The organism is Gilvirhabdus luticola, from assembly GCF_040117515.1.
Taxonomy (GTDB): Bacteria; Bacteroidota; Bacteroidia; order Flavobacteriales; family Flavobacteriaceae; genus Gilvirhabdus; species Gilvirhabdus luticola.
Map to the genome: position 1 here is coordinate 519,041 of NZ_JBEEEN010000001.1, position 57,671 is coordinate 576,711.

Genomic DNA, 57,671 nt, shown 5'->3' on the forward strand with positions numbered 1-57,671 from the left:
TGCATACCACAGCAAAATATATTGTAAATAAGTTTAACGGAGAATTTCCCAGCACATATGACGATTTATTGAAGCTGAAAGGCGTTGGAGATTATACAGCCAGTGCCATAGCTTCAATTTGTTTTAATGAAAACACCGCTGTTGTTGATGGTAATGTTTATAGAGTACTTGCGCGTTATTTTGGAATTGAAACGCCTATAAATTCAACAAAAGGAACAAAAGAGTTCAAAAAGTTAGCACAAGAATTAATTGATAAAAAGAATCCTGCTGAATTTAATCAAGCTATTATGGAGTTTGGCGCTACACAATGTAAACCAAAGAATCCTGATTGCGCTGCCTGCCCTTTTAACAACAGTTGTATTGCTTTGCAAAAGAATATGATTGACAAGCTTCCCGTGAAGCAAAAGACAATTAAATTAAGAAAACGTTATTTTAATTTTTTGGTATTTATATCAGAAAATGGAAACACTGTTTTAGAAAAACGTAAAACCAAAGGAATATGGCAAAATCTATATCAATTTCCTTTAATAGAATCTAATAAGTCTTTGAATTATAAAGAATTAAAGGATATAGTAAATGCTCATCATGTTTTGAATGGGAATTGTTTTAATCTTTTTTTATATAATGAAGACGACATAATTCATAAGTTATCACATCAGCATTTATACACAAAATTTTGGATTGTTGAAGTGAAAACGTTGCATGAAAATTCTATAAATATTAATGATGTAAAAGACTTTGCTGTACCCGTTTTAATAGATAACTTTTTAAAGTCATTTAATTTCTAAATTCAAAAGGTTATCAATTATATTTTCATTAATTTTAAAAAAGTAAATTCAAATCTTTAATTTTGCAATTCAAAACAAAAAATCATGTCTGGAACATTAAATAAGGCAATGCTAATAGGGCATTTAGGAGACGATATCAAAATGCACTATTTTGAAGGCGGAGGTTGTGTTGGACGCTTTCCTCTGGCAACAAATGAAACTTATACCAATAGGCAAACCAACGAAAGAATTACCAATACAGAATGGCATAACATAGTTGTTAGAAATAAAGCTGCAGAAATCTGTGAAAAATACTTAAGCAAAGGAGATAGAATTTATGTTGAAGGCCGAATTAAAACCAGAAAATGGCAAGATGAAAAAGGTCAAGAAAGATATTCAACAGAGATTCAATGTACAGACTTTAAATTTTTAACAACCAAAAAAGAAAGTGAAGCAAATTTTTCTAATCAACAGTCAGCTCAAAAACCAGCTAGTAGTGAAATGGTAAATGAGCCAATTGTTGAAGAGGAGGATGATTTACCTTTCTAATTGTTTAACTAACACGATAGTTCTTGGATCCTGATCCTTCGAATTTTAGAATATTATTTTTAGCCATTGATTTTTCGGTTCTTTTTGGCCTTGCATTGATGTGTTTAATGCTTTTATGTTCTGCATTAATCTCTGGAGCAGAAGTAGCTCTGTTTTCATTAAGCAGAACCAATATTGAAGAAGGTCTTGAGCACAACTCAAAACGATTTCAGATTATATCAAAACTTTTAGAACGCCCCAAGAAACTTTTGGCAACTATTTTAGTAGCCAACAACTTTATTAATATTGGCATTGTTATTTTGTTTGCTTTCATTGGTGATAATTTATTTCATAACATTACAAGCAATATAATAAGGTTTATTGTCGAGGTTGTAATCATAACGTTTCTCATTCTTTTATTTGGAGAAATACTTCCTAAAGTCTATGCCAGCAGAAACAATGTTAAGTTTTCTACATTTATGGCATACCCGTTAAAAGTTCTTGATGTTATTTTTTCGCCAATTAGCTTACCTATGCGCAGCACTACAATTGCCATTCATGATAGATTAGGGAAACAAAAATCCAATATCAGTGTCGATCAACTTTCTCAAGCTTTAGAATTGGCAAGTGAAGGAGATACAACTCAAGAAGAGCAAAAAATATTAAAGGGTATTGTATCATTCGGTAATACAGACACCAAACAAGTTATGCGTCCAAGAATAGATATTTTTGCACTGACTGTTGATCAGAAATATTCAGAAATTATTCCAGAGATTATAGAAAATGGCTATTCTCGAATTCCCGTTTATAAGGATAATATAGATCAAATAGAAGGCATTCTTTATGTAAAGGATTTATTGCCTTATGTTGACAGAAAACAGTTTGACTGGACAACACTTTTACGAGAAGCCTTTTTTGTTCCAGAAAACAAAAAGCTGGATGATCTAATGGCTGAATTTCAGGAGAAGAAAGTACATCTTGCTGTTGTGGTTGATGAGTATGGTGGAACTTCTGGTTTAATTTCGCTTGAAGACATCATTGAAGAAATTGTTGGAGATATTAGTGATGAGTTTGATGATGAAGACTTGATGTTTTCTAAACTAGATGATAAAAACTACGTTATTGAAGGTAAACTTGCTTTAAAAGACTTTTATAAAATTATTAAACTGGAAGACGATTCCATTTTTGAAAACAATAAAGGTGAGGCTGAAACTATAGCTGGTTTTGTTCTTGAAATTTCTGGAGCATTTCCAAAAGTGAATAGCAAAATAAATTTTGAGGAATACGTTTTTACCATAGAATCTTTGGACAAAAAACGCATAAAACGCATAAAAATAACGTTACCTTAATTGATGAAAAAGATACTAATTGCAATTATTACTGTTGTCTTCTTTTCTTGTGGGAACGACCCTGTCCCTAAACCTAAAGCATTTCTACGTTTAGAATACCCAGAAGCCAATTATGATAAGGCTCTAACGGATTTACCTTTTACATTTGAAAAAAATATTTTGGCAACCAAAATAAGTTCAAATCAAATAGAGAGTGACACAGAAAGTTATGGCGTTACTTTAGAATATCCTGCTTTGAAAGGCACTATTTTTTTAACATATAAGACTATAACCACTCATGAGAATTTAATAGCTTTCTTAAAAGACGCCCAAAATTTTACGCAAAAACATACGATTAAAGCTGATGAAATAATTGAGCAAATTTATGAAAATGATATACGTAAAGTTTATGGTATGTTTTATGAGGTCGGAGGAAATGCTGCGTCTCAATCACAATTCTACGTTACAGACAGTGTAAAGCATTTTTTAACTGGCTCACTATACTTTTATGCCAAACCTAATTATGATTCTATTCTTCCAGCAGCCAACTATTTGCAGAAAGACATCAAGCATATTATGGAAACTGTAGAGTGGAAGTAATTTTCTATTCCGAAAAAGCCTCAACCATTTTCATATCGCTAACCTTATAGATATCTGCAATTTTTGTCACGGTTTCTTCGATGAGTTCAGGAGATACTTTAGCTTCATCAAATTCAACTTTAGCCAATTTTTCATTAAAGTTCACGGAGGCAAATTTCACACCATCCATTTTAGCCAATTTTTTCTCAATGGTTTTAGCACATCCAATTTCGCAAGTCATTCCGTTTACAGTAAATTCTGCTTTTGCATAAGTAGCATTCGGATCTAAAACCTTCTGGCTTTCTTTTGGTGTTTCAACTTCAACAGTAACAATTTCAGGTTTTGTACTTTCTTTACAATTTACCAGAAAAAAAGTAACTAAAACAACTAATACAATATTTTGGATTTTTCTCATTTTAAATAGTATCAAATGGATTACAAAATTACAAAATATCGTGGTTTTTTGAATTAAATTTTTTCCTTAATCAAAATCAGTATCTGTAACACCTTCATTAATGATAATGTTTGAAATATTAAAATTAAATGATTGTGGGCCACTTATGTAAGTTTGATGAGGATATAAAACATCATTAACTAGTTTATAATCTCCATAATCTACTATTAGTATAATTGCTTGACTTTGGCTTTCTTCATTAGAATCAATAGGATATGAAGTAGTTTCAGTCCTTAACAAAAGACCTGTTTTAATATCGTAATATCTGTATGTATCTTTTCCGTCAATAGAAATTTTTATTTTATAAACATCATTCTCATCAATGGACACTATACTTTCTAAATTCAGATTTTCAATATGATAATAAAGTTCTGGAAAAATAGAATAGCCTGATTTTCTTTCATTTAAGTCCTTATCTGAAAAGGCTTTACGTTCACCTTGTTGTTCTGTATAACCCGTTTCTCCATTATACTTTTGCTTAAAAATAACTCCATATCCTTCAACAGACATTTCCAACGATTCCTTGTTTGGAAACATTTGTTTAATCTCTGCTGTTGGTTCAAAAGGTGCGCCTTCAATTTTAACTTGAGCATTAGTTAGAATGGTTTTTACGGTTTCAGCCTTATCTTTACCACCAATTGCACTTAAATAGTTGTCTAAAACAGTTTGAGCTGTTACACCTTCGGGTATTGGTTTAGAAAAAACTGGTTTTTCAACAGGGTTTGCGTATTGGTCAAAATACTTAATTGGTATTCCTATTTTCTCAAGATTTTCTAAAACATCACTTCCTTTTCCAACTACCACTATTCTAGCATTGTCAACTTTAAAGTGCTTATTAGCTACACGTTTTATATCTTCAACTGTTACAGCATTTATTTTTTCTAAATAGTTTTCATAAAAATCTTCAGGAAGATTATTTAGTTTAATGTTAAGAGCATATTGAGAAATGGTTTGTGGATTTTCTAAAGCCAAAACGAAAAATCCTAAGTATTCGGCTTTGGCCTCAAACAAATCTTGAGGATCCACATCCATTGTTCTAATGCGTTTTAATTCGTTAAGGATTTGCACTACAGAACTGTCTGTAACCATATTTCGTACTTTTGCACTTGCTCTAAATCGTGATACATATTTATTATCATTTATTCCTGAATAAGCACCATAAGTGTAACCATGCTTCTCTCTTAAATTCTTAAATAAATAACCATTGCCTCCACCTCCTAATATATGATTTGCAATTAATACAGCATGATAGTCAGGATCGCTCATTTTAAATTTGGTTGTATTCATGACAGATACATTTGATTGCACTGCATTGGGCATGTCAATAAAATTAATTTGAGTATTCTCTACATTAGGATTTTCAATGGGCATTTTATTGGCTTCATAGCCGGCAGTATTTTCCCATGAGCCAAAGTATTTTTTTACTTGCTTTTCAATAGTAGTTGCATCAACATCTCCAATAACAACTAAATAGGCATTTTCTGAATTAAAGCTTTTCTTGTAAAATTCTTTAATATCATCTAATGTGACATTATTTAATGATTCTTCGGTTTCAAATTCACCACCTGGATGATGAGTTCCATAAGCCAAAGCTAATGCGACACGTCTAGCTACAACATCTACAGATTTTTCTCCAGCTTTTAACCCTTCAATTTGTCTTACTCTTTCTTTATTCAGTTCTGCTTCATCAAATAAAGGATTCATTGTTGCATCAGCCAATAATTCTAACATTCGTTCTGAATATTTAGATAGACCACTTGCAAATGCTTCCGAAGCACTAAAATTTAAATTTGCTCCTAGAAAATCAATTTCTTCATTAAAGTCATCTTTAGTAATAGAGGTTGTTCCATTGCCAAGTAATGCTGCAAGAAGAATAGAAATTCCTTTCTTATCTCCTTCAACAGCAGGAATATTGTCTATTGTTAAACCGTAAGATACACGCGGTAATTTATGATTTTCTATGACCATGACCTTTAATCCATTACTTAAAGTAAACTCTACTGGCTTTTGCAGTTTAATTTTTGGAGCTGGCCCAGATTCTGGTGCTTTGGTTCTATCTAATTGTGCTTGTAAACCTATTGAAATAAGGAATACGCATACAAAGGTTAATATTTTAGTGTTCATATAAATCCTCTTTGTTTTTTATAATTATTTTGTCTCTGGTAAGTATTCTATTTCAACACGTTGATTTGGATTGAGGTATTTTTTAACCGCAGCCTGTATCTCTTCACGTGTTATAGATTGATAGATATTTATTTGATCGTTTATTAAATTAACATCACCATACAAAAGGTAATACCTGGCTAATGCGTTTGCTATGTTTTCAATACTAGAATTTGTACTAACTATTTGGTTTTCAATTTTATTTTGTAGTTTTTGATAGTCTTTTTCAGAGATTAATTCATTCTGCATTTTTATAATTTCTTCATCTATTTCGGCTAGAAGGTCATTTAACCCAACATCTCCTGAAGGTAAAGCATATAAAGCATATATACTATAATCTTTCTGATCAATATTTATTGCTCCAACTTGAAGTGCCATTTTTTTATCATCTACTATTTTTTTATACAATTTTGACGATTTACCATCACTAAGATAAGTTGAAACCATATTAAATATGTATGCATCACGTTCAGTAAACCCAGGAGTTCTATAAGCCGCTATAATTCCTGGAATTTGAATATTAGCGTCACGAGTAGTTACTTTTTTCGTTTCTAATATAGGTTCTTCTTTAGGAAAATTTCGCACAATTTTTTCTCCTTTTGGTATTGCAGAATAGTATTCATTCACCATTTTTTTAGTCTTAGGAATATCAATATCTCCTGCAATTACCAGCACCAAATTATTTGGAACATAATATTTATTAAAATAATCTTGGAACTCTTCAAGTGTGGCAGCATCAAGATGATCCATGTCTCCAATATTTTTGTACCTATAAGGATGTACTTTAAATAGATTTTCGCCTGTTACAAATAAAAATTGACCATATGGGCGATTGTCATAAGTTGATCTTTTTTCCTCTTTAACTACTTCATTTTGAGTGTCAACAGCATCTTGATTTATAATAGGATGTAATAAGCGCTCTGAATCCATCCATAACGCGAATTCTAGATTGTTTGAAGGAAAAGTTTGATAATAGTATGTTCTGTCTAATGAGGTATTAGCATTTCCTCGTCCACCTCGTGATGCTCGTATTTTTCGCCATTGGCCTTTCTCAATATTTTTCGTAGCGCCAGATGCTAAAAGATGTTCAAAAAAATGAGCAAAACCTGTACGTTCTGGATTGTTGTCTCCACCTGCGTCTTTACCTCCAACATCGGCCATAAAACCTACAGTTACTATTGGAGCATTATTGTCTTGATGTAAAATAACATGTAATCCATTGTCTAGATCGAATTCTTCAAATTCTACATTTTGAGCATTTAATACCGATCCGATAACTATTAACAAAGCCAAAGAACTTAACCTTTTTTTCATTTTTAAGTTTTTATATTAATTTGTTTCATTTGATGCAATTTAATCCATTTTGTTACGGTTTCACAAAATAATTAGTATTCAAATTATTTTAATACACAATTTTTCACGAAATTTAATAGCAAATTAAAAGCAAAAATGAAAAATTTAACACTTCCCGTACGGTTTGGTTTAGTCACTAGTGCTGTATTAGTAGCCTATTTTTTAATGCTAGCACTTTTTCATAAGCACACCAATCCAGTCTTTAGTTTTCTTAATGCTTTAATCACAGGATTTGGAATTTATGAAACCATCAAAATATATAAAATAGAGCAAGGTAAAGCTTTTACCTATACTGATGGTTTTAGAGCAGGTTTTATAACCGGTTTTATAGCTACATTAGTTTTTACGGTATTCTTCTTAATTTACATCACCGAAGTCAATAGTAATTTCATTACAGAAATGCTTCAAATAGTTCATAATGGCGGCTTCGATATTACGGTAGGTATGCTAACCTTTATAGTAGGTATTATGGGACTTGCAACTACGGTTGTTGCAACCTTTACGGTGATGCAACTTTTTAAGAACAGTACAAAATTCACCCAAAACAAATAAAACGTTTGTAGTTTAATTAATTAGCAGTATATTTGCACTCATTTTTTGAACAAATTAATTAATAAAAACGTTACGCTATGTACGCAATTGTAGAGATAGCAGGGCATCAATTTAAAGTTGAAAAAGACCAAAAAGTTTTTGTTAACCGTTTAGCAACAGAAGAAGGTAAGAAAGTTTCTTTCGATAATGTTCTTTTAATTGACGATGGTAGCAATGTAACAGTAGGCGCCCCAGCTATAGGCGGAGCTCAAGTAGGAGCAAAAGTCTTAAAACACCTTAAAGGTGATAAAGTTATAGTTTTCAAAAAGAAAAGACGTAAAGGTTATCGTGTAAAAAACGGTCACAGACAAGCCTTAACTGAAATTCAAATTGAGAGTATTGTAGCTTCAGGAGCTAAACCAGCTTCCAAAGCAGAAAAAGCTGCTCCAGAAAAAGAAACTAAAAAAGTTGAATCAAAAGCCGCTGCTCCAAAGGCAGAAGCTAAATCAGCTAAAAAAGAAGAATCAACTCAAGATTTAAGCAAATTGACTGTTGCTGAATTAAAAGAGATAGCTAAAGCAAAAGGAATTACAGGATATTCTTCATTGAAGAAAGCCGAATTAATTGCTGCTTTAAGTTAATTGTAATAAAATAAAATCGAAATAAAATGGCACATAAAAAAGGAGTCGGAAGTTCGAAAAACGGTAGAGAATCAGAATCGAAACGATTAGGCGTTAAGATTTTTGGTGGTCAAGCTGCAGTAGCAGGAAATATTATCGTGAGACAAAGAGGTACAACTCATCATCCAGGTGAAAACGTATACGCTGGAAAGGATCATACATTACATGCACAAGTTGATGGCATTGTAAAGTTTTCAAAGAAAAAAGATAACAAGTCTTATGTTTCTATAGAGCCTTTTGAAGCGTAAGAAATAAACTTTTTTTAGATATATTAAAAAACCCTTTCTGAAAATAGAAAGGGTTTTTTAATATAAGTTATAAATGAAGAGATAATTTTATAACCCCAACTCTTTTAAAAAGGCTTCATTGTTTGGTTCTCGACCTAGAAACTCTTTTACTAGTTCCAATTCATCCTTACTGCCTCCATTAGCCAATATAATGTCTCTATAACGTATGCCCGTTTCTTTGTCTAATATACCATTTTCTGCAAACACAGAAAACATATCCTGCGCATAAACTTTAGACCACATATAACCATAGTAACTAGAAGCATAATGCCTTAAATGACCAAAGGCTGCTTGAAAATTAGTACCTTCTTCAAAAGGAATTAATCTCACAGCATTGTGCACTTCTTTTAAAATATCTGTTGTTGTTTTGTCCCCAAAAGGATCATACTTGTCATGAAGCGTCATATCATACATGCCAAGAAAAACCTGACGTGTTTCAGATAATCCAGAACCTACATTTTTTGCAGCAAGCATTTTATCAAATAACTCTTTTGGTAAAACCTCTCTTGTATTATAATGTTTAGCAAAGAGTTTTAAAGCATCATAATTCCATATCCAATTTTCAAATATTTGAGATGGTGCTTCAACAAAATCACGAGAAACACTAGTTCCCGATTGAGACATTAAATCTGCTGTGCTTACCATGTGATGTAAAACATGTCCAAATTCATGAAAAAATGTGCTTACTTGACTATGTGGCATTAATGAAGGTTTACCAGGTGTTGGTTCAGGGAAGTTACAAAGTAAAGTGGCCGTAGGTATTTGATAGCCGTTTGGTGTGCTCTTTCCTTTTTTTATTCCGAAACAGGCTGCATGCTTATATTTATTATCTCGTGGAAATAAATCGAGATAGAAACGACCTTTTAGTTTACCCTCTTTGTAAACTTCAAATAATCTTACATCTTTGTGCCAAACAGAAGGGTTTTCAACTTCTTTATATTCTAAATCAAATATGGTTTGAGTAATTTTAAATAGACCATCAAGAACATCATCCAATGCAAAATATTCTTTTACCAATTCACCATCTAGTTGATACTTCTCACGCAAAAGAATATCTTTATAAAAACTTGATTCCCAACTATTAACCGATGTCGCTTCTGGAATTATTGAACGTTTTGCTTCTAAAATTTCATTATAATCTGCTTCTGCTTTTTGTTTAAGGTCATTTTTTAGATTATTTTCAAAGTTCCAAACAGCTTCTGGAGTTTTAGCCATTCTGTCTTCAAGGCGATATTCAGAATATGTAGAATAGCCCAAAAGCTCTGCCATTTCTTTTCTCTTTTTCAGTAAGTCTTGTAGTACCTGCAAGTTATCAGGAGTAGCGCGATTCTGATATTTAAAGTATAAACCTTTTCTGGCAGAATTTGAAGTACTATACTTCATAAATGGACGATAAGAAGGATAGCTTAAATCTACTTTATAAGTACCATCTTCTTGCCTTCTGGCGTCTTTAAAGTCTTCAGATAAGCCATCCATATCTTCTTCACTTACTAATAAAAAATCTTTATAACTAGCAATATTTTGAGCAAACTCGTTTCCTAGTTCAGAAATCTCGTCGTTTATGGCTTTTAATTTATCTCTATCTTCTTCTCCTAAAGCAAATCCGTTTCTTTCATAACCTTCAATAGTTTCTTTTAAAAATTTAGCTTTATAACCTTTAAGTGTTTTTGCTTCGTCACATTCTGAATATGCTTTGACGGCTTTATATAAATCTTCATTTAACGACAAATTATTACCATATTGACCCAAAATCACATTTGATTTCAATGCATTAGCTCTGATTATAGAGTCTGGATGAGCATTTGACATTAGATATATTACTGAACTAACACCGCTAAACTTATTATACAAATCATCAATTGCTAGCATAGTATTATCAAAGGTTCTTTCGGCATTATCAATAGCTAATATTTCAGCTAAATCTTCGTCTATAAGTTCTTGGATTTTTTCAGTAGCTTCGGTAACATCTTCTCCATCAATTGTAGCAAAATCAATAGTTTCATTAAAGGGGTTGAAGAAAGGATTATCTTCATTGTTTTGAGATTCCAGAGTTTGGCTTGTAATAGACATAAAAGCCAGTAAAATTAAATAGTATTTCATCATTGTTTTTGTTTGAAAAAGTTCATACAAAAAAACCCTTACACGAATGCAAGGGTTATAAGTATATTAAAATTTAATAGCGATAATATTCTGGCTTAAAAGGCCCTTCAACATTAACTCCAATGTAGTCAGCTTGATCCTGCCTTAGTTCTGTAAGTTCTACTCCAATTTTAGCTAAATGAAGTTGAGCTACTTTTTCATCTAAATGTTTAGGTAACATATAAACCTTATTTTCGTAAGCATCTCTATTAGTCCAAAGTTCTATTTGTGCTAAAGTTTGGTTAGTAAACGAATTACTCATTACAAAACTTGGATGTCCCGTAGCACAACCTAAATTCACCAAACGACCTTCGGCTAGAATAATGATATCTTTCCCGTTGATAGTATATTTGTCTACTTGAGGTTTGATTTCAACTTTTGTATGACCGTGAGTTTTGTTTAACCAAGCCATGTCAATTTCATTATCAAAATGACCAATATTACAAATAATGGTTTTGTCTTTCACAGCTTCAAAGTGCGGACTTTGAACAATGTCTTTATTACCAGTGGTGGTAATTATAATATCTGCGTTTTGAGCAACAGTTTCTAATTTTTTTACCTCAAAACCATCCATAGCTGCTTGAAGTGCACAAATAGGGTCTATTTCTGTTACTGTTACTATTGCTCCAGCACCTTTAAACGAAGCAGCAGTGCCTTTACCAACATCACCATAACCACAAACAACGACTCGTTTTCCTGCAATCATGATATCAGTGGCACGTTTTATTGCATCAACTGCACTTTCACGGCAACCATATTTGTTGTCGAATTTACTTTTGGTTACAGAATCGTTAACATTTATTGCTGGCATTGGTAGTGTTCCAGCTTTCATCCTATCATATAATCTATGAACACCTGTAGTTGTTTCTTCAGACAAACCATTAATACCAGATACTAATTCTGGATAACGGTCTAAAACCATGTTGGTCAAATCACCTCCATCGTCAAGAATTAAGTTTAATGGCTTTCGTTCTTCACCAAAAAATAAGGTTTGCTCTATGCACCAATCAAATTCCTCTTCAGTCATGCCTTTCCATGCATACACTGGAATACCAGCATCAGCAATTGCCGCAGCAGCTTGATCTTGAGTAGAAAATATATTACAAGAACTCCAAGTGACTTCTGCGCCTAAAGCCTTTAACGTTTCAATTAAAACAGCAGTTTGAATAGTCATGTGTAAGCAACCTGCAATACGTGCGCCTTTTAGAGGTTGAGAATCTTTGTATTCATCACGAAGACTCATCAATCCAGGCATTTCAGCTTCTGCCAATTCTATTTCTTTTCTTCCCCAAGCGGCAAGCGACATATCCTTTACTTTATACGGTACATAAGGAATTGTTTTTGTATTCATAGTTGTATATTTGTTTCTAAATTTTGTGACTGCAAAGTTACATAATAAGTCTGAAATATATAAATGCCGATTTATAAAACCATTGCCCATAATTCACAAACTTCTGTTAAAATATGGAAGATTACAGAGTCTTATGAAGATTTGCTGAAACCACTAGATTTAAAACCTAAAAATTTAACACGTGTTTTAGGTATGAAAAGTGAATTGCATCAACGCGGATTTTTAAGTATTAGACATTTGTTGAGAGAGTTTGGTTATACAGACCAAGATTTATTTTACGACGGAAACGGGAAACCGCATTTAAAAGATGGGAAACATATTTCTATTACTCATTCTTTTACATTTTCTGCAGTAGTTGTTAGCGAGGATTTTGTTGGAATAGATATAGAAAAGCAGCGTGATAAAATAGCCGTAATAGCACATAAATTTGTGGATTATGAATTGGACTATTTAAATAAAATAGCAGAGAATTATGTCAATGATTTAACAAAAATATGGTGTGTTAAAGAATCATTATACAAGATGTTTGCCACAAATGGATTAAGCTTTAAAGAGCATTGTTTGGTTATTCCTTTTGCTAAAAAAGAAGAATCAACAGTAGCATGGATTGATTACAAAGACAAAAAGTTTAGATATAATGCTCAATTTTTAGAATTTGAAGGATTTACATGCGCTTATACTTTGCCTTCTTAAATGAGCACGATGTATTATGACATATTAAACAGTATTTCTCAAAACAAGAAACTCTTGGCTGTTTTAATAGATCCAGACAAAATGACATTGAATAACATATCTGCCTTTATTGATACAGTAAATAAATCAAAAGTTACTCATATTTTTATTGGAGGAAGTACTGTTAACAAAAATTCAACTGAAGAATTGGTTTCAGAAATTAAGAAACACACAAAACTCCCTTTAATCTTGTTTCCAGGAGATGTTACTCAAATCACTAAAAAAGCAGATGCACTGTTGTTTTTATCTTTAATTTCAGGGCGAAATCCAGAATACTTAATAGGAAAACAAGTTGAGGCTGTTTCAAAATTGAGAGAAACAACATTAGAAGTTATATCAACTGGATATATTTTAATTGAAAATGGAAAAGAAACTTCTGTTCAAAAGGTAACAGGTACTTTACCCATGTCAAGAAATAACATTCAAGATATAATAAATACTGCAAAAGCTGGTGAACTTCTCGGCATGAAACTTATATATCTTGAAGCAGGAAGTGGTGCAAGTAAGGCAATAACATCTGAAATTATTTCTTCCGTGAAAAAGGAATTAAATATTCCTTTAATTGTTGGTGGAGGTATTCGTAGTAAGGAACAGCTAGATTTGGCTTTTGATTCTGGAGCGGATTTGGTTGTTATTGGAACTGCTTTTGAAGAAGATGAATCATTTTTTGAAGAATTAAAATGAATGATATTTTAGATTTTTTTATTGCAGCTTATAGAGGCTCTCCAACATATTTAGTATGTCTTGAAGCCATTGCCTTTGTTTTTGGAATCTTAAGTGTTTGGTACGCAAAAAAGGAAAACATTTTAGTCTATCCTACAGGAATAATCTGTACTGGAATTACAGTTTACATTTTAAATGTAAATGAATATTATGGAGATATGATGATGAACTTTTACTATACCATCATGAGTGTTTACGGTTGGTGGAATTGGTCAAGAAAAAAAGATAACAAATATGTAGTGCCGATATCCAGAACCAACACCAAAGAAAAACTCATAGGAGTATTACTTTTTGTGCTAACTATCTTTGTAACATATTTAGTTTACAAAGTTTATGATTATGATATTAAAACGGCTAATTATATAGATATTTTAACTTCAGGGATTTTCTTTACTGCGATGTGGTATATGGCGAATAAGAAATTAGAAAACTGGACGTTATGGATAATTGCTGACATTATAACAATTCCATTGTATGCTCATAGAGGATTAGGAATGTTATCTTTACAATATTTAATTTTTACAATATTAGCCATACAAGGATATATTGAATGGAAGAAAACCTTAAACAACAATCTGCAAACTGCATAAAAGTAGTTTTGTTTGGTCCTGAATCTACTGGAAAAACAACGTTGTCAAGACAATTGGCACGCCATTACAATTCGGTATGGGTTCCAGAACATGCAAGAGAATATCTTCAAGATAAATGGAACAATGAACGTAAAACTTGTGAACCCCAAGATTTATTGCCAATTGCAGTAGGGCAAATGATGTTAGAAAACAAACTGGCAAAAAAAACAGACACAGTATTAATATGTGATACAGATCTGCTTGAGACCAAAGTATATTCTGAAGCATATTATGTTGGTGCGTGTGACCCAATTCTTGAAAAATATGCATTGGAAAACAAATACGATTTATACTTTTTAACGTATATTGATACACCTTGGGAAGCTGATGATTTACGGGACAAACCAAATGAAAGATTGCGTATGTTTAAAGCTTTTGAGCAAGAATTAATTAAACAAAACAGACCTTATGTATTGTTAAAAGGGGATAAAAAAACAAGACTAAAAGAAGCTGTTAAACATATAGACAAACTTTTAAAGATAACAGAGTAAATGTTTTTAGAAAAAGACATAAAACAAATTGAAGCTAAAGGACTCACTTTAGAAAAGGTCAGTAACCAGATTGAAGTTTTTAAATCGGGAATTCCTCATGTTAATTTAGTATCTGCTGCTAGAATCAGTCAGGGAATTCTAAAATTTTCTGACGAAGAAAATAATGAGTTAATTAGTGTTTTTGAAAATGAGAAAAATAAAATATCCATTTTAAAATTTGTTCCAGCTTCAGGTGCAGCCACAAGAATGTTTAAATTTTTGTTTACGTTTTTAAACGATTACAATCCTGAACATGAAAGTATAAACTCTTATATTAATAATCAAAGCAATAAAGACCTTTATATCTTTTTTGTTGGTTTAGAAAAGTTTCCGTTTTACAAAGAAGTCATGACAAAAATTCATGAATTATACCTTAACTATAAGTCCTTAAATACTAATGTCAAGTCGCTACTCTTTGTAAAAACAATGCTAGATGAAAATTTGCTAAATTATGGAAATTCCCCTAAAGGATTATTGCCTTTTCATGAATATAAAAATAATGTGATATCTACGGCTTTTGAAGAGCATTTGTATGAATCTGCTTTATATTCCTCAACAGAATCCGATGCTAAATTACATTTCACAATTTCAGAAAAATATAAGAACAAGTTTAAGGAAGAATTTAATAGAATAGAAAACAAAGTTGCTATTAAAACAGGAACTCAATTCGACATTTCATTTTCCTATCAAAAGGAATCTACAGACACCATTGCTGTTACTCTGGATGATAAGCCTTTTAGAACTGAAGATGGCTCACTATTATTTAGACCATCAGGTCATGGAGCATTATTGGAAAATCTAAACGATCTTGAAGCCGATATCATTTTTATTAAAAATGTTGATAATGTTGTAGTCTATAAGTACAAAGATGAAGTGGCCAAATACAAGAAAGTTTTAGCTGGTATTTTAATTAAATTACAGCAGCAAATATTTAAATTTTTAGAAGCAATTGAGAATAATAAGATTGATGAAGATAAAATTATCAAGATATCTGATTTTCTATCCGACAAATTGAATGTTAAGATTTCTAACGATTTCAAAAAGTACAGAGAGAAATATCAAATTGAATATTTAAAAGAAAAGCTAAACAGACCAATAAGAGTTTGTGGTATGGTAAAAAATGAAGGGGAACCAGGTGGAGGTCCATTTTGGCTTAAAGATGAAAATGGTAACATATCATTACAGATCATTGAATCTGCCCAAATAAACACCAAGAATAAAAAACAGAAAGAGATTTTAAAAGAATCAACTCATTTTAACCCAGTGGATCTGGTTTGTGGTGTAAAAGATTATAAAGGCAACAAATTTGATCTTACAGAATTTGTAGATTTTAACGCTGCGTTTATAACTAAAAAAACACAATCAGGTGTAGAGATTAAAGCACTAGAACTTCCAGGGTTGTGGAATGGCAGCATGGCCAATTGGAATACCATTTTTGTTGAAGTGCCTCTTATTACTTTCAATCCGGTAAAAACAGTCAACGACTTATTGAAAGCACCTCATCAAATCAAAGACTAATGTTGGATGAAAATGCTTTAATTAGTGAATTATCGTTTAAGGCTATTAGAAGTTCCGGTGCTGGTGGTCAGCATGTAAATAAGGTGTCTTCAAAGGTTGAATTATCTTTTAATTTAAATGATGCCCTGTTTTTAGATGACGAACAAAAGAAATTACTTCATAAGAATTTAAAGAATAAACTTTCAAAAGAAGGCTTGCTTGTACTTCAATGTGATGAAAGCAGAAGTCAGCACAAGAATAAAACCATTGTTATAAATCGTTTTTTAGATGTAATAAAAGAAGGACTGATTGTTCCTAAAAAGAGAAAGAAGACAAAAGTTCCAAAGTCAGTTAAAAAAAAACGATTGGAAGACAAAAAGAAAATATCTGAAAAGAAGATCAATAGGAAATCTCCCAAAGTAGATTAAATTTCTTTTATTATTCATTGTTAATTGTACATTGTTAGCTACATTTGTATCGTTCTCAAAAGGGGTGCCTAATAGTGGCTGAGATCATACCCATTGAACCTAGAACAGGTAATGCTGTTTAGGAAATTAAAACACGATTTTGTGTTATTGTGTCATGTTGAGCTTGTCGAAATATCTCACAAATAAATCAATATTAACTAAAGAATAATTACCTCTTTTTATTCGATTAAATTTATTTTTTCGAATGAAATTTTTATTCAAATTTTTGCTATTCCTGCGTGCTATCTTGAGCTTTTTTAAAGATAACCAGAAATCTATTTTAATTCTATTGGTACTTTTTATCTTCTCATTTGTTGAGGCACAGGAAAAACAACAGGATTCAATCATTGTTGAAAAATTAGACGAAGTTCTCGTAAAAGCAATTCGTGTAGACGCTACTTCACCAATTACACATTCTAACATAGATAAAGAGAAAATTGAAAATAGAAACCTTGGACAAGATATCCCTGTACTACTAAATTATTTACCATCTGTAGTTACCACAAGTGATGCTGGTGCAGGAGTTGGTTATACTGGTATTAGAGTTAGAGGCGTTAACGCACAATCTACCAATATTACCATCAACGGAATCCCATACAACGATGCAGAGTCTTTAGGAACCTATTGGGTTAATCTAGGAGATTTTGCTTCTTCGGTAGAGAGTATGCAATTGCAAAGAGGTGTTGGTACATCAACCAACGGTTCAGGTGCGTTTGGAGCAAGTATTAATGTGCTAACAGACGCTATTTCAGAAAATGTAAATGCAGAAATCTCAAATTCATTCGGAAGTTATAATACTTGGAAACACACTCTAAAATTTAGTACAGGATTGCTCAACGAGCATTTTGAAATTGCCGGGCGTTTGTCAAAAATAAAATCAGATGGTTATATAGATAGAGCCTCTTCAGATTTAAAATCTTATTTTTTACAAGGGTCTTATGTTAATGATAATACCTTAATAAAAGCTATCACATTTGGCGGAAAAGAAGTTACATATCAAGCATGGAATGGTATTGATGCAGAAACTTTAAAAACCAACAGAACTTTCAATTCAGCTGGTATGTATACAGATAATCAAGGAAATATTCAATTTTATGATAATGAAGTAGATAATTACAATCAAGACCATTATCAATTGCATTGGAATCAACGTTACAATAACAATTGGTCAACAAACATTGGGTTAAATTATACCTATGGTCGTGGTTATTTTGAACAATACAAAGAAGATGAAGATTTTGCAGATTATAATTTAGAAGAAATAATTCTTGGAGCCGAAACCATCAATACTACAGATTTAATTAGACGCAGATGGTTAGATAATGTCTTCTATGTTTTTAATGCAAACACCAATTTTAAAAATGATGCTTTAAACATAACATTTGGAACATCATACAGTACTTATGTTGGCGACCATTTTGGCGAAATCATTTGGGCAGAATATGCAAGCAATAGTGAAGTAAGAGACCACTATTATGATGGAAACGGAAAGAAAAAAGATTTCAGTATATTCTCAAAAGCTACTTTTAAAATCAATGATAAGGTAAGTTTATATGGTGATTTGCAGTATAGAAATGTAGATTATAAAACTACTGGTGAAACATCAGATAGAATTCCTTTTAATGTTAACGAAAACTACAACTTCTTTAATCCCAAAGCTGGAATAACATATAAATTGAACAACAATAGCAATCTGTACTTTTCTTATGCAAGAGCTAACAGAGAACCAAACAGAGATGATTTTGAAAACAACGAAACAGTCAAGCCAGAACAACTCAATGATTTTGAATTAGGCTTTAGACATCTTTCAGAAAAATTCAGATTCAATGTTAATGCATATTATATGTTGTATAACGAACAACTAGTGCTAACAGGTCAAATTGATAATGTTGGCAATCCTATTAGAACAAATAGTGGTGAAAGTTATAGATTAGGGTTAGAAGTCGAGGCCACAATCGCACTCTCAAATAAATTTTCAGTTCAACCTAATTTTACTATAAGTTCCAATAAGAATAAGAAAACTGTTACATCGCTTGATGGAAATTTGGTAAATCTAGGCAAAACAAACATTTCATTTTCGCCAGAAATTGTGGCTGCCAATGCATTAGTATTTAAACCAAATGAAAACTTTCAAGCTTCATTTTTAAGTAAATATGTTGGAGAACAATATATGGGAAACACAGATTCTGAAGTTTCTAAATTAAAAACTTATTTTGTGAATGACCTTAATGTTACTTATAAAATACAAACGAACTCAATCTTTAAATCAATAGTTTTTTCTGGATTGATTAATAATATTTTTGGAGAAAAATATGCATCTAATGGGTACTATTTCACCTATGATGATACATGGTCAGATCCTAATCAAATCACAACCATAGAAGGTGCTGGATATTATCCACAGGCCAGTACAAATTTTCTGTTAGGAGCTACTTTAAAATTTTAATTAGAAATAAAAAGTGTATTACCACTTTGTTCAACACGATAGGCTTTTAAACCACAGCGTAAGGCAGAGTTATTTAAAGGCTGACCAGTAAACAAGCTGTATTGGTTTTGGTCATCACAACTGCAAGTGCCTTCAAGTCCAGATATGACTAAAGTTGAACATGTAGAAAGTACATGATTTGGGTCTGCAGCATCAAATGCTACAAATCCTGTGCCTGTATTTGTAACTATAATACCTCGAACACCTTCATCAGGAATAGGTACTGGATTACTTGGGAAGTTAAGCTGATTGTATTGAGGAAGATTTAATTCTATAGTACGATTCACACCAATATTAGGCAGGAAATTACAGTTGTTATTGGCATCATCACTATTACTACAAGATGTTAAAAAGAAGTAAGCAATTGTAATTAAAAAAATCTTTTTCATATCATTTTTTATAAGGTGCAATTTACAATAAAAAGTGCTTTCATATAAATATTTTGTATATTTGCATTACAATCTCGTGTTAGCGGGATTTTTTTATTCCGAACGCTTGTACTGAGTTTGTCTAAGTGAATTTCGGATTCTTTATTTAACTAAACGATGACGTTATGAGTAAAGTATCATATTACACAGCAGAAGGATTAAAAAAGTTAAGAGAAGAACTTAACCAGTTAAGAGATATAGAACGCCCTAAAGCATCTCAAGCCATTGCAGAGGCTAGAGATAAAGGAGACTTAAGCGAAAATGCAGAATACGATGCAGCAAAAGAAGCCCAAGGCATGTTAGAAATGAAAATTTCTAAATTGGAAGAAGTTTTGTCTAATGCAAGATTAATTGACGAATCTCAATTAGATAAGTCTAAAGTATTGGTGCTTTCTAAAGTTAAGATAAAGAACCAAACCAATGGAATGGAAATGAATTATACTTTAGTGGCAGATGGTGAAGCAGATTTAGCTTCTGGCAAAATATCTGTAAATTCACCCATTGGAAAAGGTTTACTTGGTAAGTCTGTTGGAGAAATTGCCGAAGTACAAGTACCAAATGGCGTTTTAAAATTTGAAATTTTAGAGATTTCTAGATAACCAATGGCTTCAATCTTTACAAGAATAGTAAATGGCGAAATTCCTTGCTACAAAGTAGCAGAGACAGATAATTTTTTAGCGTTTTTGGATGTAAACCCTAATGCTAAAGGACATACGCTCTGTATTCCAAAAAAGGAAATAGACAAAATCTTCGATTTAGACGAGATCACTTATAATGGTTTAATGAGTTTTTCAAGAAAAGTAGCAGTAGCCATTGAAAAAGCAATCCCTTGTAAAAGAGTTGGTATATCTGTTATTGGTCTTGAAGTGCCTCATACACATGTACATTTAATTCCCTTAAACTCCATGGAAGATGCTCGTTTTATCTCGAAGGTAAAAATGACTCCTGAAGAGTTTGAAGCTACTGCCCAAGCTATTCAAAATGAGCTTTAAATAGACATAACAGATAATACTATTACAGTAATAATGACTAGACTTATTATTGCAATAACAACCCAAGCTATTTTCTTTAGTTTTACTGAAGATGATTTGGGTTCAAATGCCTTTAGATGGTATTCAAAAACGCGCTCTATATCTTTTTTCCAACGTACAGGATAGATGGTAGTGTTGCATGTTTTACAAGTCATTTCATGACTTACTTCATTAGAAATAGATTTGTAAAAACGTGTTTCAATAAATTTCTGTTTGAATGTTAAATGCAGACCACTGTTGTTATAACATTCAGGACAGTTATTGTTCAGTTGTACTTCTTTTATGGTAATCCAATTTTCCGACATGGGATCGTTAAGATACTAATTTTAAAGAAATTTGAATAGTTGTCCCTTTTTTTACTTCAGAATGAAGCACTTTAATTTTACCGTTATGAAAGTCTTCAATGATACGTTTGGCAAGTGATAAACCCAAACCCCAACCTCTTTTTTTACTAGTATATCCAGGGTCAAAAATGGTATTAAACTTGTTTTTTTGAATCCCTTTTCCCGTATCAGCAACATTAATTTTTATATCAGAATTTGAAGGTATGATTTCAATCGTAATTTTACCCTTGCCCTTCATGGCATCAATAGCATTTTTCACCAAGTTTTCAATGGTCCAGCTATATAATTGAGAGTTTAAATTCACATAAATAGGATTCTCCGGAGATGTAATTTTAAATTCTATAAGTTTAGATGAACGGGATTTTAAATAATCTACCGAATCCAGTGTTTCAGCAACAATATCTGCTTTTTGTAATTTTGGAATAGAGCCAATTTTGCTAAATCTTTCAGTAATAGTTTGTAATCTATTGATATCTTTTTCAATTTCGGTAATATATTCAGGATTAATTTTTTCGCTCTTCAAAATTTCTGTCCATCCTACCAGTGAAGATAAAGGTGTTCCTATTTGATGTGCGGTTTCTTTTGCCATACCAGACCATAACTTGTTTTCGGTTGCATTTTTGGAACTTCTATAAAATAAATAAACAACTGTACCAAATAATAATATGATTAACAATAATGCTAAAGGATAATACTTTAGTTTATTAAGTAGTGGAGAATTGCCATAATATAAGGTCGCTAATACATCATCTTGAAAACGCATCTCAATAGGGTTGTTTTCATTAGAAAACTTAACAATCAATTTATTTATATATGCTGTGTCATTTGTCTTTTCAGTGTTAATATTATTGACCTGTATTTCTCCGTTTTGGTCTACCAAAATCATAGGTGTAGTGGTGTTGCTTCTAATAACTTGTAATGGTAATTCCCCAATATCACCTTCTAAATTGGATGCATTTAGTATATCCGTTTGTGCAAAAGACCAATTTTTCATTTTCAATCTTTCTTCTGCTTTAAAATTTTGAAAAAACACATAGGTGTTCCAGAGTATTAAAGAAACAATTGCAAATGATGCAACAACAATAAACCACCTGAAAAAGTTTCTATGCTTTGTAAAAATCATGAACACTAATTTATGTATGTAATATAATGTAAATCTGTTAATAATATTGTATTACAAGGTTTCAAATAGTTTTTAGTTCATTACTAGAATAATTACATTTGCCTAAATTATAAGCTTCATGATTTCAATAGATCCTAAAGATATATCTACTGCAAAATTGCATAGCTATTTGTTGAGCTCTGTGGCACCAAGACCGATAGCTTTTGCGAGTACCATTGATGGTCAAGGCAGACCAAATTTGTCTCCATTTAGCTTTTTTAATGTCTTCAGTGCTAATCCTCCAATTATGATCTTTTCACCTGCGCGTCGTGTGCGTGATAATTCGACCAAGCATACATTAGAAAATGTTCTTGAAACAAAAGAGGTCGTTATAAATGTCGTAAATTACGACTTGGTTCAACAAGCTTCACTTTCCAGTACAGAATATCCTGAAGGCATAAACGAGTTTGAAAAAGCAGGATTAAGTATGTTAAAATCTGATATTGTGAAACCATTTCGTGTTGCAGAATCTCCAGTCCAATTTGAATGTAAAGTGAATGACATTATCAAATTAGGTAATGAAGGTGGTGCTGGAAATTTAATTATTTGTGAAGTACTAAAATTACATATTTCAAAAGAAGTTTTAGAAGAAGATGAAACGATAAACCAAGTTAAGTTGGATTTGGTAGCCAGATCAGGCGGTAGCTTTTATACCAGAGCAAAGAAAGGTTTTTTTGAAATTCCCAAACCTATTTCAACGCTTGGAATTGGAGTTGATAACATGCCCGAAAAAGTAAGGAACAGCTACACACTTTCAGGAAATGATCTAGGGATGCTTGGTAACGTAGAAGCTTTACCAACTCAAAATGAAATAGATTTGTTTATAAAAGATGTTTCAGAGAATCATCCCAATATTAAAGAGTTGTCTATTAAAGAAAAACATAAATTAGCAAAAAACTATTTAAGTTTTGGAGATGTAAGTAGTGCATGGAAAATATTATTATCATAAACAGTAAATTAGATTAAATGGAAATACAAGGAAAAATTAAGGTTATCGGTGAAACCCAAGCGTTTGGCGCCAATGGATTTAGAAAAAGAGAAGTAGTTATCACTACAGAAGAGCAGTACCCACAACATATTATGGTGGAGTTTGTACAAGATAAAACCGATTTGTTAGACAGCTACCAAGTTGGGCAACAAGTAAAAATAAACATAAACTTAAGGGGGCGTGAATGGGTGAATCCTCAAGGAGAAACAAAATATTTCAATTCTATTCAAGGATGGAGAATAGAAAGTTTACAAAAGGATTCTACTAGTACAGATATGCCTCCTATTCCACCAGCTGATGCATTTGAGCCAGCAGGCGATTTGAACGAAGAAGACCACGACGATCTACCATTTTAACATACCAAAATGGTATCTTGAGCTTATCAAAGCAGCTATTATAATAAACCTTAATGATTTAATATGTCATTAAGGTTTATTAATTTTATAACATGCAATTTCTGACCAAAGAATTAAAGTTTCCTGATGTAACTTCTGCAAACAAATACGGATTGTTGGCTTTGGGTGGAGATTTGTCACCCGAACGCCTTTTAATGGCCTATCGCCATGGGATCTTTCCATGGTTCAACAAAGACGAAGTTATATTATGGTGGTCTCCAGATCCGAGATTTGTTCTATTTCCAGAAAAATTGAAGATTTCAAAAAGCATGAAGCAAGTATTGAGAAATAGTAATTATTCCATTACAATCAATAAGGCATTTCGTACCGTAATACATCAATGTGCTTCTGTAAAAAGAGAAGGGCAGCACAACACTTGGATAACAGACATTATGATAGAAGCTTATATAACTTTACATAAGTTAAACTATGCCAAATCTGTTGAAGTCTGGAAAGAAAAAAATCTAGTTGCTGGTTTCTATGGAATAGATTTAAATAATGGCGTATTTTGTGGGGAAAGTATGTTTACAATAGAGCCAAATGCAAGTAAAGTAGGTTTTATAAACTTCATTCAAAATAATAATTATAAACTTATCGACTGTCAAGTATATACAAAACATCTTGAAAGTTTAGGGGCTGAAAACATTTCGAGAGCAATGTTTTTAAATTTATTAAATTGATAATTGTCATGTTTATATATTAAAAAAAATAAGATATTGTTAACTAAAACTAAAAAGATGCTAACAGCAGAAGATTTTGAAAAGCATGAAAATAAAGAAGAGTTCATTTCGATTTTAAAATCTAAACTCGATCCAAGTCAACTGGAAGACATTTTATATACTGTAAATTACGAACAGCAGCTTCTAAAACTTCAGGCAGAGTTAGTAGATTTGCAGCAATGGGTTGCTAAAAATAATAAACGTGTATGCATTATCTTTGAAGGCCGAGATGCAGCAGGCAAAGGAGGAACGATTAGAAGATTTGTAGAGCATCTTAATCCTCGTTCCATGCGAATAGTTGCTCTTACAAAACCAACAGTTGTAGAAAAGGGTCAATGGTATTTTAGACGATATATTAAAGAACTGCCAAATCCTGGAGAAATTGTTTTCTTTGATAGAAGTTGGTATAATCGAGCAGTAGTGGAACCCGTTATGGGTTTCTGTAGTAAAGAGGAATACGACAAGTTTATGGTTCAAGTTCCAGAATTTGAACACATGCTCTATGAAGATGGGATTGATATTATAAAATTTTGGTTTTCAATTTCTAAAGAAGAACAATTAAATCGTTTTAATTCAAGATTAAAAAACCCTCTTAAACAATGGAAATTTAGTGTGGTTGACAAAGAAGGTCAGCGAAGATGGGATGATTACACATATTATAAAGAACAAATGTTTAGCAAATCGCACACCACATTTAGTCCTTGGATTATTGTTGAATCAAATGATAAAAGACAAGCAAGACTAGAAAGTATACGTTATGTGCTGTCCCATTTTGACTATGACGGAAAAGAATCTTCAGGATTAACCGTTTTTCCAGACCCAAACATTGTACAACGCTATCACAGACTGATAAAACATTTAGATTGATTATGAAACTTTCTCCAAAAGCATTGAAGAGTTTAAATAGAAAAAAAGGGATAAAGCAGTTTTTACTATATGAAAACGCGAGTGTTTCTAAGACGTTGCGTAATGTCAATTTTGAAGACCGATTAAAACAACTTCAAGTAGAACTCATTCATTTACAACAATGGGTTGTAGAAAATAATCAAAAAGTGGTCGTTATTTTTGAAGGTCGTGATGCTGCTGGAAAAGGTGGTGCTATTAGAAGAATAACAGAACATCTTAACCCAAGAGAATTTAGGGTTGTTGCATTACCCAAGCCTACAGAAGAAGAGAAAGGGCAATGGTATTTTCAGCGTTACATTAACCAATTACCACAAGAAGGTAAAATGGTTTTTTTTGATAGGAGTTGGTACAACAGAGCTGTAGTTGAGCCTGTAAACGGATTTTGTACTCAAGGAGAATATGATGTTTTTATGAATCAGGTTAATGAGTTTGAACGCATGATTATAGAATCTGGTATTCAGTTGATTAAATTCTATTTTTCTATTTCTAAAGCTGAACAAGCAAAACGATTTAGAGAAATAAAGGCTAGCCCACTAAAAAAATGGAAGTTCAGTAAGGTTGACCAAAAAGCACAATCGCTTTGGGATGAATATTCAAAATACAAAACTTTGATGTTTGAAAAAACTAACACTCAAATTGCCCCATGGATAATCATTAAAGCCAATAGAAAAACTCAAGCAAGAGTAGAGTCTATTAATCATGTTTTAAAAACAATACCTTATAAAAAGAAGGATTTAGATTTGTCGTTTCATTAATCTCCTAAACAGGAGAATTTAAGGTGCAGGATTTGGTATTTCGGCATGAATCACATTTATTTTTTTAAGTAATTCTTCACTTAATTCTACGTGAATACTATCTATATTTTCTTTAAGTTGAGTAAGATTGGTAGCTCCAATAATATTACTCGTTACAAATGGCTGTTGATTAATAAAAGCCAAAGCCATTTGAGTTAATGTCAGATTGTGATCTTCAGCAAGCTTTAAATATTGTTTAGTTGCATTGGTTGATTGTTGACTACTATATCTTGAAAATCTAGGAAAGAGATTTAATCGAGAATTTTTAGCTTCAATACCTTTTATGTATTTCCCGGTAAGCACACCACAACCTAAAGGCGAATACGCCAATAATCCAATATTCTCTCTAATTGCCAATTCGGCCATATCACCTTCAAACAACCTATTTAATAAAGAATATGCATTTTGAATGGTAGAAACTCTTGGTAAATTATGGGCTTTAGATTCTTCAAGATAACGCATAGTACCCCAAGCCTTTTCATTAGAAATTCCTATATGGTGAATCTTACCTGCTTTAATCAATCCATCTAAAGTTTCTAATATATCCTTAAAGTTGTCTTTCCATTCATCGTTTGGATTATGTTTATAATCTCTAACCCCAAATGTATTGGTATCCCGTTCAGGCCAATGTAGCTGGTATAAATCAATATAATCTGTTTGCAACCTTTTTAATTCTTTATGAACGGCTTCTTGGATAGCCTCTGGACTAAATCCGGTTTTACGAATATGAGATGTGTAATCTCCGTTTCCAGCAATTTTGGATGCAATTATAACTTTATCTCTTATCCGAGTTTTTTGAAGCCAAGTCCCAATAATTTCACTGGTTCTACCTTGGGTTTTAGCCTCGGCAGGAACAGGATATAACTCGGCAGTATCAATAAAGTTGACGCCGCGTTCAAAAGCATAATCAAGTTGTGCGTGACCTTCTGCTTCTGTATTTTGATTGCCCCAAGTCATGGAGCCTAAACAAATCTTACTAACTTTAATATTGGTGTTTGGAAGTGTTGTGTATTTCATTTAGATTATTTGACTGCTAGATTAATTATAGTTTTGACTGGTCTATAAAAGTAAAAACCTTTTAAACTCAAAATGCTAGTAGATTCTTGCCTTCGCGGGAATGACAAATTTATATGTCATTGAGCAATTTAGTAATTTCATCTAGCTTTGGTGTTAAGATAACTTCAATGCGTCTGTTCTTTGCTTTTCCTTCGGCGGTATCATTGGTTGCAATTGGTGAAAATTCTCCGCGTCCAGCCGCTGTTAAACTTTCAGGATTAATACTTGAATTTTCGCTCAAAATATTTACAATGGCTGTAGCTCTTTTTGTTGATAAATCCCAGTTACCACTTACTTGACCGTTTCCTTTGTATGGCACATTATCTGTATGACCTTCTATTAATACATTGATGTCTGGATTATCGGCCAACACAGTTCCTAACTGTTGCACTGCTCTCCTACCTTCTGTGCCAACTGCCCAACTTCCTGATTCAAATAGCAATTTGTTCTCCATTGAGACATATACTTTACCATCGCGCTGCTCAACCGTTAAGCCTTTACCTTCAAAATCGGTTAATGCTCTTGAAATAGCATCTTTTAATTGCGTCATAGCAGCGTCTTTAGCAGCAATAACACTTTCTAATTCTGACACACGATTGGAACGATCTTCAAGTTCCTTTTTAAGTTTCTCTAATCGTGCATTCTCGTCTGCAAGTGCTTGTTCTTTGGCTTCTAATTGTGCCAATAGCTCTCTGTTCTTTTTAGAATTTTCTGCAATTGCTGCTGAACTATTCTCTTCTAATGCGTCATAAGATGCTTTTAAATTATCGTAATTCACTTTAGTTGCATTGTAATCTGCTTGTAATTTGTCACGTTGTTGCAAGGTTTTGTCATAATCTGCTTGAAGTTTTTTTAATTCATTTTCATTTTTGGTTTTAGCAGCCAAAAGAGCATCATTTTCGTCTATGAGTTTTTTGTTCTCCTGTTTTAAATTATCATATTTAGCTTCTAAATCTTTATACACTTTTGGCGAAACGCACGACGTAATTAAAATTGAGACTAAAAGAATTGAGAGGTGTTTTTTCATTTTAAGTTTGTTTATGTTTGGGTTTATTTATCAATTTCTACCAGAATTGGACAATGGTCACTATGGTTTGCTTCGGATAATATAACGGCTCTTTTTATATTTTCTTGTAAAGGTTCAGCTACCATTGCGTAGTCCAATCGCCAGCCTTTATTATTGGCTCTGGCATTTGCGCGATAACTCCACCAGCTGTATTGTTGAGATTCTTTATTGAGGTAACGAAATGAATCTATGAAGCCACTGTTTATAAAGTTGCCTAGCCACTCGCGTTCTTCAGGGAGAAACCCTGACACGCCTTTCATTTTAGGATTATGAATATCTATTTCTTCATGGCAAATATTAAAATCACCACAAACAATTAAGTTTGGTATTTGGGTTCTTAAATCATTTAAATAGTCATGAATCATATCCATGTATTCAAACTTATGTAGTAAGCGCGCGTCATTGGTTCCTGATGGTAAATACATACTCATTACGGAAACGCCATTGAAGTCTGCCCGAAGATTACGCCCTTCATAATCCATAGATTTAATGCCAGTGCCATATTCTATATGGTTGGGTTCTATCTTACTTAAAATAGCAACTCCACTATATCCCTTTTTTTGTGCAGAGAACCAATAATGGTATTTGTAACCTGCTTCTTCAAAAACATCCAAATCTAATTGTTCTTTAAGTGCTTTGATTTCCTGTAAACAAATGACATCAGGATTTGCGCTTTTTAACCAATTCATAAAGCCTTTGTTTATTGCTGCACGAATTCCGTTTACGTTGTATGATATTATCTTCAATGTGCTTTTTAAGTATTTTTAGCTAAAATAAATAATAGGTTACTTTTACACTATTATTTTATGGGAGATTTAACGAAAACTATTAACAAAATAATTTAAGCTTATTGTAGTTTAATATCTAATGAAATTCCTACTGACACTATTTATTTCTTTAATTGGTTATTGTGCATTGTCACAAAACGAATTATCTAACTATAGAGCTAAAAAAGTAGCAGTTAAAGATTCTATCGTTATTGATAGTGTTAGTATAAATTCAAGTTCATTTTTAGTCAAAACGAAAGAGAATATAGTAATAGATTCTACTTTTTATTCTATTGATTTTGGTAAGGCGGTTTTGACTTTCAAAAAACCCATAACAACAGACTCCATAATTATAGATTATTTACGATATCCTGAATTTTTAACCAAGATCTATCAACAATTAGATGAAGATATTATTGTTGAAAGGACAAGTAATCAACAAAAATTATACAGACTTTCACAACCCAATACCAAACAAAATTACACCCCTTTTGATGGTTTAACAACTTCTGGAAGCATTTCTAGAGGTGTGACCATAGGTAACAATCAGAACTCTGTATTAAATAGCGAATTGGATTTACAGATTACTGGAAAACTAAATGAAAAAGTGTCATTAAGAGCTTCTATTCAAGATGCCAATATTCCATTACAGGAGAGCGGTTATTCGCAACGCCTGGATGAATTCGATCAAGTTTTTATAGAACTCTTTAGTGATGATTGGTCTATTAGAGCTGGAGACATTGATCTAGCAAATAACTTTTCGCATTTTGGTCAATTCTCTAAACGTGTTCAAGGTTTATCCATAAGTGCAAATTTAGGTGGCGACCATACAAAAAAAAATCTTTTCGCCTCTGGTTCTCTAGTTCGAGGTCAGTTCAGTCAAAGTCAGTTTACAGCACAAGAAGGCAATCAAGGACCATATAAACTACAAGGTGCAAATGGAGAACTTTATGTGTTAATTGTTTCTGGTAGTGAAACCGTCTATGTAAATGGTGTAGCTCTCGAACGAGGTGAAAACAATGATTATATTATCGATTACAATGCTGGAGAAATTATTTTCAATTCAACATTTCCAATTACATCGGAAATGCGAATTACAGTAGATTACCAGTATAGTGAACGCAATTATTCTAGGTTACTAGTTTATGGTGGTGGGCAATTTGAAAGCGAAAAGCTAAAAATAGGTGTTTCGGTATATTCAGAAAATGATGCTAAAAATCAGCCGTTACAACAAAATTTATCTGAAGAACAAGTAGAAATTCTTTCAAATGCTGGTGACGACAGAAGTCTAATGGTTGCTCCTTCGGGTACGCCAGAAGTCTACAATGAAAACCGAATTTTATACCGAAAAGAACTTATAAATGGTGTTGAAGCCTTCGTGTTCTCAAACAATCCAGATGACGAATTATACGCTGTTACTTTTACTCAAGTTGGTAACAATCAAGGTCATTATGTTTTAAGTAACATCAATGCTATCAACAATATCTTTGAATATGTAGAACCTGTTGGTGGTGTGCCGCAAGGAAACTATGAACCCATTATACAATTGGTTGCACCTACAAAACTCCAAATTGCCATTTTAAATGGACAATATCAGCCTACTCAAAAAACCAATATTAATTTTGAAATTGCTGGAAGTAAAAATGATTTAAATCTATTTTCTAATATTGATGATGATGATAATGATGGCTTTGCGGCTAAATTAAAAGTAGAGCAAGATATTATTAAAAAAGATAGTTTATGGAATTTAAATGCCTACTTTGACACAGATTTCATTCAGGAAAACTTTAGAAATATTCAAGGATTATATAATACAGAATTTAATCGTGATTGGAATTTGCAAGCTCCACCAGGAAATCAAATTATTGGTAATTTTGGAAATCAAACATTTTTAACTTCCGGTTTACAACTATTTCATCTCGAAAAGGGAATTGTTAAATATCAATTTGAACATCTTGATTTTTCACAAAATTTCAATGGCAGCAGACACGTCTTTTTGGCAAACTTGAATTTAAATAATTTTCAAATATTATCTAATTCGAGCATTTTAAACTCAAAATCAAACACAACCACTTCATCGTTCTTTAGAACATACAATCGTTTTGTTTACAACTTCAAAAAAGCATGGATTGGAACTAAACTTTCTGTTGAAGATAACGAAGAAAGAATCATTGCAACCAACGAAATTACTCCTTTAAGTCAACGTTTTAAATCTTATGAGGTATTTACAGGTGTTGGTGATAGCACGAAAGTATTTGCAGAAATTGGATATAAAAATAGAGTTAATGATAGTATTAAAAATAACCAATTACAGAAAGTTAACTCATCAAACACATTGTATTTAGATTCTCGAATTATTCAAAACAATCAAACCAATTTGTCTATTTATGTAAATTATAGAACTTTAAAATATGAAGATGAAACCATTGAGAATGAAAACTCATTAAACTCAAGATTAATATATTCACAGAACTTTTTCAATCAGATTTTACAATGGAATACTGTTTTTGAAACCAGTTCTGGGACATTGCCACAACAAGATTTTACCTACGTAGAAGTTGAACCAGGCCAAGGTGCCTATACATGGATAGATTACAACAACAATAATATTCAGGAACTTGAAGAATTTGAAATTGCCCAATTTCAGGATCAAGGCAAATACATAAGGGTTTTGTTGCCCAATCGTGTGTTTATAAAAACGCATCAAAACAAATTGAGCCAGATTATCACTATAAATCCTTCGCAATGGTCCGTAGAAGAAAACAAAGCAAAGAAATTCTGGTCTCACTTTTATAATCAAGCTTCATACTTAATTGATAGAAAAACAAAAAGAGATGGAGATAATTTTAATCTAAATCCCTTTAATGACGATGAAGAAAATCAGTTAGGTTTACAACTTAATTTTAGGAATGTACTTTTTTTTAATCGAGGTAAGCAACATTTTACAACCTCTTATACATATCTTAACAACCGATCAAGAAACCAGTTATCTATTGGATCTATTGAGAATAATTTAAAAAGTCATCAGATTCATTTTAACCACAAGCTTGCTACAAATTGGCTTATTAATTTGAAATCTGCATTGAATGTAAATGAAAGTATTAGCGAAAATTACACCTCGAAGAATTACACTATAGACGAAGTGAATTTTAATCCCAAGCTATCATATCTTTTAAATGACAATACTCGGTTTGATGTCTATTATCAAAATACCAGCAAAGACAATACCATTGGTAATATGGAAACATTAAAACAACAAAAGTATGGTGCTTCGTTTGCGTTCTCAAATAATCAAAAAGGTGCCATAAATGGTGAATTTAATTACTTTTCGAATGATTACGTTGGCAACCCAAACTCGCCAGTTGGTTACCAAATGATGGAAGGTTTACAGCCAGGTAAAAATTTTACTTGGAGCATATTAGCTCAAAAGAAAATAACCAAGTTTTTAGATTTAAACCTGTCTTATCTTGGACGAAAAACCGAAACCAGTAAAACCATTCATACAGGAACAGTTCAATTAAAAGCTTATTTCTGAAATTCAAAAGCCCAAACTTTATTAAGTCAGGGCTTCTATCTTGGCTTAAATTTGGAAATTATGCAGTCCATAACATAATCATATTTTACAGTGCTAATAATTTCCGTTCGAGGGATTTAAGGTAAATGTACAAGCTATTTATTATTTTTTGTTACGGAAAAACCGTAGTTTTTACTTTATTTTCATCAACCAATGTTTGACATCAACTTCTTGTTTGATGATGTCACGAAGATCATCAATTTTCACTCGATTTTGTTCCATGGTATCACGATAACGTATGGTTACCGTGTTGTCTTCTAATGTATCATGGTCAACCGTAATACAGAAAGGTGTTCCATTGGCGTCTTGTCTTCTGTAACGTCTTCCTACTGCATCTTTTTCATCATAATCTATATTAAAATCCCATTTAAGTTCTTCAACAATCTTACGTGCTATTTCTGGTAATCCATCCTTTTTAACCAATGGTAAAATGGCTGCTTTGGTTGGAGCTAAAACTGCTGGTAATTTTAAGACGGTACGTGTGGTATTGTTATCTAATTCTTCCTCTACTAATGAATTTGAAAATACAGCCAAAAACATTCTGTCTAAACCAATAGACGTTTCCAATACATAAGGTACGTAGCTTTTGTTTTCTTCTGGATCGAAATATTGTAATTTCTTTCCGGAATATTTTTCATGCTGACTTAAATCAAAATCAGTTCTTGAATGAATACCTTCTAACTCTTTAAATCCAAAAGGGAATTTAAATTCAATATCGCATGCCGCATCCGCATAATGTGCTAATTTATCGTGGTCATGAAAACGATAATTTTCGTCTCCCGAGCCAAGTGATTTGTGCCACTTTAAGCGAGTTTCTTTCCAATATTCATACCATTCGCCTTGCGTTCCTGGTTTAATGAAAAATTGCATTTCCATTTGCTCAAACTCTCGCATCCTGAATATGAATTGTCTGGCAACAATTTCGTTTCTAAAGGCTTTACCTGTTTGTGCAATACCAAAAGGAATTTTCATGCGTCCTGTTTTCTGCACATTTAAGAAATTAACGAAAATACCTTGAGCAGTTTCTGGGCGTAAATACAAATCCATAGCGCTTTCAGCAGAAGCTCCTAGCTTGGTGCCAAACATTAAGTTGAACTGTTTTACGTCTGTCCAATTTCGGCTTCCAGTCAACGGATCTGAAATTTCCAGTTCCTCAATAAGAGCTTTGACATCGGCTAAATCTTCATTCTCCAAAGACTTACCCATCCTTGCCAGTGTATTGTCTATTTTTTCTTGATAACCTAAAACTCTTTGATTAGTAGAAACAAATTCCTTTTCATTAAAAGTATCGCCAAAACGTTTTGCTGCTTTTGCAATTTCTTTATTGATCTTGGCTTCAATCTTTGCACAATAATCTTCGATTAAAACGTCTGCACGATACCGCTTTTTAGAATCTTTGTTGTCAATTAAAGGATCATTAAATGCGTCGACATGGCCTGAAGCTTTCCAAGTGGTTGGATGCATAAAGATAGCTGCATCTATACCAACTATATTGTCGTGCATTTGTACCATGGCTTTCCACCAATAATCTCGTATATTCTTTTTTAACTCGACCCCATTTTGTGCATAATCATAAACTGCACTCAAGCCGTCGTAAATTTCGCTGCTTTGAAATACATAACCATATTCCTTTGCATGAGAAATTACCTTCTTAAATTGATCATCATTATTTGCCATGCTGCAAAAATATAAAACCACTTCAAACAAATGGAGTGGATTAATAAATATTATTCATTTTTCTGATGTGGCTAAATTACCTATTTTTAGAACATTATTATTGATTAATATGTTACAAACAGCAAAAAATCTGATTGATTTATTCTTCCCAAAAGTTTGCTACTCTTGTAACACCCTTCTAACTGATAATGAAAAATATGTTTGTACCGATTGCAGGCACGATCTGCCAGTTACTAACTTTCACCATTCGGGAGATGATTTTGTCTTAAAGATTTTTTACGGGCGTGTAAAAATTGAGCAGGCAACAGCTTTATTGCGCTTTAGAAAAAAGGATATTGTTCAACAACTATTACATAATTTAAAATATAGAGGTTATGAAGATATTGGTATCTTTCTAGGAGATTGGCTAGGCGAAGAATTAAAAACTATTGAAAATTATAACTTTATAGAAGCTGTAATACCTGTGCCTTTACATAAAAAGAAGTTAAAAAAAAGAGGTTATAATCAAGTTGCTAAATTTGGTAAACATATTGCTGATGCTTTAAATTGCGAATATTTGGATAATGTGCTTATAAAAATTTCTGATACTGAATCTCAAGTATTTAAAGGTCGTTTTGCACGTTGGAGCAATAGTAATGAAGTTTTTAGCATTCAAAACAAACATCTTATTGGAGGTAAGCATATTCTTTTAGTTGATGATATTATTACCACAGGAGCTACAATTGAGTCTTGTGTTAATGTACTCAATCAAGCAAACGGTTTAAAAATAAGTGTTGCCTCTATGGCAATTGCGAATTAAGTTTTTCGTTAATAATAAATAAGTTGTTAATTTGCGAAAAATCATTCATCTTAAATGAATAAAGCCCTTTACAATTTTATTTTTATTGCTCTTATAAGCTTTGTGTTTATTAATTGTGCCAATCGTGGAACTCCACAAGGAGGTCCAAAAGATATTGAGCCTCCAAAAATTTTAAAATCGGAACCTGAAAACCTTTCTACCAACTTTACCGAACAAGAAATTAGGATATATTTTAATGAGTATATCAAAATTAAAGATTTGCAGAAACAACTTATTATTTCTCCACCAATGGATCCTAAACCAGAAATAACACCACTTGGAGGCGCAAATAAGTATATATCCATTAAAATAATAGATACGCTTGAAGCTAATACTACCTATGCTTTAAACTTTGGTAACAGTATTGTAGATAATAATGAAGAAAATCCTTATCCGTTTTACAGGTATGTGTTTTCAACAGGAGATTATATTGATTCATTAACTGTAAAAGGTCAGGTGTTTGATGCATTAGAAAAACAGCCTGATGATTTTGTTTCAGTGGTTTTGTATGAAGTAGATTCCACATTTACAGATTCCATTATTTACAAAAAAACACCAAAATATGTAACAAACACTCTTGATAGTCTTACAACATTCACAATAGAGAATGTAAAAGCTGGTCAATATATGCTGATAGCCCTAAAAGATGGAAATCAAGATTATAAATTTCAGCAAAAAACAGATAAGATTGGGTTTCATAAAAGTTTTATAAATGTTCCTACAGATTCTATCTACAACATTAAATTATTTAAAGAAGACATTGAATTTAATGCTACAAGGCCTAACTTGGTTTCAAATGAAAAAATTGCGTTTGGTTATGAAGGTGATTATAAAGGAATGAACATTAGTATTCTATCAGAAATACCTGAAGATTTTGAATACACTATTACAAAAGATGAAATAGCTGATACACTTTATTATTGGTACAAACCAAAACTTGAAGTAGATTCACTTGTATTTAATGTTACGAAGGATGATTTCACAAAAGATTTTACTTTAAAAATCAGATCTAAAGAACAAGATAGTTTAAAAATTAATCCTCAAACAACTGGAAATATTAATTTTAATGAACCTTATAAGATTTCTGCTAGCACTCCATTTAAGGCTTTTGATGAAACAAAAATTTCAATAATAGATAAAGATTCCTTGGCAATTGCTTTTAAATCCACATTTGATTCTATCTCTAATATTGTGGCATTAGATTTTGAAAAAACTGAAAGTAACAACTATAAAATTCAGATGTTGCCAAATAGTTTAACCGACTTTTATGGGCATTCTAACGATACTTTAAATTTTTCAATCAGAACAAAAGCATTTTCAGATTATGGTAATGTACGCGTATCTCTTAAAAATGCTAAATACCCTATTATTATTCAATTAACAGATGAAAAAGGTGAAGTTAAAGCAGAACAATTTTCTAATGAACCTAAATTTTTTGATTTCAGATATGTGAATCCAGGCAATTACCTTTTAAGAGTCATATTTGATAGCAACGGCAATAAAATTTTTGATTCTGGTAATTATTTAAAAAAACAACAACCAGAACGGGTAAGTTACTATCCTGAATCAATAGATGTTAGAGCTAATTGGGACGAAATCAGGGAGTTTATATTACTAGATTAAAGTTGTCTCTATCATTTAAAAATCGGAGTTTATTTCTGTAAAAACTTAAATGGCTTTTTTGTAAAGTAACCACTTCTACTTGTTCTTTATTGGGTTTAATAGAAGTCATACAATTACCCAAAACATCATATACCGCAGAATGGCCAATATATTTATTCTGTTCTTCATCAAACCCAATTCTATTCACTCCTATACAATAACTCATATTTTCTATAGCCCTTGCTTTAAGTAAAGTGTCCCAAGCATTAATTCTTGGTTTTGGCCAATTGGCAACATAAATTAGCACATCATAATCATCAATATTTCTTGCCCAAACAGGAAAGCGCAAATCATAACAGACTAAAGGACATAATTTCCATCCTTTGTAGTGAATAATCAGTCTGTCTGAACCAGAAGTAAAAACTTTGTCTTCTCCAGCATAAGTAAACGTGTGTCTTTTGTTATAGTATCCTAAAGTTCCATCTGGATGAGCAAAAATTAGTCGGTTGTAATATTTTTTGTTGTCTTCAATTATGATACTACCAACAACTGCAGCATCTTTTTCTTTTGCTCGATTCTGCATCCATTCCACAGTTTTACCATTCATGGTTTCAGAATTATCTTTGGCGTTCATTGTAAAACCTGTAGTGAACATTTCCGGCAGGATTATAATATCAACTGGTTGAATTATACTTTCGATTTTTTCCTTGAAGTTTTTTATGTTCTGTTTTCGATCTTCCCAAACTAAATCTGTTTGTATAAACGCTATTTTTAGGTCTTCTTGCATATGCTCCAATGTATTAAATTTTCTTTAGAATTTCAGTTGCTTTTTTTAAAGTATTATCTGTTTTTGCAAAACAAAATCGCAACACATTTTGATCTAAATTATTTTCATTAAAAACTGATAAAGGAATAGAGGCAATACCATGCTCAATAGTCAATCTTTCTGCAAAATCTGTATCCTTTTCCGTCGTTATATTTGAATAATCTAACAACATAAAATAAGTCCCTTGGGTCGGCAGTATCTTAAATCTCGATCCTTCTAGTAATTCTGTAAACAAATTACGTTTGTTTTGATAAAATTGCGATATCTTCAAATAATGATTTGGCTCCTGCAAATATTCTGCAAGTGCTATCTGTATAGGATGATTTACTGAAAACACTGTAAATTGATGTGCTTTTCTAAATTCTTCCATCAACACTTTTGGAGCACAGCAATAACCTATTTTCCAACCTGTGTTGTGAAAGGTTTTTCCAAAAGACGCTACTAGAAAACTTCTTGATTTCAAATCTGGGAACAAACATATACTCTGGTGTTTTTCGTTATCAAATATAATGTGTTCATAGACCTCATCACTTAAAACAATAATATCTGTTCCTTTTGTTATTTCTTGCAATTGCAACATGTCTTGTTTAGAAAAAATTGTTGCACTTGGGTTTTGAGGTGTGTTAATGATCATCATTTTTGTGTTATCATTAATTTGTTGTTGTACTAATTCCCAATTTATTTTATAGTTTGGAGCTTCCAACTGTATGGGCATAACTATTCCTCCATTTAATTGTGTTGTAGGTTCGTAACTATCATAAGCAGGTTTGAATATGATAACCTCATCATTTTGTTTTATAAACGCAGAAATGATGGAGTAAATAGCTTGTGTAGCTCCAGAGGTAATGGTAATTTCGGTATCTGAATTATACGTTGAATTATACAGGAATTCGAGCTTGTTGGCAATAGCTTCTCTTAATGCTAAAATACCTGGCATTGGTGCATATTGATTATAGCCAGATCTCATTGCATGAGAAACCAAATCAATAAGGGCAGAATCGCTTTTAAAATTTGGAAACCCTTGAGATAAGTTAATGGCTTTGTGCTTGTTAGCCAAAGCTGTCATTTTTGAGAATATAGAGAGTTGTACTTGTGGAAGCTTCGAAATGTGATTCATGCATTAAAGATAATCACTTCTCTATAAAGAGATTTAAAAATAGCATGATTTTAATTATCTTTTCATCTGCAAATCATCCACTTTTTCAAATACAGAAATAATAGATTTTACAGCTTCAATATAAAATTCGGGGTTTATATTCTCGTAGTCGTCAGTGGGTTTATGATAATCTTCATGGTCTACTACACCAAAATACAAAAATGGAATTCCTTTTTTGTGAAACGAAGCATGATCTGAAGAATATGTCCAATCATTTCTCCAATCTTTTTTATTATCGTGACCTGTAACCAGATTGATTTTTTTAGAATGTTTTGTTGTTAAGATGACCTCTTCAAGCGTTTTAGAATAGCTTGTTCCGACAGCAAATAATTTATTATCAGCGCTTCTACTAATCATATCTAAATTAAAATTGATCATTATATCTTTAATTGGTACAATAGAATTTTTGACGAAGTGTTTCGAACCCTTTAAACCAAGCTCTTCACCATCAAAAGCAGCCAGTATCACGGAATGTTTTGGTGGATTATTTTTAAAATATTCAGCCAAACTAAACAGTGCGCTTAATCCAGATGCATTATCATCTGCCCCATTATATATGACTCCTCTTTTAATACCCTCATGATCATAATGTGCACTGATCACGACATAGCTTTTAGGAAAAGTTGTCCCTTGAATAACACCTAAAACATTAACCGCATGATAGTATTTTCCTTTATCTAAAAATGAAAAAGTCTGCTCGTAATTTTTCCCTAGAGGTTTAACATCAAATGATTTAAAAGAATTAATAATGTACTTTTTGGTTTTAACTGCTCCGAGGGTTCCTGTTCTTCTACCTTCAAAACTGTCCGAAGAAATCGTTTTAATGTTGTGAAGTAAAATAGTCTCACTAAATAAATTTACTTTACTAACATGGTTTGATGATCCATTTTGTGCTGAAGAAACACTAAATACAAAAAGTAGTATTATAAAATAATAGATGTTACTAATAATCTGCATGTCTTAAAAACAAGGACGGCAAAGCTAAAAAAAATCTCAAGTAAATACTTGAGATTATAAATAAATTTTAATTGGCTCTGAATGATATAACTATTTTAAACTGGCTTTCATTAGCTCTCTATTCATTCGAGCAATATTATCTAACGAGATACCTTTAGGGCATTCTATCTCACAAGCTCCTGTATTAGTGCAATTACCAAAACCTTCTAAATCCATTTGGGCTACCATGTTCTTTACACGATCGGCTGCTTCAATTTGTCCTTGAGGCAATAACGCATATTGCGAAACTTTAGCTCCAACAAATAACATGGCTGACGAATTTTTACAAGTTGCAACACATGCGCCGCAACCAATACAAGTAGCGGCATCCATAGCGGTGTCAGCTGCATATTTCGAAATTAAAGTGCCATTAGCATCTTGTGTATTCCCAGAGGTATTTACGGATATAAAACCACCTGCTTGTTGTATACGGTCAAACGCACTTCTATCTACAATTAAATCTTTAATTACAGGAAAAGCTTTAGCACGCCATGGCTCTATATAAATCGTATCACCGTCTTTAAAACTACGCATATGTAATTGACAAACCGTAATGCTTCTATCTGGGCCATGAGCTCGTCCGCTTATATACATAGAGCACATCCCACAAATACCTTCACGGCAATCATGATCAAATGCTATAGGTTCTTCATCTTTATCTATCAGGTCTTGATTTAATACATCAAGCATTTCGAGAAAAGACATATCTGGAGAAACATCATCCATTTCATAATCAACCAGTTTTCCTTTATCGCTCGCGTTTTTTTGACGCCATATTTTTAATGTTAATTTCATAACCAATATGTTATTTATAACTTCTTTCTTTTACTTCAATATTTTCATACTCTAATTTTTCCTTGTGTAATAGGGCATCTTTAGGTTCTCCTTTATATTCCCAAGCCGATACAAATTGGTATTCTTTACGTCGCATCGCTTCACCTTCAGGTGTTTGATACTCTTCTCTAAAATGTCCGCCAGCCGACTCTTCTCTATGTAATGCGTCTTTTGCAAATAATTCTCCTAATTCTAAAAAATCTGCAACACGACCGGCTTTAGCAAGCTCTTCATTATATTCATCAGCTTTTCCGGGAATTTTAACATCTTTCCAGAATTCTGCTCTTAATTCAGCAATTTCTGAAATGGCTTCTTTTAAATCTTTTGCATTTCTTCCCATTCCACATTTATTCCACATAATTTTACCTAATTTTTTGTGGAAATGGTCAACAGAATACTTACCCTTATTATTTATTAATTTATCTAAATTTGACTTCACTTCTTTTTCAGCTTCATCAAATTCTTTCGAATCAGTTGGTATGGGCCCAGTACGAATATCATCAGCTAAATAATCTCCAATGGTATAAGGCAATACAAAATAGCCATCAGCTAATCCTTGCATTAGAGCTGAAGCACCAAGTCTATTTGCTCCATGATCGGAAAAATTAGCTTCTCCAATAGCGTATAATCCGGACACCGTTGTCATAAGATTATAATCTACCCAAATACCACCCATGGTATAGTGAACGGCAGGATAAATCATCATAGGTGTTTCATATGGATTCTGATCTACAATTTTTTCGTACATCTGGAATAGGTTACCGTATTTAGCTTTTATTATAGCCTTTCCTAATTTATCAACGAGTGCTTTATCATTTTCATCAAGACCTTTAACATGTGCTTGCTCCTTTCCGTAACGTTCTATGGCCGCTGCAAAATCTAAATAAACAGCTTCTCCTGTTTTATTCACTCCAAAACCTGCATCACAACGTTCTTTAGCAGCTCTTGATGCAACATCTCTCGGCACTAAATTACCAAATGCAGGATAACGACGCTCTAAATAATAATCGCGGTTTTCTTCCGCTATTTCTGTTGGTTTTAATTTACCTTCTCTAATAGCCAAAACATCTTCCATATTCTTTGGCACCCATATTCTACCATCATTTCTTAATGACTCAGACATCAAAGTTAATTTAGACTGATGATCACCAGAAACCGGGATACATGTTGGATGAATTTGCGTAAAACAAGGATTCGCAAAAAAGGCACCTCTTTTGTGTGCTTTCCAGGCAGCTGTTACATTACTACCCATAGCATAGGTTGATAAATAAAAGGCATTTCCATAACCACCACTTGCTAAAACAACCGCATGTGCAGAATGTCTTTCAATCTCACCCGTTACTAAATTACGCGCTATAATACCTCTTGCTTTGCCATCAACAATAACCACATCGAGCATTTCATGACGGTTGTACATTTTAATTTTACCGCGACCTATTTGGCGATTCATCGCAGAATAAGCACCTAATAATAATTGCTGACCGGTTTGTCCTTTAGCATAGAACGTTCTGGATACTAATACACCTCCAAACGAACGGTTATCTAATAATCCACCATAATCGCGCGCAAAAGGCACACCTTGGGCAACACACTGATCGATAATATTTGTTGACACTTCAGCTAAACGGTATACATTAGCTTCGCGAGAGCGATAATCACCGCCTTTTACAGTATCGTAAAACAATCTGTAGGTAGAATCGCCATCACCCTGATAATTCTTTGCGGCATTAATTCCTCCTTGAGCGGCAATAGAATGTGCTCGCCTTGGTGAGTCTTGAAAACAAAATGACTTTACATTATACCCTAACTCCGCTAACGTTGCTGCAGCGGATCCGCCTGCTAAACCTGTTCCCACTATGATAACATCAATAAGACGTTTATTAGCCGGGTTTACAAGATTGATTTTATCCTTATATGTTGTCCATTTATCTTTAATTGGACCCTTTGGTACTTTTGAATCTAAAGCCATAGTTTTATTTAGGATTAATGGATATGATTAAAATGATGGTAAAGCGCAATAACTATAAACCCAAATGGGATTAGTATTGAATAGGCTTTCCCTATATTCTGTAATGTCTTCTTTCTTCCAGCAGTTGAACCTATAGATTGAAAAGCAGAAGTAAATCCGTGTAAGAGGTGCAATGCCAGAAAAACAAATGCCAATACGTATGCACTCACTCTAGCAGGGCTTAAAAACTTTTCCTGCAACTCATGAAAATACCTAAACTCACCATCATGCATTCCAGACATATCTCCAACTATATATTTTGTGTTTATTTCAGGAAACCAGAAATCTATGAAGTGTAAAACAATAAAAGCTAGGATAACTGCTCCAGACCAAATCATATTTCTACTCATCCAAGTTGAGTTTGCGCTACCGGCATTTTTAACATAAGAAATATCTCGTGCTTTTTTATTTTTTATTTCTAATACAAAACCCATTACAAAGTGAAATATGACGCCAAAGATTAAAACTGGCTGTAATGCAAATTGCACTAATGGATTTGTTCCCATAAAATGGGATAATTCATTAAAAAGATTAGCACTGAAAATTGAAGTAATATTAACGGCTAAATGAATGATTAGAAAAAACATTAGAAAAAAAGCCGAAAGTGCCATGGCTATCTTTCTACCAATCGAAGATTTAAAAAATCCGCTCATTTTTGTGAAGTTAGTTTATATAACTACAAAAGTAAGGCGCAATTAAATTATAGCAAAAAGTAAAGAGACTAAAAATTTGAATTTAGAATGATTTTAAGTAAATACCTTTTTAATTACCCACATAGGGAATTAAACCACGTAATCCCATATCTACCAAAGTTTCACCAGCTGAAGACTCAAACTTTCCATCTGCATTAATTTCGATCCATTCAAAGCTATTATTAACTGAAAAATATAAAGTAACAACAACATCTTCGGTTTCATTTCCAGAAATGGTTAGTCCGTTTTCGAACTGTCCTGTAACCACACAAGAACCTTGAGGGATTGGCGAAGTATCAAATAACGGATTTGGAACTGTTACTGCTCCTTCTGGAGCCTGACCTTGAGTAGAAAACCCCAAAGCCTCAAACGCCCAAAAGCCTTGCAATCTATTTCCATTTACATCTATGGTGCTTCCGTTTAAATCAAAAGAAGTTATATACGTGTTATAACCTACAAAACTCCCAATAGTTCCAATAATGTCTGCGCTATTCAATAAAAATTCTATTTCACCTTCCTGATATGCCAAAGAAACTCTTACCCATTCATAGCTTCCTGCTGAAACATCACTCAAAGGCACTGTTATAAAAGTTTCATTATTGCCAGCAAAAATTGCATTTTGAAAATTTATTGCATTATCGCCGCCATCCGTTGTTTCATCTCCTGCAAAAATAATTTCTCCTTCTCCCAACAATGTAAATGCGTTTGGAGCAAATTCAATATAATTTGCACTCATTCTATTTACGCTTGGTGATTGAGCAGCATTACCATCAGGAATTGTTGAAGGTTGTCCAACATTATCTAATCTTTCTTGTGTAGGATCAAACTTGAACTTAATCACCAAGTTTGGAGATTCAGGATTGGCACAACAATCCTCATCATTTGAATTACAAGACAGAACAATTAGTGCTATAAACAGTAACAAATAGGTATTTAGGTTTTTCATAATCTTATATTTGTGTTTAAATAGATTTAGGATTACAACTATAACATTTTTTTTACCAAAATTATTATAGAAATGCCTTATTTTTGATGAAATTTCCTAGATATGAAGTACAACCTTATAGACAGCAACCTTTTTGTTAAAAACAGAAAGAACTTCGCCAAAAACATGAAATCTAACAGTCTGGCTGTTTTTAATTCCAACGATATATATCCAATAAGTGCGGATAGTACCATGCCTTTTGAACAGCATCGCGATATTTTTTATTTAAGTGGTGTTGATCAGGAAGAAAGCATTTTAGTCTTATTTCCAGATTGTCCAAAGGAGAAACATCGTGAAATTTTATTCTTGAAAGAAACCAATGAACATATAGCCATTTGGGAAGGTGAAAAGCTAACCAAGGAAAAAGCCTTTGAGACTTCTGGTGTAAAAACGGTATATTGGTTACAGGATTTTGAAAAAATAATGTTCGAGATCATGACCCAATGTGACACGGTTTATATAAACACTAATGAACATTATCGTGCTTCGGTTGAAACCGAAACTCGCGAAGACCGTTTTACTAAATGGTTAAAAGGTAAATATCCAGCTCATAGTGTTGCAAAAAGCAATCCTATTTTGCAACGTTTACGTTCTGTAAAAGATCAAATTGAATTAGATTTAATACAGCATGCCTGCAATATTACAGAAAAAGGCTTTAGAAGGATATTAGACTTTGTAAAACCCAATATTTGGGAATACGAAATAGAAGCAGAGTTTATGCACGAATTTTTACGAAACCGCTCGAAAGGGTTTGCCTATACACCTATTGTAGCTTCAGGTAACAATGCCAATGTATTGCATTATATAGAAAACAACCAACAATGCAAAGCAGGCGACTTAATACTCTTGGATGTTGGTGCAGAATACGCTAATTACAGTAGTGACATGACACGTACAATTCCTGTTTCAGGACAATTTACAGATAGGCAAAAAGCGGTATATAATGCCGTGTTAAGGGTAAAAAACGAGGCCACCAAAATGTTGGTTCCTGGAACTGATTGGGCAAACTACCATGTTGAAGTTGGTAAATTGATGACTTCGGAATTACTTGACTTAAAGTTACTAGATAAAGCAGATGTGCAAAACGAAAATCCAGACTGGCCAGCCTATAAAAAATACTTCATGCATGGCACAAGCCACCACATGGGGTTAGACACTCATGATTATGGTATTTTAACAGAACCAATGCAAGCTAATATGGTGTTTACCGTAGAGCCTGGCATTTATATTCCTAATGAAGGTTTTGGTATACGTCTTGAAGACGATGTAGTGATTCAAGACAAAGGTGAACCATTAAACCTTATGAAAAATATACCAATTGAAGTTGAAGAGATTGAGGAATTGATGCGCTAGCTATTTCTTTTTTCTTTTGTGAGAAAAATCTCTTTTTTCATACACTATCCATACATTAGCTATGCTTTAGCTATACACTAGGCATACTAGAGACATTGCTAATTTGTTGATGAGCTTTTTTGACATTGTCTATAGTGCAAGGGCAGTATATTATATTATAAAAGGACCATTAGGGTAAATTATTATAATATGACTTATACTTAAAAAGCTAATAGTTTGTATCTTTATTGCTACTTGATTATTAAAAATAATGAGCAATTTACCCATTATCACACTTACAAGAGCAAGACATAGAAATGACAACCAAATCTTTATAGGATTTAAGCATGACTGGTCTCTTTCTTTCTGCTTTTTTTTTGGATGGCTCTCGTTAAATGGTCATTTATCTAAAGTTCTAGAGTTTGCAACTTTTGCATTAGCGTATTTAAGCGTATTGGTCTGGCTAATGATGTATTGGAAAGTGTGGAAATTACAATTGAATAAGTAAGCTATACAAAAACAATTTAATCAACGCAACACAACAACGTGTATAATCTATGCTACTTCTCTACTTCAATTAAAAATTTTAACTTTATCACAACGTCTGATTTGCAACTGAATCTGACTTACGTCTGATTCCGTACAAATCATACACGAACACGATAGCACCAATTAAAAAATACAGAACAATGAAAAAGCAATCTCTACTATTTTTATTTCTATTATTCACAATATGTTCATTTGGTCAATTAAAACAAAGCCAAGCAATAGATAGTCTTTTTTTAGATTGGAACAAACCAGATGTGCCTGGTTGTGCTATAGGAATTATTGAGAATGGGGAACTAATCTACTCAAAAGGATATGGAATTGCTGATTTGGAACACGATGTACAAATTACACCAACATCTGTTTTTTATATTGGTTCTGTTTCTAAACAGTTTGTAACATTTAGTATTTTACTTCTTGAGGAGCAGGGAAAATTGAACCTTGATGATAAAATTCAAAAATATTTACCTGACTTCCCAGATTATGATTCTACCCTAACTATAAGAAATTTTATACACCATACTAGTGGTGTTAGAGACTATTTAACTTTGATGTATCTAAAGGGAAGAAACTATCTCGACAATACTGATGTAGATGAAGTCTACGAACTTATAAAAAACCAGAAAGAGCTGAATTTTAAACCTGGAGAGAAATATTTATATAGCAATTCTTGTTATTTCATGCTTGCAATGATAGTTGAAAAAGCCGCAGGTCAATCCTTAAAAGTTTTTGCTCATGAGAATATTTTTAAACCTTTAGGAATGAAAAATTCACTTTTTTATGATGATAACACAGATTTGATTAAAAATCGTGTTTTTAGTTATGAAAAGAAAAGTAATGAAGAAGGGTTTAATAATTTGATTAGCAGATTTGATCTAGTTGGTTCAGGTGGAGTATACTCTAGTATAGAAGATTTATATCTATGGGATCAGAATTTCTACAACAATAAACTTGGAAAAGGAGGACAAAGTATTATTGATAAAATGCACGAGGAAGGCCTTTTAAATAATGGTGAAAGTAGTGGTTATGCTTTTGCCTTAAATAACGGTGCTTACAAAGGATTAAAAACGGTAAGTCATGGAGGTTCACTTGCTGGTTATCGTTCACAATTAATGCGATTTCCAGATGAGAACTTTTCGGTGATTGTATTAGCTAACAGAGGAGATGCAAATCCAACACGTAAGTCTTTTCAAATAGCAGATATTGTTCTCAAAAATAAATTTATTGAAAAACCTAAAGAGAAAAAAACAGAAAAAGAAAAGACTACAAACCCTGAACAAAAGTTTACATTAAATCAATTGGAAGGGAACTATGAAATACAAGCTGGAGTCGTTTTAGAAATAACTTCAAAAAATGATTCTCTTCATGTTTTACAAACTTGGAATAAATCCTCATACAGCATTTTAAACACAACTGGAAATACATATGAAATTCCAAACAATTCTTCTATTCAGTTCGAATTTTCAGGATTAAAAAATGATTTAGCCCAAACACTTAAAGTTTTTCAAAATGGAAATAAAACCATTTGTAAAAGAAAAGAAAAATTAGACTTGTCTACCCTAAACATTGAAGACTATAATGGTAAATATTACAGCGAAGAGTTAGATGCAACATACTTACTCTTTTTAGAAGATGACAAATTGAAAATACAAATTGCTAATTATGACTCACAAGAATTGACCTATTATGATGTTGATTCTTTTACCACAGATGGAGGTTTAGTTCGATTTAAAAGATCAAACGGAGTAATAACTGGTTTTGAACTTGATGCAGGAAGAGTTACTAATTTAAAATTCGAAAAGGAATAAAAAAAACAGGTGCTAACAATGTATATAGCGCTTTAAACGCGCCATATACAAACCGTTGGCAAACATTCCCTGAGTTTGTGAGAATTCAATAATCTAGTGCAATAAATATTATTTTGTAATTTGTTGTATTGAGACAAAATCCATTATTATGATTAAAATGGCTTCGAAAATGAAATAGTATATTTATAGTATTAATAAATATTTAAAAATTGATAATTAGTGAGTATTTTTAACTTTTGTCGGAATAAAAATGATATAAGATGAACAATAATGGATATTTATTTCTTAAGAAATGGAAAAATATTTTAGCACTAACAATAATAGTATCATTATCTTTTTTAGATAAGATTATTCCTCCAGCAGGTATTCCTATTGCTGTAATTTGTATTTTTATTCTATTTCGATGGAAGAAAATATCTATTAAGTACCTTGGCATATTCAAACCCAAAAGCTGGTTAATAACAATTCTTATTGGTATTATAATGGGTTTTTTTATTCAAGCCTTTGGAATTTATGTAATATCACCAATTAGAGATTTGTTAGGTATTGTGCAGGAAATACCCTCTTCCTATGCAGATATTGAGGGGAACAATTCACAGCTTATCATATACTTGCTTGTATCTTGGACTACAGCAGGTTTTGGAGAAGAACTTATATATAGATCGTTCTTTTTAGGACAATTCGTATCGGTCTTTGAAAGGATAAAATACAAATGGACATTAACGCTAATTATTTCAAGTATTATTTTTGGTCTTTTGCATTTCAATAATGGTTTTGATGCAGTAATAGGAACAACTATTACCGGGTTTATTATAGGCTTAGTTTATTTAAAAACAAATCGAAATATTTGGGCTGCTTATGTTACTCATGCTGTAGCAGATACAGTTGGATTTTTAATTATTTATTCAGGCCTTTATAAAGATCTATTATAAAAAAGAATAATAACGTTTGCCAACAAAAAACATAGGTCATTGGGCGATGTTACTAAATTTGAAAGGTAAAAACAATTAATAAAGCATATAGTGGTTGAATAGGTTGGGTGCTTTAAAATGCCCAACGCCCCATATTCAAACCGTTAACCTTCATTGAATAAAATAAATTATTTAGAAAAAATACTAGAGTAGTATGAAAAAAACCACCGCCATTCTTTCTCTTTTCTTAACATTATTTATGAGTTGTCAAACAGGCAAGAAAGAAAAAGACACAGAAAACAAAACTATAACAGAAAATTTTATAACTAATGAATATTCAGATTTAGTTACTTTATTTAAAGAATGGAGAATATTTGAAAAACCACCGCTACTAGATGGAGCTCCCGACTATACTAAGGAAACCTTTGAAATGCGTTGGTCAAGATTTAAAGAATTACAATCAGAATTAAAGTCTATTGACACCACTAATTGGGCCTTAGAAAATAAAGTGGATTGGATGATTGTTTGGGCTGAAATGAATGGCTATGATTTTAACCATCGAATTTTAAAACCTTGGGCTCGCGATCCTGCTTTTTATAAATCTGTTTGGTCCAATAGAAGCGATGTACCAGCTCATGAGGGCCCAACTCATCATGGTATCACAGAGCTATGGACCTATACTTTTCCTCTATCAGATGAAGAAAGACCAAAATTCTTAAATGATCTAAAAAAAATTGTACCAATAAATGCCCAAGCAAAGAAAAATTTAATAGGAAATGCTAAGGACTTATGGGTCACAGGTATAAGAGACATTCAACATCAGAGTGTTGTGCTTAACAATCTAAAAAAGCAAGCTCATATTAAAGAAGATTTGGAATTAGTTACAGTTATTGATAAAGCAATTGCTTCAACTAATGAGCTTGTTTCTTGGCTTCAAGCTAAATCCAGTTCGAAAACAGGTCCATCAGGAATTGGAAAAGACAATTACACTTGGTACTTACAAAATGTGCACCTGGTGCCATTAACATGGGATAATGAAGTTATGATTTTAAAACGTGAACTCTCTCGTGCTTGGTCTTCGTTAAAATTAGAAGAGCACAGAAATAGAAATTTGCCAAAGCTTATGGATGTAAACTCTCCTGAAGCCTATGCTAAAATGGCCGATGAGGCTGCCGAAAGCTTGATTAATTTTTTAGACCAGCAAGACATCGTTACTGTAAAACCGTATTTCGATCCTGCTTTACGAAAGCATTTAGGTGATTATATACCTAAAGAAAAACGAAACTTCTTCGCGATTGGCCAGCATTATGATCCTAGACCTTTGTACTCACATTTTTATCATTGGTTTGAATTAGCACGTATGGATAATGAACCACACAAAAGTGAAATAAGAAAAGAACCATTATTGTATAACATTTTTGATTCAAGAAATGAAGGAACAGCTACTGCTGTCGAAGAAATGTTTATGCAAGCTGGTTTGTATGATGATAGTCCAAGAACCAAAGAGATTGTATATATAATGATTGCCCAGCGCGCTGCAAGAGGTTTAGGGTCGTTATATGCTCATGCTAATGAGATGACTATGGAGGAAGCAGGAGGAATTCATAGCGAATACACACCTCGGGGTTGGATGAAAACTGAAAAAGAGTTGCTGATTTTTGAACAACATTTATATTTACGACAACCAGGATATGGAACAAGTTATATCACTGGTAAATACTTACTAGAAAACACAATGGCAGATTATGCAAGAATACAAGAATTACAAAACAAGCCATTTGTTTTGAAAGATTTTTTTGATACCCTAAATAGTATTGGAAACATTCCTATCTCATTAGCTAATTGGCAAATAACAGGCTCAAATGATCATTTAAAAATCATTAACAATTAAAAAATAAAAACCATAATCAACGAAAGATTAACTGCCTGTATAATTCATTGGTAGTGCAAGCTTACTTACAAAAATCCTCGCGGATTTTCTGTTCGGTTTGTATTTGCTAATTTAGTTGCTGAAACACACATCGAAATCATGCGCAAGACCGTTGTTAGTAATTTAAAAAATGACAAATAAAGAGCATAAAATAGATATTGAATTTTTAGATCACGTAGCAATTCGAGTTGCTGATATGGAAGCTTCTGCAAAATGGTATGAAAAAGTATTGGGACTAAAACGATATCAATTACCTGAATGGGGAGACTTTCCAATCTTTTTACTTTCTGGAAAGTCAGGAATTGCATTGTTTCCTGCAAATACAACCGATATTAAACTTGAGCCAACTTCAAAAAATGTAAAAATTGATCATTTCGCATTTAATGTGACAAATGATAATTTTGAAAAAGCTAAAAAAAGATATACCGAATTGAATTTGGAATTTAATATCCAAGATCATCATTACTTTGATTCAATATACATAAAAGACCTCGATGGACATACAGTTGAATTAACCACAATTAAAGTTAATGAACGAGAATTTTATAAATAAAAAAAACTACACATATCACCGTATATAATAAATTGCTAGTTTTAGCTTAACCAATGATAACACTATTTTTTCAGGCAGCCTTAATCATTTTAACTCTTGTAACTCTACTATGGATATGGAGTATTTTTATAAAGAATGTAAGTATTGTAGACATTTTTTGGGGTGTTGGTTTTGTCCTTGTTAATGCGTATTACGTATTTATGTCTGGAGAACTAAATACTAGAAAAATATTGATTTTAACTTTAGTAAGTATTTGGGGACTTAGGCTTGCTATTTATCTTGCATATAGAAATATTGGCAAAGGAGAGGATTTCAGATATCAGGAATTTAGAAGAAATTATGGCGTCAAACGTTATTGGTGGTTTAGTTTTTTTCAAACTTTTTTATTACAGGGAGCCTTGATTATGATTATTTCTTTACCTCTTTTGGGTGTTAATTTAAGTGCCAGTACTGGAAAGCTTAATGTACTAGATTATATAGGAATTTTAGTGTGGCTTATTGGATTTACTTTTGAAGCTGGTGGCGATTGGCAATTGGCTCGTTTTAAAAGTGATTATAAAAATAAAGGAAAGGTCTTAAATACTGGCTTTTGGAAATACACTAGGCATCCAAATTATTTTGGCGATTCCGCAGTTTGGTGGGCATATGCCATTTTTAGCATAGCAGCCGGCAGTTACTGGCAAATAATAGGTTCTTTTGTAATGACTTTATTGATTATTAAAATATCTGGAGTGAGCTTGCTTGAAAAAACTTTAAAAGAGACAAAACCTCAATACAGAGATTACATTCAAAAAACAAATTCCTTTTTTCCGTGGTTTCCCAAAAAATAAATGATAATGGATTTTATCACTAAAAATATTTGGTTTATACTTTTTGTGGCTTGGGGTTTGCCATTAAGTTATTATAGAAGTAAATTTCGCAAAATAGTCTATCAAACTGATAGTTGGTTAATAAATATTAAACCTTTGTTTTTGAAAGAAATTAAAGGTCTTTTTGGAAATATCTATCCTGAAAATCTCCAATATAAAAAGTTTAGAAACTTTTACCTGTTCTATCTAACTATTTATTTCTTGTTATTTATTGCTTATCTGATTTTTGACACAAACTTCTAAAAAACAGTAAAAAAGCCTCGATAATTCGAAGCTTTCTTTTCATACAATTTAATTGTCAATTATTTAGGCATAACAACTGTATCTATTACATGTATCACACCATTGCTTCCATTTACATCTGTAGCAATGATTTCACTATAATTACCACTTGTATCTTTCAACCAAATTTTTCCATCTTTTTTCATTACAGTTAAGACTTGACCATTTAAGGCTTTTAATTCTACTGTACCATTTCCTTTCTTTAAAGCTGCTACAACGTCTGTTGCAGTTAACTTTCCAGATACTACATGATATGTTAAAATATTAGCTAATGCTTTTTGATTTTTAACTTCCAACAAGGAGTTTAATGTATTAGAATCAATTTTTGCGAAAGCATCATTTGTTGGAGCAAAAACGGTGAATGGTCCATCTCCTTGTAAAGCACCAACTAAATCAGCAGCTTTTAAAGCTGTAACTAAAGTTGAAAAATCGTCGTTTCCAACAGCGACATCTACTATTGTTTCTTGTGCAGTAGCAGTATTAGATAAGGCTAAAGTCATTGTAATCGTTAAAATAAAGGCTAACTTTTTCATAATTTACTATTTTATAGGTTTATATTTTTTTCAAATATACAATAAATATATTATTTTGTCTAACTTATTGTATTTTTTATTAGACAAATGTATAATCAACCACATAAAGCCCAATTACTACATAATATTTGAGATACAGGAACTCTTAAAAAGTAAAATGTTAAGTCAAATGGATAATAAATAACCAAAACATAACAACGTGTATAGCTCATACTAACATATAACCTTCAAATAAAATTGATATCTTTAAACTTGCGATTCGCAACGACTGAAAATCATGGGAATTATAAGCCACATAAACCATACACAAAAACGTTCCAAGCAATTTGAGAAAAACACTTTACATTTTAACTATCTTCCTGCTGACAATAAATGTTCAAGCTCAAAATGAAAAATCCGAATTTATTGGAACATATGGAGATATGATTCTAGCTAATGGAGAACTTGGAGGAACAGAATTGGAATTAAAAGCGGATTGGGACAATAACAAATTATTGTTTTCTTCCAAACTTGTATTTGACTGAGATGCGCCAAAACCTAATTTAATACTAATTAGGTCTGATGGAGACACGATTAAGATTTGGTAATTATATAAAATGACGTCAGCAAACAAAAATAAGAAATCAGTAGAATCGTTATGGAATGATTTCTTAAAGGATAATCCGAACAACTCCATCAAAAAACAACCTATTACTTATCATTTCTGTGATAATGAACATGATGCTAATGAATGTGTTGAACTGGTAGTTCAAGGCATTAAACAAGCCTCTGCAACTTCACTTTGGTGGTATCAAAAACACCAGGAGCCCTTGCCTAAAATTGGCGATCAGCATATTATAACCGATTGGAATGGACATGCGAGAGCAATTATTGAAATCACAAAAGTAACACCAAAACCGTATCAGGAAATAACCCATGAGTTTGCAGAAATAGAAGGAGAAGGCGATAAATCTTTAGAATACTGGAGACGAGTTCATGAAGCCTATTACACAAGAGAGATGCAGCCTTATGGGAAAAAATTCAACGAGGACATGATTATTGTTTGTGAATACTTTAAAACCATTTATAAACAGTAAAGAGATCAACTTTCTGTTCTTTTACTCAATAAATTGACAATTAAAAATGTTACTAAAGATGGTAAAACCCAACCCAAATTATGCTGTGCCAAAGGAATAATGTTTACAAAACTTTCTAATTGTTTCTGCGGAATTAAAAAGCTCAAAAAGTCTGGGATGCTAAACGCAAATGCTACCAAAACAACAGCTCTAAACACCCATTTACTAGCCAATCTTGCTGGAAGGATATTCAACAAGATTAATACGATCGTTAAAGGATAAATAAACATAAGCGCAGGAAGTGCGATGTCTATAATATATTTTACATTCATTTGTCCCACTACAATTCCAATTATAGAACAGATAATGGCAGTTGTTAAATAAGCATGTTTAGATTTTTTAAAAAGACCTTGAAAAAAGTCGGCAGTTCCAACTATAATACCAACAGCTGTTGTAAAACAAGCCAAAGCAACCAAAACACTCAAAAATGTACTACCAATATTTCCTAAAGTTTTTAATGACAATCCTGTTAATAATTCTGTCCTTGAAATATCTTCAGGGAACTGACTGTTATATTTACTACCAACAGCGATAAGACCAGCATAAATAATAAAAAGACCAGACATGGCTATGAGACCAGATTTGGCAATCATTCCTTTCTTCTCTTTAAAAGACATGTCTTTATTAAAGTTTTGCACCGAAATGACTAATATACCTCCTGTTAGGAGACCAGCAATAGCATCATAAGTTTGGTAACCTTCCAGCAATCCACTAATTAATGGAGCGTCAAAGATTGAAGGATTCATAACTGCTAATGGTGAGAAAATACCAATAAGAATAATAACAAGCAATATGACAACAATAATTGGTGTAAGGTATTTTCCTAAAATATCTAAAACATTATTCCTGTTCATTACAAATACAAACGCTAAAGCAAAATAAATGGAACTCGTTAGCAAAGAACTTGTTCCAAAAAAAGGTAAAATGGCCATTTCGTGTGTTACTGCAGCAGTACGTGGGCAAGGCAAGGCAACAGCAATGGTATAAACGCAAAGACTAAATATGAGACTAAATATTGGAGATACTTTATTGCCAAAATCTAACATTGTCCCTTGCAGTTTTGCATGCCCTAATAATGCCAATAACGGAATAATGGTCGCAGATGTGAGAAAGCCAATCATTACTAACCACCAATCTGGTCCTGAATTAAAACCCAAAAGTGGTGGTAAAATTAAGTTTCCTGCTCCAAAAAAAGCGGCAAAAATGGCAAAACCAAAAACAAAGGTTTCTTTGGTGTTTTTCATTGATTGGTTAATAGACTTCGAAAGATAGACAAAAAAAAATTGTGAACAATTAGATACAAATACTAGCTAATCAGATATAATATCTTGTATTTTTAAGAGTATTTTCCTACAAAAAAATGCATTTCATCGAATTTTTAATACATTTTATCTAATATTTTATTTTATTTTTATACTTTTATTAAGTCTCAAAAACAATTAACCATGAAAAAAAATACTTCTAAACCTGCATTACTACCTTCTTTGTACTGCAACGTGTTTGGTCACAGCTATGAAGTGACTAAAAAAGTAACCTATCATGTCAAGGAATATACTTGCAAACATTGTAAGAAAGAATTGACCACAAATGGTAACGGTCGACTTACTGAATTAACCCCAAAATTTAGAGAGATCAATTCAATTTTAGAGTACATTCACAACCGAAGAATGTTAAGATTAAGTCGTCAAAGAAGTTTTAATAACCAAACGGCTTTTTCAAAAGCAGATTTACAGATTTCTGCCTAAAGAAATATTAAAAGCTTTTCCAGCCCTGTGCCTTAAGTGGAATCTTCATTTCTGATCTGGTCACTAAATGCATGCCTTCCGCTTTTTCTTTCATATAGCCAATAACAGTAAAATTCGGATTTCCTTTTAATTTTGAATAATCTTTTTGAGACACTGTCATTAGCAATTCATAATCTTCTCCACCATTTAAAGCAATTGTAGTACTATCTATATTAAACTCTTCACAAGTAGAAATAACTTGAGGATCTAAAGGTATTTTGTTTTCATACAAATCACAACCTACTTCGCTTTGCTTACATATATGCATAATTTCTGAAGATAGGCCATCGCTTATATCGATCATAGACGTCGGTTTTACGTCTAAATCCTTTAATAATTTTATAATGTCTTTTCTTGCTTCAGGTTTTAATTGGCGTTCAATGATATAGGTGTATGAATCTAAATCTGGTTGATTGTTTGGGTTTACTTTAAAGACCTCCTTTTCTCTTTCTAATACTTGTAAACCCATATATGCACCACCCAAATCTCCTGATACTACCAACAGATCATTTGGCCTTGCACCATTTCTATAAACCTCATCACCATCTTTTATTTCTCCAATTGCAGTGACCGAAATTATTAATCCCGTAGTAGAAGAGGTAGTATCTCCTCCTATAACATCGATATTATAAATTTTTGCAGCTGTCTCAATACCTGAATATAATTCTTCTAAAGCCTCTAATGGAAATCGATTAGAAACAGCAATAGAAACTGTAACTTGGGTAGCACTGGCATTCATGGCATAAACATCAGAGAGATTGACTATAATAGCCTTATATCCTAAATGTTTTAAGGGCATATAGCTTAAATCAAAATGAACATTTTCAATAAGCAAATCTGTTGAAATAACTATTTCCTTATTCTTAAAACTTAAAATAGCCGCATCATCTCCAATACCTTTTATGGTTGATTTTTGTTTTATTTTAAAATCTCTGGTCAAATGATCTATTAGACCAAATTCGCCTAAATCACTCAATTCTGTTTTTTGTTGATTTTTATCTTCTATCATGCTGCAAAAATAAGAAGCTAATCAGTAATTATCTATATTAAAAGCATTAACTTTTAACATATTAAAAAGACGAAACACTTATATATTAAATAATAATCTATTAGATTTGTTTAATAGGAATTAGAGAAATCAATGTATAATCCAATTTACTTTGCAATATGTTGTAATCGTAATTCGTTTTGTATTAATTATTTGCCCCCAATAATTTAAAATTGCTAAAATGAAAAAGACAATACCTAACCTTAAGTTATTACAAATTCTATTCTTTATTGGTTTTTTAGCTTTTCAATTTCAAAGTTGTGATAACGAACCGGTAGACCCAATTGTAATTATTGATACCGATAATGATGGTATTGAGGATAATCTAGATAATTGCCCACTAAATTCTAATCCAGATCAAGCTGATGATGACAATGATGGCATAGGAAATATATGTGACAATGATGGAGACAATGATGGTGTTTCTGATGACAGTGATAATTGTCCTTTAGTTCCAAATCCAGATCAAAGTGATGAAGATAATGATGGGATAGGAAACGTATGTGACGAAGATTATCTTAACCCAAGTCCAGCTTTAGCTTTATGTGAGAATGGTTTTGCAGATATATACCCATGTCAAGGTTATGATTTAATGTCTCATATTCCTTTAAGTGTTTTTAACACACAAACCGGAAACGATATTTGGGGTTGGGTAGACTCTGAGACAGGAAAAGAATATGCTATTATGGGAGTTTTTAATGGTACTGTCTTTGTAGATGTAAGCGACCCTTTATCTCCTGTTTTTCTTGGTGGTTTAAGTTCACAAACCTATGGGAATATATGGAGAGATATTAAGATATATGAAAATTATGCTTTCATTGTGGCAGATAATGCCGGAGAACATGGGATGCAAGTATTTGATTTACGGCAATTGAGAAATGTTACAAATCCTC

57 protein-coding genes (2 of these 57 running past the window's edge) are annotated in these 57,671 nt (G+C 32.3%); 35 read left to right on the forward strand and 22 right to left on the reverse strand.

The genetic code is table 11. The features are described from left to right. The 4 genes from mutY to gldD form a co-directional block, all read left to right on the forward strand. Positions 1 to 788: the 3' portion of an A/G-specific adenine glycosylase gene (gene mutY / locus AAFP94_RS02380; RefSeq protein ID WP_316660736.1), read on the forward strand. 253 nt of this gene lie to the left of the window's left edge; only the last 788 of its 1,041 coding nucleotides appear in the window; its start codon lies off the left edge, out of view; the stop codon is at positions 786 to 788. Between the two features lie 84 nt (positions 789 to 872). Next, the gene (locus tag AAFP94_RS02385; protein ID WP_316660733.1) at positions 873 to 1,316 is read left to right on the forward strand and encodes a single-stranded DNA-binding protein; all 444 of its coding nucleotides are present in this window, start codon (positions 873 to 875) and stop codon (positions 1,314 to 1,316) included. 23 nt (positions 1,317 to 1,339) lie between these two features. Further along, positions 1,340 to 2,644, forward strand: coding sequence for a gliding motility-associated protein GldE (locus AAFP94_RS02390; protein WP_316660731.1), 1,305 nt, complete (start codon positions 1,340 to 1,342; stop codon positions 2,642 to 2,644). Positions 2,645 to 2,647: 3 nt separating this feature from the next. Continuing rightward, positions 2,648 to 3,223 carry a gliding motility lipoprotein GldD gene (gldD, locus tag AAFP94_RS02395; protein ID WP_316660730.1) on the forward strand — a complete coding sequence of 192 codons (576 nt, stop codon included), beginning with the start codon at positions 2,648 to 2,650 and terminating at the stop codon, positions 3,221 to 3,223. 4 nt (positions 3,224 to 3,227) lie between these two features. Here gldD and AAFP94_RS02400 read toward each other — a convergent pair whose 3' ends face one another. The 3 genes from AAFP94_RS02400 to AAFP94_RS02410 form a co-directional block, all read right to left on the reverse strand. Continuing rightward, the gene (locus tag AAFP94_RS02400) at positions 3,228 to 3,617 is read right to left on the reverse strand and encodes a heavy-metal-associated domain-containing protein (protein WP_316660729.1); all 390 of its coding nucleotides are present in this window, start codon (positions 3,615 to 3,617) and stop codon (positions 3,228 to 3,230) included. A 66-nt stretch (positions 3,618 to 3,683) separates the two neighbouring features. Beyond that, a complete protein-coding gene (locus AAFP94_RS02405; protein WP_316660728.1) occupies positions 3,684 to 5,780 on the reverse strand; it encodes a M16 family metallopeptidase in 2,097 nt (698 codons plus the stop codon). A gap of 24 nt (positions 5,781 to 5,804) precedes the next feature. Continuing rightward, the gene (locus AAFP94_RS02410) at positions 5,805 to 7,133 is read right to left on the reverse strand and encodes a M16 family metallopeptidase (protein ID WP_316660727.1); all 1,329 of its coding nucleotides are present in this window, start codon (positions 7,131 to 7,133) and stop codon (positions 5,805 to 5,807) included. A gap of 135 nt (positions 7,134 to 7,268) precedes the next feature. Here AAFP94_RS02410 and AAFP94_RS02415 point away from each other — a divergent pair, with 135 nt between their 5' ends. The 3 genes from AAFP94_RS02415 (at position 7,269) to rpmA (ending at position 8,631) form a co-directional block, all read left to right on the forward strand. Next, positions 7,269 to 7,724 (forward strand): DUF4199 domain-containing protein, encoded by a 456-nt coding sequence (locus AAFP94_RS02415; protein WP_316660725.1) that lies wholly within the window; start codon positions 7,269 to 7,271, stop codon positions 7,722 to 7,724. Between the two features lie 77 nt (positions 7,725 to 7,801). Then, positions 7,802 to 8,344 carry a 50S ribosomal protein L21 gene (rplU, locus tag AAFP94_RS02420; RefSeq protein ID WP_316660723.1) on the forward strand — a complete coding sequence of 181 codons (543 nt, stop codon included), beginning with the start codon at positions 7,802 to 7,804 and terminating at the stop codon, positions 8,342 to 8,344. A gap of 26 nt (positions 8,345 to 8,370) precedes the next feature. Continuing rightward, positions 8,371 to 8,631: a 50S ribosomal protein L27 gene (gene rpmA, locus AAFP94_RS02425; protein WP_316660721.1), complete on the forward strand. Its 261-nt coding sequence runs from the start codon at positions 8,371 to 8,373 to the stop codon at positions 8,629 to 8,631. A gap of 87 nt (positions 8,632 to 8,718) precedes the next feature. Here rpmA and AAFP94_RS02430 read toward each other — a convergent pair whose 3' ends face one another. Continuing rightward, positions 8,719 to 10,770, reverse strand: coding sequence for a M3 family metallopeptidase (locus tag AAFP94_RS02430; RefSeq protein ID WP_316660720.1), 2,052 nt, complete (start codon positions 10,768 to 10,770; stop codon positions 8,719 to 8,721). A gap of 73 nt (positions 10,771 to 10,843) precedes the next feature. Next, the gene (ahcY, locus tag AAFP94_RS02435) at positions 10,844 to 12,160 is read right to left on the reverse strand and encodes an adenosylhomocysteinase (RefSeq protein WP_316660719.1); all 1,317 of its coding nucleotides are present in this window, start codon (positions 12,158 to 12,160) and stop codon (positions 10,844 to 10,846) included. A gap of 63 nt (positions 12,161 to 12,223) precedes the next feature. On the opposite strand from ahcY, the gene AAFP94_RS02440 reads away from it, so the two are divergent. From AAFP94_RS02440 to AAFP94_RS02470, 7 genes are all read left to right on the forward strand, one after another. After that, positions 12,224 to 12,853 (forward strand): 4'-phosphopantetheinyl transferase family protein, encoded by a 630-nt coding sequence (locus tag AAFP94_RS02440; protein WP_316660718.1) that lies wholly within the window; start codon positions 12,224 to 12,226, stop codon positions 12,851 to 12,853. After that, positions 12,854 to 13,576 (forward strand): phosphoglycerol geranylgeranyltransferase, encoded by a 723-nt coding sequence (locus AAFP94_RS02445; RefSeq protein ID WP_316660717.1) that lies wholly within the window; start codon positions 12,854 to 12,856, stop codon positions 13,574 to 13,576. Next, positions 13,573 to 14,205, forward strand: coding sequence for a nicotinamide riboside transporter PnuC (gene pnuC / locus AAFP94_RS02450; protein ID WP_316660715.1), 633 nt, complete (start codon positions 13,573 to 13,575; stop codon positions 14,203 to 14,205). The genes AAFP94_RS02445 and pnuC overlap by 4 nt, the downstream gene beginning before the upstream one ends. Then, positions 14,166 to 14,735, forward strand: a complete 570-nt coding sequence (locus AAFP94_RS02455) for an ATP-binding protein (RefSeq protein ID WP_316660713.1) — start codon at positions 14,166 to 14,168, stop codon at positions 14,733 to 14,735. The genes pnuC and AAFP94_RS02455 overlap by 40 nt, the downstream gene beginning before the upstream one ends. Continuing rightward, positions 14,736 to 16,292: a DUF4301 family protein gene (locus tag AAFP94_RS02460; protein ID WP_316660712.1), complete on the forward strand. Its 1,557-nt coding sequence runs from the start codon at positions 14,736 to 14,738 to the stop codon at positions 16,290 to 16,292. Further along, a complete protein-coding gene (arfB, locus tag AAFP94_RS02465; RefSeq protein ID WP_316660711.1) occupies positions 16,292 to 16,699 on the forward strand; it encodes an alternative ribosome rescue aminoacyl-tRNA hydrolase ArfB in 408 nt (135 codons plus the stop codon). Before AAFP94_RS02460 ends, arfB begins: the two co-directional genes overlap by 1 nt. Before the next feature lie 244 nt (positions 16,700 to 16,943). Continuing rightward, a complete protein-coding gene (locus tag AAFP94_RS02470; RefSeq protein WP_316660710.1) occupies positions 16,944 to 19,184 on the forward strand; it encodes a TonB-dependent receptor in 2,241 nt (746 codons plus the stop codon). Here AAFP94_RS02470 and AAFP94_RS02475 read toward each other — a convergent pair. After that, the gene (locus AAFP94_RS02475; protein WP_316660709.1) at positions 19,181 to 19,612 is read right to left on the reverse strand and encodes a Rieske (2Fe-2S) protein; all 432 of its coding nucleotides are present in this window, start codon (positions 19,610 to 19,612) and stop codon (positions 19,181 to 19,183) included. The two genes, AAFP94_RS02470 and AAFP94_RS02475, sit on opposite strands and share 4 nt — an antisense overlap. Positions 19,613 to 19,776: 164 nt before the next feature. On the opposite strand from AAFP94_RS02475, the gene greA reads away from it, so the two are divergent. Together greA and AAFP94_RS02485 are read left to right on the forward strand one after the other, a co-directional pair. Beyond that, positions 19,777 to 20,250: a transcription elongation factor GreA gene (gene greA / locus AAFP94_RS02480; RefSeq protein WP_316660707.1), complete on the forward strand. Its 474-nt coding sequence runs from the start codon at positions 19,777 to 19,779 to the stop codon at positions 20,248 to 20,250. A 3-nt stretch (positions 20,251 to 20,253) separates the two neighbouring features. Next, positions 20,254 to 20,643: an HIT family protein gene (locus AAFP94_RS02485; RefSeq protein ID WP_316660705.1), complete on the forward strand. Its 390-nt coding sequence runs from the start codon at positions 20,254 to 20,256 to the stop codon at positions 20,641 to 20,643. Here AAFP94_RS02485 and AAFP94_RS02490 read toward each other — a convergent pair. Beyond that, positions 20,640 to 20,987 carry a hypothetical protein gene (locus AAFP94_RS02490; protein WP_316660703.1) on the reverse strand — a complete coding sequence of 116 codons (348 nt, stop codon included), beginning with the start codon at positions 20,985 to 20,987 and terminating at the stop codon, positions 20,640 to 20,642. The genes AAFP94_RS02485 and AAFP94_RS02490 overlap by 4 nt on opposite strands. A gap of 7 nt (positions 20,988 to 20,994) precedes the next feature. Then, positions 20,995 to 22,149 carry a sensor histidine kinase gene (locus AAFP94_RS02495; protein ID WP_316660702.1) on the reverse strand — a complete coding sequence of 385 codons (1,155 nt, stop codon included), beginning with the start codon at positions 22,147 to 22,149 and terminating at the stop codon, positions 20,995 to 20,997. A gap of 118 nt (positions 22,150 to 22,267) precedes the next feature. On the opposite strand from AAFP94_RS02495, the gene AAFP94_RS02500 reads away from it, so the two are divergent. The 5 genes from AAFP94_RS02500 to ppk2 (AAFP94_RS02520) all read left to right on the forward strand — a co-directional run bounded on the left by AAFP94_RS02500 (position 22,268) and on the right by ppk2 (AAFP94_RS02520) (position 25,951). Then, entirely contained in the window at positions 22,268 to 23,137 is an 870-nt protein-coding gene (locus tag AAFP94_RS02500) for a flavin reductase family protein (protein WP_316660701.1), read from the forward strand. A 17-nt stretch (positions 23,138 to 23,154) separates the two neighbouring features. Further along, positions 23,155 to 23,532: a DUF3127 domain-containing protein gene (locus AAFP94_RS02505; RefSeq protein ID WP_316660700.1), complete on the forward strand. Its 378-nt coding sequence runs from the start codon at positions 23,155 to 23,157 to the stop codon at positions 23,530 to 23,532. Between the two features lie 92 nt (positions 23,533 to 23,624). Next, a complete protein-coding gene (gene aat / locus AAFP94_RS02510) occupies positions 23,625 to 24,251 on the forward strand; it encodes a leucyl/phenylalanyl-tRNA--protein transferase (RefSeq protein WP_316660699.1) in 627 nt (208 codons plus the stop codon). Between the two features lie 57 nt (positions 24,252 to 24,308). Further along, a complete protein-coding gene (gene ppk2, locus AAFP94_RS02515; protein WP_316660697.1) occupies positions 24,309 to 25,157 on the forward strand; it encodes a polyphosphate kinase 2 in 849 nt (282 codons plus the stop codon). Between the two features lie 2 nt (positions 25,158 to 25,159). Beyond that, positions 25,160 to 25,951 (forward strand): polyphosphate kinase 2, encoded by a 792-nt coding sequence (ppk2, locus tag AAFP94_RS02520; RefSeq protein ID WP_316660695.1) that lies wholly within the window; start codon positions 25,160 to 25,162, stop codon positions 25,949 to 25,951. A gap of 18 nt (positions 25,952 to 25,969) precedes the next feature. Here ppk2 (AAFP94_RS02520) and AAFP94_RS02525 read toward each other — a convergent pair whose 3' ends face one another. The 3 genes from AAFP94_RS02525 to AAFP94_RS02535 all read right to left on the reverse strand — a co-directional run bounded on the left by AAFP94_RS02525 (position 25,970) and on the right by AAFP94_RS02535 (position 28,858). Continuing rightward, positions 25,970 to 27,007, reverse strand: a complete 1,038-nt coding sequence (locus AAFP94_RS02525; RefSeq protein ID WP_316660693.1) for an aldo/keto reductase — start codon at positions 27,005 to 27,007, stop codon at positions 25,970 to 25,972. Positions 27,008 to 27,116: 109 nt separating this feature from the next. After that, complete coding sequence (locus AAFP94_RS02530) at positions 27,117 to 28,073, reverse strand: OmpA family protein (protein ID WP_316660692.1); 957 nt, start codon at positions 28,071 to 28,073, stop codon at positions 27,117 to 27,119. Between the two features lie 23 nt (positions 28,074 to 28,096). Continuing rightward, positions 28,097 to 28,858, reverse strand: a complete 762-nt coding sequence (locus tag AAFP94_RS02535) for an exodeoxyribonuclease III (protein WP_316660691.1) — start codon at positions 28,856 to 28,858, stop codon at positions 28,097 to 28,099. A 121-nt stretch (positions 28,859 to 28,979) separates the two neighbouring features. Between AAFP94_RS02535 and AAFP94_RS02540 the strand changes: the two genes are divergently transcribed. Next, entirely contained in the window at positions 28,980 to 32,414 is a 3,435-nt protein-coding gene (locus AAFP94_RS02540; RefSeq protein WP_316660690.1) for a hypothetical protein, read from the forward strand. A 171-nt stretch (positions 32,415 to 32,585) separates the two neighbouring features. Here AAFP94_RS02540 and AAFP94_RS02545 read toward each other — a convergent pair whose 3' ends face one another. Further along, positions 32,586 to 34,130 (reverse strand): glycine--tRNA ligase, encoded by a 1,545-nt coding sequence (locus tag AAFP94_RS02545; protein WP_316660688.1) that lies wholly within the window; start codon positions 34,128 to 34,130, stop codon positions 32,586 to 32,588. On the opposite strand from AAFP94_RS02545, the gene AAFP94_RS02550 reads away from it, so the two are divergent. Then, positions 34,129 to 34,929, forward strand: coding sequence for a ComF family protein (locus AAFP94_RS02550; RefSeq protein ID WP_316660687.1), 801 nt, complete (start codon positions 34,129 to 34,131; stop codon positions 34,927 to 34,929). The two genes, AAFP94_RS02545 and AAFP94_RS02550, sit on opposite strands and share 2 nt — an antisense overlap. Positions 34,930 to 34,983: 54 nt before the next feature. Continuing rightward, positions 34,984 to 36,591 carry an Ig-like domain-containing domain gene (locus tag AAFP94_RS02555; RefSeq protein WP_316660686.1) on the forward strand — a complete coding sequence of 536 codons (1,608 nt, stop codon included), beginning with the start codon at positions 34,984 to 34,986 and terminating at the stop codon, positions 36,589 to 36,591. Here the strand turns inward: AAFP94_RS02555 and AAFP94_RS02560 are convergent. The 7 genes from AAFP94_RS02560 to AAFP94_RS02590 form a co-directional block, all read right to left on the reverse strand. After that, entirely contained in the window at positions 36,575 to 37,357 is a 783-nt protein-coding gene (locus AAFP94_RS02560; protein ID WP_316660685.1) for an amidohydrolase, read from the reverse strand. The two genes, AAFP94_RS02555 and AAFP94_RS02560, sit on opposite strands and share 17 nt — an antisense overlap. A gap of 13 nt (positions 37,358 to 37,370) precedes the next feature. Next, a complete protein-coding gene (locus tag AAFP94_RS02565; RefSeq protein WP_316660684.1) occupies positions 37,371 to 38,513 on the reverse strand; it encodes a methionine aminotransferase in 1,143 nt (380 codons plus the stop codon). Between the two features lie 54 nt (positions 38,514 to 38,567). Next, positions 38,568 to 39,509: a M28 family peptidase gene (locus tag AAFP94_RS02570; RefSeq protein ID WP_316660683.1), complete on the reverse strand. Its 942-nt coding sequence runs from the start codon at positions 39,507 to 39,509 to the stop codon at positions 38,568 to 38,570. Between the two features lie 90 nt (positions 39,510 to 39,599). After that, positions 39,600 to 40,343 (reverse strand): succinate dehydrogenase/fumarate reductase iron-sulfur subunit, encoded by a 744-nt coding sequence (locus AAFP94_RS02575; protein WP_316660682.1) that lies wholly within the window; start codon positions 40,341 to 40,343, stop codon positions 39,600 to 39,602. Positions 40,344 to 40,353: 10 nt separating this feature from the next. After that, positions 40,354 to 42,351 carry a fumarate reductase/succinate dehydrogenase flavoprotein subunit gene (locus AAFP94_RS02580; RefSeq protein ID WP_316660681.1) on the reverse strand — a complete coding sequence of 666 codons (1,998 nt, stop codon included), beginning with the start codon at positions 42,349 to 42,351 and terminating at the stop codon, positions 40,354 to 40,356. A gap of 14 nt (positions 42,352 to 42,365) precedes the next feature. Then, the gene (locus tag AAFP94_RS02585; protein WP_316660679.1) at positions 42,366 to 43,043 is read right to left on the reverse strand and encodes a succinate dehydrogenase cytochrome b subunit; all 678 of its coding nucleotides are present in this window, start codon (positions 43,041 to 43,043) and stop codon (positions 42,366 to 42,368) included. Between the two features lie 109 nt (positions 43,044 to 43,152). Next, positions 43,153 to 44,028 (reverse strand): hypothetical protein, encoded by an 876-nt coding sequence (locus AAFP94_RS02590; protein WP_316660678.1) that lies wholly within the window; start codon positions 44,026 to 44,028, stop codon positions 43,153 to 43,155. Positions 44,029 to 44,130: 102 nt separating this feature from the next. On the opposite strand from AAFP94_RS02590, the gene AAFP94_RS02595 reads away from it, so the two are divergent. The 7 genes from AAFP94_RS02595 (at position 44,131) to AAFP94_RS02625 (ending at position 51,977) form a co-directional block, all read left to right on the forward strand. Next, positions 44,131 to 45,420 (forward strand): Xaa-Pro aminopeptidase, encoded by a 1,290-nt coding sequence (locus AAFP94_RS02595; protein WP_316660677.1) that lies wholly within the window; start codon positions 44,131 to 44,133, stop codon positions 45,418 to 45,420. Positions 45,421 to 45,670: 250 nt separating this feature from the next. Further along, complete coding sequence (locus tag AAFP94_RS02600; RefSeq protein ID WP_316660676.1) at positions 45,671 to 45,907, forward strand: hypothetical protein; 237 nt, start codon at positions 45,671 to 45,673, stop codon at positions 45,905 to 45,907. 181 nt (positions 45,908 to 46,088) lie between these two features. Beyond that, positions 46,089 to 47,753: a serine hydrolase domain-containing protein gene (locus tag AAFP94_RS02605; RefSeq protein WP_316660674.1), complete on the forward strand. Its 1,665-nt coding sequence runs from the start codon at positions 46,089 to 46,091 to the stop codon at positions 47,751 to 47,753. A 260-nt stretch (positions 47,754 to 48,013) separates the two neighbouring features. Next, a complete protein-coding gene (locus tag AAFP94_RS02610; RefSeq protein WP_316660672.1) occupies positions 48,014 to 48,685 on the forward strand; it encodes a CPBP family intramembrane glutamic endopeptidase in 672 nt (223 codons plus the stop codon). 193 nt (positions 48,686 to 48,878) lie between these two features. After that, positions 48,879 to 50,555, forward strand: a complete 1,677-nt coding sequence (locus AAFP94_RS02615; RefSeq protein ID WP_316660671.1) for a hypothetical protein — start codon at positions 48,879 to 48,881, stop codon at positions 50,553 to 50,555. A gap of 169 nt (positions 50,556 to 50,724) precedes the next feature. Beyond that, complete coding sequence (locus tag AAFP94_RS02620; protein ID WP_316660669.1) at positions 50,725 to 51,147, forward strand: VOC family protein; 423 nt, start codon at positions 50,725 to 50,727, stop codon at positions 51,145 to 51,147. Positions 51,148 to 51,200: 53 nt separating this feature from the next. Beyond that, positions 51,201 to 51,977: a DUF1295 domain-containing protein gene (locus tag AAFP94_RS02625; protein WP_316660668.1), complete on the forward strand. Its 777-nt coding sequence runs from the start codon at positions 51,201 to 51,203 to the stop codon at positions 51,975 to 51,977. 341 nt (positions 51,978 to 52,318) lie between these two features. On the opposite strand, the gene AAFP94_RS02630 is transcribed toward AAFP94_RS02625, so the two are convergent. Next, positions 52,319 to 52,831: a fasciclin domain-containing protein gene (locus AAFP94_RS02630; protein ID WP_316660667.1), complete on the reverse strand. Its 513-nt coding sequence runs from the start codon at positions 52,829 to 52,831 to the stop codon at positions 52,319 to 52,321. Positions 52,832 to 53,157: 326 nt separating this feature from the next. Between AAFP94_RS02630 and AAFP94_RS02635 the strand changes: the two genes are divergently transcribed. Further along, a complete protein-coding gene (locus AAFP94_RS02635) occupies positions 53,158 to 53,355 on the forward strand; it encodes a hypothetical protein (protein WP_316660666.1) in 198 nt (65 codons plus the stop codon). A 72-nt stretch (positions 53,356 to 53,427) separates the two neighbouring features. Beyond that, on the forward strand, positions 53,428 to 53,907 hold the full coding sequence (locus AAFP94_RS02640; protein ID WP_316660665.1) for an ASCH domain-containing protein: 480 nt from the start codon (positions 53,428 to 53,430) through the stop codon (positions 53,905 to 53,907). A 5-nt stretch (positions 53,908 to 53,912) separates the two neighbouring features. On the opposite strand, the gene brnQ is transcribed toward AAFP94_RS02640, so the two are convergent. Then, the gene (brnQ, locus tag AAFP94_RS02645) at positions 53,913 to 55,190 is read right to left on the reverse strand and encodes a branched-chain amino acid transport system II carrier protein (RefSeq protein WP_316660664.1); all 1,278 of its coding nucleotides are present in this window, start codon (positions 55,188 to 55,190) and stop codon (positions 53,913 to 53,915) included. 201 nt (positions 55,191 to 55,391) lie between these two features. Between brnQ and AAFP94_RS02650 the strand changes: the two genes are divergently transcribed. Continuing rightward, positions 55,392 to 55,691 carry a hypothetical protein gene (locus tag AAFP94_RS02650; RefSeq protein ID WP_316660662.1) on the forward strand — a complete coding sequence of 100 codons (300 nt, stop codon included), beginning with the start codon at positions 55,392 to 55,394 and terminating at the stop codon, positions 55,689 to 55,691. Positions 55,692 to 55,698: 7 nt separating this feature from the next. On the opposite strand, the gene thiL is transcribed toward AAFP94_RS02650, so the two are convergent. Next, positions 55,699 to 56,739, reverse strand: a complete 1,041-nt coding sequence (gene thiL / locus AAFP94_RS02655) for a thiamine-phosphate kinase (RefSeq protein ID WP_316660661.1) — start codon at positions 56,737 to 56,739, stop codon at positions 55,699 to 55,701. A 220-nt stretch (positions 56,740 to 56,959) separates the two neighbouring features. Between thiL and AAFP94_RS02660 the strand changes: the two genes are divergently transcribed. Continuing rightward, on the forward strand, positions 56,960 to 57,671 hold the 5' end (the start) of the coding sequence (locus AAFP94_RS02660) for a choice-of-anchor B family protein (RefSeq protein WP_316660659.1). Its footprint extends 761 nt past the window's final position; only the first 712 of its 1,473 coding nucleotides appear in the window; its start codon is at positions 56,960 to 56,962; the stop codon falls past the right edge of the window.

Coding starts and splice junctions, on each gene's coding strand:
- AAFP94_RS02385 (WP_316660733.1), top strand. CDS start 873: ATGTCTGGAACATTAAATAAGGCAATGCTAATAGGGCATTTAGGAGAC.
- gldD (WP_316660730.1), top strand. CDS start 2,648: ATGAAAAAGATACTAATTGCAATTATTACTGTTGTCTTCTTTTCTTGT.
- AAFP94_RS02400 (WP_316660729.1), bottom strand. CDS start 3,617: ATGAGAAAAATCCAAAATATTGTATTAGTTGTTTTAGTTACTTTTTTT.
- AAFP94_RS02405 (WP_316660728.1), bottom strand. CDS start 5,780: ATGAACACTAAAATATTAACCTTTGTATGCGTATTCCTTATTTCAATA.
- AAFP94_RS02410 (WP_316660727.1), bottom strand. CDS start 7,133: ATGAAAAAAAGGTTAAGTTCTTTGGCTTTGTTAATAGTTATCGGATCG.
- AAFP94_RS02415 (WP_316660725.1), top strand. CDS start 7,269: ATGAAAAATTTAACACTTCCCGTACGGTTTGGTTTAGTCACTAGTGCT.
- rplU (WP_316660723.1), top strand. CDS start 7,802: ATGTACGCAATTGTAGAGATAGCAGGGCATCAATTTAAAGTTGAAAAA.
- rpmA (WP_316660721.1), top strand. CDS start 8,371: ATGGCACATAAAAAAGGAGTCGGAAGTTCGAAAAACGGTAGAGAATCA.
- AAFP94_RS02430 (WP_316660720.1), bottom strand. CDS start 10,770: ATGAAATACTATTTAATTTTACTGGCTTTTATGTCTATTACAAGCCAA.
- ahcY (WP_316660719.1), bottom strand. CDS start 12,160: ATGAATACAAAAACAATTCCTTATGTACCGTATAAAGTAAAGGATATG.
- AAFP94_RS02440 (WP_316660718.1), top strand. CDS start 12,224: ATGCCGATTTATAAAACCATTGCCCATAATTCACAAACTTCTGTTAAA.
- AAFP94_RS02445 (WP_316660717.1), top strand. CDS start 12,854: ATGAGCACGATGTATTATGACATATTAAACAGTATTTCTCAAAACAAG.
- pnuC (WP_316660715.1), top strand. CDS start 13,573: ATGAATGATATTTTAGATTTTTTTATTGCAGCTTATAGAGGCTCTCCA.
- AAFP94_RS02455 (WP_316660713.1), top strand. CDS start 14,166: ATGGAAGAAAACCTTAAACAACAATCTGCAAACTGCATAAAAGTAGTT.
- AAFP94_RS02460 (WP_316660712.1), top strand. CDS start 14,736: ATGTTTTTAGAAAAAGACATAAAACAAATTGAAGCTAAAGGACTCACT.
- arfB (WP_316660711.1), top strand. CDS start 16,292: ATGTTGGATGAAAATGCTTTAATTAGTGAATTATCGTTTAAGGCTATT.
- AAFP94_RS02470 (WP_316660710.1), top strand. CDS start 16,944: ATGAAATTTTTATTCAAATTTTTGCTATTCCTGCGTGCTATCTTGAGC.
- AAFP94_RS02475 (WP_316660709.1), bottom strand. CDS start 19,612: ATGAAAAAGATTTTTTTAATTACAATTGCTTACTTCTTTTTAACATCT.
- greA (WP_316660707.1), top strand. CDS start 19,777: ATGAGTAAAGTATCATATTACACAGCAGAAGGATTAAAAAAGTTAAGA.
- AAFP94_RS02485 (WP_316660705.1), top strand. CDS start 20,254: ATGGCTTCAATCTTTACAAGAATAGTAAATGGCGAAATTCCTTGCTAC.
- AAFP94_RS02490 (WP_316660703.1), bottom strand. CDS start 20,987: ATGTCGGAAAATTGGATTACCATAAAAGAAGTACAACTGAACAATAAC.
- AAFP94_RS02495 (WP_316660702.1), bottom strand. CDS start 22,149: ATGATTTTTACAAAGCATAGAAACTTTTTCAGGTGGTTTATTGTTGTT.
- AAFP94_RS02500 (WP_316660701.1), top strand. CDS start 22,268: ATGATTTCAATAGATCCTAAAGATATATCTACTGCAAAATTGCATAGC.
- AAFP94_RS02505 (WP_316660700.1), top strand. CDS start 23,155: ATGGAAATACAAGGAAAAATTAAGGTTATCGGTGAAACCCAAGCGTTT.
- aat (WP_316660699.1), top strand. CDS start 23,625: ATGCAATTTCTGACCAAAGAATTAAAGTTTCCTGATGTAACTTCTGCA.
- ppk2 (WP_316660697.1), top strand. CDS start 24,309: ATGCTAACAGCAGAAGATTTTGAAAAGCATGAAAATAAAGAAGAGTTC.
- ppk2 (WP_316660695.1), top strand. CDS start 25,160: ATGAAACTTTCTCCAAAAGCATTGAAGAGTTTAAATAGAAAAAAAGGG.
- AAFP94_RS02525 (WP_316660693.1), bottom strand. CDS start 27,007: ATGAAATACACAACACTTCCAAACACCAATATTAAAGTTAGTAAGATT.
- AAFP94_RS02530 (WP_316660692.1), bottom strand. CDS start 28,073: ATGAAAAAACACCTCTCAATTCTTTTAGTCTCAATTTTAATTACGTCG.
- AAFP94_RS02540 (WP_316660690.1), top strand. CDS start 28,980: ATGAAATTCCTACTGACACTATTTATTTCTTTAATTGGTTATTGTGCA.
- AAFP94_RS02550 (WP_316660687.1), top strand. CDS start 34,129: ATGCTGCAAAAATATAAAACCACTTCAAACAAATGGAGTGGATTAATA.
- AAFP94_RS02545 (WP_316660688.1), bottom strand. CDS start 34,130: ATGGCAAATAATGATGATCAATTTAAGAAGGTAATTTCTCATGCAAAG.
- AAFP94_RS02555 (WP_316660686.1), top strand. CDS start 34,984: ATGAATAAAGCCCTTTACAATTTTATTTTTATTGCTCTTATAAGCTTT.
- AAFP94_RS02560 (WP_316660685.1), bottom strand. CDS start 37,357: ATGCAAGAAGACCTAAAAATAGCGTTTATACAAACAGATTTAGTTTGG.
- AAFP94_RS02565 (WP_316660684.1), bottom strand. CDS start 38,513: ATGAATCACATTTCGAAGCTTCCACAAGTACAACTCTCTATATTCTCA.
- AAFP94_RS02570 (WP_316660683.1), bottom strand. CDS start 39,509: ATGCAGATTATTAGTAACATCTATTATTTTATAATACTACTTTTTGTA.
- AAFP94_RS02575 (WP_316660682.1), bottom strand. CDS start 40,343: ATGAAATTAACATTAAAAATATGGCGTCAAAAAAACGCGAGCGATAAA.
- AAFP94_RS02580 (WP_316660681.1), bottom strand. CDS start 42,351: ATGGCTTTAGATTCAAAAGTACCAAAGGGTCCAATTAAAGATAAATGG.
- AAFP94_RS02585 (WP_316660679.1), bottom strand. CDS start 43,043: ATGAGCGGATTTTTTAAATCTTCGATTGGTAGAAAGATAGCCATGGCA.
- AAFP94_RS02590 (WP_316660678.1), bottom strand. CDS start 44,028: ATGAAAAACCTAAATACCTATTTGTTACTGTTTATAGCACTAATTGTT.
- AAFP94_RS02595 (WP_316660677.1), top strand. CDS start 44,131: ATGAAGTACAACCTTATAGACAGCAACCTTTTTGTTAAAAACAGAAAG.
- AAFP94_RS02600 (WP_316660676.1), top strand. CDS start 45,671: ATGAGCAATTTACCCATTATCACACTTACAAGAGCAAGACATAGAAAT.
- AAFP94_RS02605 (WP_316660674.1), top strand. CDS start 46,089: ATGAAAAAGCAATCTCTACTATTTTTATTTCTATTATTCACAATATGT.
- AAFP94_RS02610 (WP_316660672.1), top strand. CDS start 48,014: ATGAACAATAATGGATATTTATTTCTTAAGAAATGGAAAAATATTTTA.
- AAFP94_RS02615 (WP_316660671.1), top strand. CDS start 48,879: ATGAAAAAAACCACCGCCATTCTTTCTCTTTTCTTAACATTATTTATG.
- AAFP94_RS02620 (WP_316660669.1), top strand. CDS start 50,725: ATGACAAATAAAGAGCATAAAATAGATATTGAATTTTTAGATCACGTA.
- AAFP94_RS02625 (WP_316660668.1), top strand. CDS start 51,201: ATGATAACACTATTTTTTCAGGCAGCCTTAATCATTTTAACTCTTGTA.
- AAFP94_RS02630 (WP_316660667.1), bottom strand. CDS start 52,831: ATGAAAAAGTTAGCCTTTATTTTAACGATTACAATGACTTTAGCCTTA.
- AAFP94_RS02640 (WP_316660665.1), top strand. CDS start 53,428: ATGACGTCAGCAAACAAAAATAAGAAATCAGTAGAATCGTTATGGAAT.
- brnQ (WP_316660664.1), bottom strand. CDS start 55,190: ATGAAAAACACCAAAGAAACCTTTGTTTTTGGTTTTGCCATTTTTGCC.
- AAFP94_RS02650 (WP_316660662.1), top strand. CDS start 55,392: ATGAAAAAAAATACTTCTAAACCTGCATTACTACCTTCTTTGTACTGC.
- thiL (WP_316660661.1), bottom strand. CDS start 56,739: ATGATAGAAGATAAAAATCAACAAAAAACAGAATTGAGTGATTTAGGC.